The sequence below is a fragment of the Terrisporobacter mayombei genome (genome assembly GCF_020748465.1).
Taxonomy (GTDB): Bacteria; Bacillota; Clostridia; order Peptostreptococcales; family Peptostreptococcaceae; genus Terrisporobacter; species Terrisporobacter mayombei.
The window spans coordinates 57,672-115,342 of the sequence record NZ_JAHZMP010000003.1 but is presented as its reverse complement, the minus strand read 5'-3'; the positions used below and the strand labels follow the sequence as shown (position 1 = coordinate 115,342).

Annotated in this window: 46 protein-coding genes and 4 riboswitches (2 of these 50 cut by a window edge); of the genes, 38 read left to right on the top strand and 8 right to left on the bottom strand. The window is 28.9% G+C overall.

The window, feature by feature from the left end:
• The 13 genes from K0039_RS11205 to K0039_RS11140 form a co-directional block, all read left to right on the top strand.
• A protein-coding gene (locus K0039_RS11205; protein WP_228105159.1) for an ABC transporter ATP-binding protein crosses the window boundary here: on the top strand, nt 1-536 show its 3' portion. The gene continues 220 nt to the left of window position 1, outside the view; only the last 536 of its 756 coding nucleotides appear in the window; its start codon lies off the left edge, out of view; its stop codon occupies nt 534-536.
• On the top strand, nt 523-2,421 hold the full coding sequence (locus K0039_RS11200) for an FtsX-like permease family protein (RefSeq protein ID WP_228105158.1): 1,899 nt from the start codon (nt 523-525) through the stop codon (nt 2,419-2,421). The genes K0039_RS11205 and K0039_RS11200 overlap by 14 nt, the downstream gene beginning before the upstream one ends.
• A 166-nt stretch (nt 2,422-2,587) precedes the next feature.
• Entirely contained in the window at nt 2,588-3,352 is a 765-nt protein-coding gene (locus K0039_RS11195; RefSeq protein WP_228105157.1) for an EFR1 family ferrodoxin, read from the top strand.
• 430 nt (nt 3,353-3,782) lie between these two features.
• Nucleotides 3,783-5,150 (top strand): branched-chain amino acid transport system II carrier protein, encoded by a 1,368-nt coding sequence (locus K0039_RS11190; protein WP_228105156.1) that lies wholly within the window; start codon nt 3,783-3,785, stop codon nt 5,148-5,150.
• A gap of 250 nt (nt 5,151-5,400) precedes the next feature.
• Nucleotides 5,401-11,982: a fibronectin type III domain-containing protein gene (locus K0039_RS11185; protein ID WP_228105155.1), complete on the top strand. Its 6,582-nt coding sequence runs from the start codon at nt 5,401-5,403 to the stop codon at nt 11,980-11,982.
• A complete protein-coding gene (locus K0039_RS11180; RefSeq protein ID WP_228105154.1) occupies nt 11,967-12,260 on the top strand; it encodes a fibronectin type III domain-containing protein in 294 nt (97 codons plus the stop codon). The genes K0039_RS11185 and K0039_RS11180 overlap by 16 nt, the downstream gene beginning before the upstream one ends.
• A 198-nt stretch (nt 12,261-12,458) precedes the next feature.
• Nucleotides 12,459-18,485, top strand: coding sequence for a phosphodiester glycosidase family protein (locus K0039_RS11175; protein WP_228105153.1), 6,027 nt, complete (start codon nt 12,459-12,461; stop codon nt 18,483-18,485).
• Between the two features lie 346 nt (nt 18,486-18,831).
• A complete protein-coding gene (locus K0039_RS11170) occupies nt 18,832-19,509 on the top strand; it encodes a DUF2628 domain-containing protein (protein WP_228105152.1) in 678 nt (225 codons plus the stop codon).
• Nucleotides 19,510-19,783: 274 nt separating this feature from the next.
• Nucleotides 19,784-20,302: a folate family ECF transporter S component gene (locus K0039_RS11165; RefSeq protein WP_228105151.1), complete on the top strand. Its 519-nt coding sequence runs from the start codon at nt 19,784-19,786 to the stop codon at nt 20,300-20,302.
• 296 nt (nt 20,303-20,598) lie between these two features.
• A riboswitch (glycine riboswitch) is annotated at nt 20,599-20,710 on the top strand.
• Nucleotides 20,711-20,721: 11 nt separating this feature from the next.
• Nucleotides 20,722-20,809: riboswitch (glycine riboswitch) on the top strand.
• A gap of 72 nt (nt 20,810-20,881) precedes the next feature.
• Nucleotides 20,882-23,365 (top strand): aminomethyl-transferring glycine dehydrogenase subunit GcvPA, encoded by a 2,484-nt coding sequence (gene gcvPA, locus K0039_RS22450; protein WP_306665647.1) that lies wholly within the window; start codon nt 20,882-20,884, stop codon nt 23,363-23,365.
• Nucleotide 23,366: 1 nt separating this feature from the next.
• Entirely contained in the window at nt 23,367-24,815 is a 1,449-nt protein-coding gene (gcvPB, locus tag K0039_RS11150; RefSeq protein WP_228105150.1) for an aminomethyl-transferring glycine dehydrogenase subunit GcvPB, read from the top strand.
• Nucleotides 24,816-24,923: 108 nt separating this feature from the next.
• Nucleotides 24,924-25,265, top strand: coding sequence for a winged helix-turn-helix transcriptional regulator (locus tag K0039_RS11145; protein WP_228105149.1), 342 nt, complete (start codon nt 24,924-24,926; stop codon nt 25,263-25,265).
• Nucleotides 25,266-25,352: 87 nt separating this feature from the next.
• On the top strand, nt 25,353-26,744 hold the full coding sequence (locus K0039_RS11140; RefSeq protein ID WP_228105148.1) for a dihydrolipoyl dehydrogenase family protein: 1,392 nt from the start codon (nt 25,353-25,355) through the stop codon (nt 26,742-26,744).
• A gap of 65 nt (nt 26,745-26,809) precedes the next feature.
• Here the strand turns inward: K0039_RS11140 and K0039_RS11135 are convergent, their stop codons facing one another.
• Nucleotides 26,810-27,757, bottom strand: a complete 948-nt coding sequence (locus K0039_RS11135; RefSeq protein WP_228105147.1) for a calcium/sodium antiporter — start codon at nt 27,755-27,757, stop codon at nt 26,810-26,812.
• A 377-nt stretch (nt 27,758-28,134) separates the two neighbouring features.
• On the opposite strand from K0039_RS11135, the gene K0039_RS11130 reads away from it, so the two are divergent.
• The 5 genes from K0039_RS11130 (at nt 28,135) to asnB (ending at nt 33,584) form a co-directional block, all read left to right on the top strand.
• Nucleotides 28,135-28,842 (top strand): response regulator transcription factor, encoded by a 708-nt coding sequence (locus tag K0039_RS11130; RefSeq protein ID WP_228105146.1) that lies wholly within the window; start codon nt 28,135-28,137, stop codon nt 28,840-28,842.
• Between the two features lie 116 nt (nt 28,843-28,958).
• Nucleotides 28,959-29,879: an ABC transporter ATP-binding protein gene (locus K0039_RS11125; RefSeq protein ID WP_228105145.1), complete on the top strand. Its 921-nt coding sequence runs from the start codon at nt 28,959-28,961 to the stop codon at nt 29,877-29,879.
• Complete coding sequence (locus tag K0039_RS11120; protein WP_228105144.1) at nt 29,872-30,651, top strand: ABC transporter permease; 780 nt, start codon at nt 29,872-29,874, stop codon at nt 30,649-30,651. The genes K0039_RS11125 and K0039_RS11120 overlap by 8 nt, the downstream gene beginning before the upstream one ends.
• 23 nt (nt 30,652-30,674) lie before the next feature.
• Nucleotides 30,675-31,586 carry a sensor histidine kinase gene (locus K0039_RS11115; protein WP_228105143.1) on the top strand — a complete coding sequence of 304 codons (912 nt, stop codon included), beginning with the start codon at nt 30,675-30,677 and terminating at the stop codon, nt 31,584-31,586.
• Nucleotides 31,587-31,742: 156 nt separating this feature from the next.
• A complete protein-coding gene (gene asnB / locus K0039_RS11110; RefSeq protein ID WP_228105142.1) occupies nt 31,743-33,584 on the top strand; it encodes an asparagine synthase (glutamine-hydrolyzing) in 1,842 nt (613 codons plus the stop codon).
• Nucleotides 33,585-33,629: 45 nt separating this feature from the next.
• On the opposite strand, the gene K0039_RS11105 is transcribed toward asnB, so the two are convergent.
• The 6 genes from K0039_RS11105 to nadA form a co-directional block, all read right to left on the bottom strand.
• Nucleotides 33,630-34,280, bottom strand: a complete 651-nt coding sequence (locus K0039_RS11105; protein WP_228105141.1) for a YdcF family protein — start codon at nt 34,278-34,280, stop codon at nt 33,630-33,632.
• A gap of 25 nt (nt 34,281-34,305) precedes the next feature.
• Entirely contained in the window at nt 34,306-35,109 is an 804-nt protein-coding gene (locus K0039_RS11100; RefSeq protein ID WP_228105140.1) for a DUF3169 family protein, read from the bottom strand.
• Nucleotides 35,093-35,308 (bottom strand): helix-turn-helix transcriptional regulator, encoded by a 216-nt coding sequence (locus K0039_RS11095; RefSeq protein ID WP_228105139.1) that lies wholly within the window; start codon nt 35,306-35,308, stop codon nt 35,093-35,095. The genes K0039_RS11100 and K0039_RS11095 overlap by 17 nt, the downstream gene beginning before the upstream one ends.
• Nucleotides 35,309-35,492: 184 nt before the next feature.
• Nucleotides 35,493-36,332: a carboxylating nicotinate-nucleotide diphosphorylase gene (nadC, locus tag K0039_RS11090; protein WP_228105138.1), complete on the bottom strand. Its 840-nt coding sequence runs from the start codon at nt 36,330-36,332 to the stop codon at nt 35,493-35,495.
• On the bottom strand, nt 36,325-37,617 hold the full coding sequence (locus tag K0039_RS11085) for an L-aspartate oxidase (protein ID WP_228105137.1): 1,293 nt from the start codon (nt 37,615-37,617) through the stop codon (nt 36,325-36,327). Before K0039_RS11085 ends, nadC begins: the two co-directional genes overlap by 8 nt.
• Entirely contained in the window at nt 37,607-38,533 is a 927-nt protein-coding gene (nadA, locus tag K0039_RS11080) for a quinolinate synthase NadA (RefSeq protein WP_228105136.1), read from the bottom strand. Before nadA ends, K0039_RS11085 begins: the two co-directional genes overlap by 11 nt.
• Before the next feature lie 233 nt (nt 38,534-38,766).
• Here nadA and K0039_RS11075 point away from each other — a divergent pair, with 233 nt between their 5' ends.
• From K0039_RS11075 to K0039_RS11025, 11 genes are all read left to right on the top strand, one after another.
• On the top strand, nt 38,767-39,276 hold the full coding sequence (locus tag K0039_RS11075; RefSeq protein ID WP_228105135.1) for a transcription repressor NadR: 510 nt from the start codon (nt 38,767-38,769) through the stop codon (nt 39,274-39,276).
• Between the two features lie 140 nt (nt 39,277-39,416).
• On the top strand, nt 39,417-40,613 hold the full coding sequence (locus K0039_RS11070; protein ID WP_228105134.1) for a sensor histidine kinase: 1,197 nt from the start codon (nt 39,417-39,419) through the stop codon (nt 40,611-40,613).
• 3 nt (nt 40,614-40,616) lie between these two features.
• Nucleotides 40,617-41,345 (top strand): LytR/AlgR family response regulator transcription factor, encoded by a 729-nt coding sequence (locus K0039_RS11065; RefSeq protein WP_228105133.1) that lies wholly within the window; start codon nt 40,617-40,619, stop codon nt 41,343-41,345.
• A gap of 140 nt (nt 41,346-41,485) precedes the next feature.
• Entirely contained in the window at nt 41,486-42,904 is a 1,419-nt protein-coding gene (locus tag K0039_RS11060) for a carbon starvation CstA family protein (protein WP_228105132.1), read from the top strand.
• A 180-nt stretch (nt 42,905-43,084) separates the two neighbouring features.
• Entirely contained in the window at nt 43,085-43,789 is a 705-nt protein-coding gene (locus tag K0039_RS11055; RefSeq protein ID WP_228105131.1) for a MerR family transcriptional regulator, read from the top strand.
• On the top strand, nt 43,765-43,902 hold the full coding sequence (locus K0039_RS11050; protein ID WP_228105130.1) for a hypothetical protein: 138 nt from the start codon (nt 43,765-43,767) through the stop codon (nt 43,900-43,902). Before K0039_RS11055 ends, K0039_RS11050 begins: the two co-directional genes overlap by 25 nt.
• 113 nt (nt 43,903-44,015) lie before the next feature.
• Nucleotides 44,016-44,594 (top strand): HD domain-containing protein, encoded by a 579-nt coding sequence (locus K0039_RS11045; protein WP_228105129.1) that lies wholly within the window; start codon nt 44,016-44,018, stop codon nt 44,592-44,594.
• Between the two features lie 372 nt (nt 44,595-44,966).
• On the top strand, nt 44,967-45,353 hold the full coding sequence (locus K0039_RS11040; protein ID WP_228105128.1) for a desulfoferrodoxin family protein: 387 nt from the start codon (nt 44,967-44,969) through the stop codon (nt 45,351-45,353).
• Nucleotides 45,354-45,742: 389 nt separating this feature from the next.
• Entirely contained in the window at nt 45,743-46,063 is a 321-nt protein-coding gene (locus K0039_RS11035) for a PadR family transcriptional regulator (protein WP_228105127.1), read from the top strand.
• A 15-nt stretch (nt 46,064-46,078) separates the two neighbouring features.
• Nucleotides 46,079-46,735, top strand: coding sequence for a permease prefix domain 1-containing protein (locus K0039_RS11030; RefSeq protein WP_228105126.1), 657 nt, complete (start codon nt 46,079-46,081; stop codon nt 46,733-46,735).
• Entirely contained in the window at nt 46,735-47,685 is a 951-nt protein-coding gene (locus K0039_RS11025) for a DUF4097 family beta strand repeat-containing protein (protein ID WP_228105125.1), read from the top strand. The genes K0039_RS11030 and K0039_RS11025 overlap by 1 nt, the downstream gene beginning before the upstream one ends.
• Here K0039_RS11025 and K0039_RS22805 read toward each other — a convergent pair.
• Nucleotides 47,596-47,919 carry a VTC domain-containing protein gene (locus K0039_RS22805; protein WP_334302536.1) on the bottom strand — a complete coding sequence of 108 codons (324 nt, stop codon included), beginning with the start codon at nt 47,917-47,919 and terminating at the stop codon, nt 47,596-47,598. The two genes, K0039_RS11025 and K0039_RS22805, sit on opposite strands and share 90 nt — an antisense overlap.
• 152 nt (nt 47,920-48,071) lie before the next feature.
• A riboswitch (cobalamin riboswitch) is annotated at nt 48,072-48,248 on the top strand.
• 204 nt (nt 48,249-48,452) lie between these two features.
• Here K0039_RS22805 and K0039_RS11020 point away from each other — a divergent pair.
• From K0039_RS11020 to cbiB, 9 genes are all read left to right on the top strand, one after another.
• Entirely contained in the window at nt 48,453-49,169 is a 717-nt protein-coding gene (locus K0039_RS11020; RefSeq protein WP_228105124.1) for an energy-coupling factor ABC transporter permease, read from the top strand.
• Nucleotides 49,169-49,498, top strand: coding sequence for an energy-coupling factor ABC transporter substrate-binding protein (locus K0039_RS11015; RefSeq protein WP_228105123.1), 330 nt, complete (start codon nt 49,169-49,171; stop codon nt 49,496-49,498). The genes K0039_RS11020 and K0039_RS11015 overlap by 1 nt, the downstream gene beginning before the upstream one ends.
• A complete protein-coding gene (gene cbiQ / locus K0039_RS11010; protein ID WP_228105122.1) occupies nt 49,485-50,174 on the top strand; it encodes a cobalt ECF transporter T component CbiQ in 690 nt (229 codons plus the stop codon). The genes K0039_RS11015 and cbiQ overlap by 14 nt, the downstream gene beginning before the upstream one ends.
• A gap of 2 nt (nt 50,175-50,176) precedes the next feature.
• A complete protein-coding gene (locus K0039_RS11005; RefSeq protein ID WP_228105121.1) occupies nt 50,177-51,007 on the top strand; it encodes an energy-coupling factor ABC transporter ATP-binding protein in 831 nt (276 codons plus the stop codon).
• Nucleotides 51,008-51,124: 117 nt separating this feature from the next.
• Nucleotides 51,125-52,366, top strand: a complete 1,242-nt coding sequence (gene hemA, locus K0039_RS11000) for a glutamyl-tRNA reductase (RefSeq protein ID WP_228105120.1) — start codon at nt 51,125-51,127, stop codon at nt 52,364-52,366.
• 10 nt (nt 52,367-52,376) lie between these two features.
• A complete protein-coding gene (gene hemL, locus K0039_RS10995) occupies nt 52,377-53,672 on the top strand; it encodes a glutamate-1-semialdehyde 2,1-aminomutase (RefSeq protein ID WP_228105119.1) in 1,296 nt (431 codons plus the stop codon).
• Between the two features lie 147 nt (nt 53,673-53,819).
• Nucleotides 53,820-53,981: riboswitch (cobalamin riboswitch) on the top strand.
• Between the two features lie 104 nt (nt 53,982-54,085).
• Entirely contained in the window at nt 54,086-55,612 is a 1,527-nt protein-coding gene (locus K0039_RS10990) for a cobyric acid synthase (protein WP_228105118.1), read from the top strand.
• Between the two features lie 8 nt (nt 55,613-55,620).
• On the top strand, nt 55,621-56,985 hold the full coding sequence (locus K0039_RS10985) for a cobyrinic acid a,c-diamide synthase CobB (RefSeq protein WP_228105117.1): 1,365 nt from the start codon (nt 55,621-55,623) through the stop codon (nt 56,983-56,985).
• A gap of 1 nt (nt 56,986) precedes the next feature.
• Nucleotides 56,987-57,671: the 5' portion of an adenosylcobinamide-phosphate synthase CbiB gene (cbiB, locus tag K0039_RS10980; protein ID WP_228105116.1), read on the top strand. It continues 269 nt past the right edge of the window; 685 of the gene's 954 nt are visible here — the first part of the coding sequence; its start codon is at nt 56,987-56,989; its stop codon lies beyond the right edge, outside the window.

Genomic DNA, 57,671 nt, shown 5'->3' with positions numbered 1-57,671 from the left:
ATAAAGAGCTATCTAAATTTAGAAGAGATAATATTGGATTTATTTTTCAGGATTATAACTTATTAGATAGCATGAGCGTAGAGGATAACATAGCTTTACCTCTTGTAATAGGAAATGAAAAACAAAGCAGAATAAAAGAAGAAGTTATGAGGCTTGCTAAATTTTTTGGAATAGAAGCTCATCTTAAAAAATATCCTTATGAATTATCTGGAGGACAAAAACAAAGAGCATCAGCAGCTAGAGCGCTTATAACATCACCAAAAATAATTTTTGCTGATGAGCCAACAGGAGCACTAGATTCAAAATCATCATCAGAACTATTAAACTGTTTAAAAGATATGAATGAAAAATTTAATGTGACAGTTATTATGGTTACGCATGATCCATTTAGTGCAAGTTATTCTAAAAAGGTTATTTTTATGAAAGATGGAAAACTAAATGCTAGGATAGATAGCTCAGGAAATAGAAAAGAATTTTACAATAGCATAATGAATTTACTTACTTCCATGGGGGGTGAAGTAAATGAACTTCTTTAAACTTTCATTTATGAACTTAAAACAGAACTTAAAAAACTATGGAATGTACATATTCTCTATGGTATTTTCCATTGTAGTTTTTTATAACTTTATAACATTGATGTTTAGTGAACAATTTAGGCAGATACAGGATTTAAATGTAATATCATCTTTGGCAGGTGTTTGTGCATTAGTATTGTGTTTATTCTTTGTATTCTTTATCTCTTATTCAAGTAGTTTTTTTATAGAGCAAAGAAAAAAAGAATTTGGGATTTACACTTTTATGGGTGTTGAGAATAATAAAATAGCTTTACTATTTGCTCAGGAAGGATTATTGATAGGTATAATAGCTTTAATTGGTGGAATTCTTGGCGGAATTTTAACTAATAAATTATTTTTAATGGCATTAGCTAAAATTTCTAAAGTAAGCACCGTGATGAAGTTTGAAATTTCAAAAGAGGCTATTTTAATAACTAGTTTAATTTTTTTATGCATATTAATTTGTGTATTTATTAAAGAATATATAGTTTTATTAAAAGCAGATATAACAAAACTTATTAATGCAACAAATATATATCAAAGTGATAATAGTAAAAATAAAACTTTACAAGGTATTTTAGGATTAATGGTTATAGTTTTAGCTTATGTTATAATTTTATATTACAAAAGATATAATATACCATTTCCAGCGGCTATATTTGCCACAGTAATTATGGTTATAATAGGAACAATGCTACTGTTTAAAGGATTTTTTACTTTTATAGTTTCAAAATTAATTAATAATAAAAACTTCTTATATAAAAATACTAATATTTTAAGTTACAATAATATAATTTTTAGAATAAGAGATAATAATAGAGTTTTAGGTCAAATCGCAGTACTAATAACTTGTTGCTTGACTTGTATAATAGTATCTATTGCAACTAGAACTATTTTTTCAGAAGGCAAAGAATCTGAATATCCTTATAGTATAATGTATGAAGGAAATTTAGATGATAAAATTGTTCAAGAAGCTTTAAATAAAAGTGATGAAAAGGTTGACTTCAAACTACAAACTGAGCTTATGTATATAGATATTACTGAAAATGGTAAAAAAGAATCACCATTCATTTTTACAGGTAATATGGATTTTATTAAATATTCAGATGTAAAAAAAGTATGTGAATATAGAGACTTGGATAACGAGAATAAATTTTTAAATACACAGTTAAAAGATAATGAAGCCATATTGATAATTCCTAAAAATCTAATAAATGCTTTTGATTTCAAAGTTGATTTTGATTTAGGTAATAGAAATATTAAAATAATTGACTATTATGCAATGAATTTATTTGGATTTTTTAGAGGGAATCTTCCATCTGTTATTGTAAATGATAACACTTTTAATTCTTTGAAAAAAGACTCAAATAAGGATACAGAAAGTATATCTTGTATCACCTTAGAAAACTTTGATAATAGTACAAATATAGTGAAAGATATAAAGAAAAACAGTAATATGAAACCTTATAGTGTAGATAATTTCAATGAAGATAGTTATAACTTTATAAATGCAATTTACTTTATAGGTCTATTTATGTCATTGGTATTTATAGTATCTATAGGAAGTATTATGTACTTTAAATGTATTTCTGATGCAAGTAAAGATAAGCCAAGATTTGATACATTAAGAAAAATAGGAACGAATCAAGAATATATTAATAAATCTATTTATAAACAGGTTGGGATATTTTTCTTATTTCCAGCGATAGTAGCTATTATCCATAGCACTGTAGCTAGTTACGCAATAACAAATTTGTTTAATCAAGATGGAAGATTTTCTACCATAGTAACAATTATTATTTTCTCAGTAATTTATTTGATTTATTACTTATTAACTTCAAAAAAATATATATCTTTAACAAAATAATGAATTAAGCCATATTTTATTTAATTAGATTAGATGAAATATGGCTTATGTTATATTGTAAAAATTTAATGATAAAACTCAAATTAATAATATACCTAATAATAGAAGAATATTATTAAATATAATAAATAATAGTGAATATGTTTAAAGTCTGGGAGGGATTTTGATGAATAAAATTAAAATAATTTATTATACAGGTACTGGTAGTAGCAAGATTATAGCAGAACTTATAAATAATAAGTTAATAGATATGAACTATGATGTTTTTTTTGAGAAAGTATCTAAGAATAATCTAGTAAGTCAAAAAAGTTGTGATTTAATTATACTTATTTTTCCTATACATGGAGCCAATGCACCGGAAGTAGTATATAAGTGGATCAAAAATTTACCTAAGGGAAATAAAACTAAGGCTGCAATTATATCTATATCAGCAGGAGGAAAAGTTATTTTTAATAGAGCGGGGAGATTAAGTAGTATAAAGTTATCAGAGAAACAAGATTGTGAAGTTTTTTATGAAAATTCACTGATTATGCCTAGTAATTTTCTAATTCCTACACCAGATTATTTATCAAGAGCACTTTTTAATATTCTTCCTGAGAAAATAGATCTTATTATAGATGATATAGTTAATGAAAAGATAAGAAAAATTAACCCTCCTATAATAGATAAATGTATTTCTAAAGTATTTGAAATAGAAAAAATAGGTGTGAAAATTTTAGGAAAAACAATAAAAGTAAATAAAAACTGTAGTGGGTGTGGATTGTGTGAGAAAATATGCTCTTGTGGAAACATTATAATGAGCAACAAGAAACCTAAATTTATGTGTAACTTTTGTACAGCTTGTTTATACTATTGTCCTAATAAAGCATTGCAACCAAGTGTTTTTAAAATGGTAATATTAAAAATGGATATAACATTAATAATTTTATGAACAATAACATTAAAGGTCAAAACTTTTCTGATGAAGAGATAATGGAACTGACTAAAAGTATATACTGGAGTGGATTAAGAGATTATCTTTTATATTCAGATAAAGAAGTGTGATTTTTATGTATATTAACATATTAAATAAATATTATTTTAAACTTTAGTAATAGAAAAAAATTATGTCATATGGCCTAAATTTCTACTAAATATGATCGACAAATAAGAAAAATAATCTGTGACTTTGTTAATAAAAACTAAGAAAGAAAAATAATTGACAACCACTATAAAACAGACTATATATAAAGTATAAGGATATGTAAACGTTTACAAAAATGTTATATTTTATTTAATTAAGATATGCCTACTTATTGTAATTATACACTTTTATTGACTGTGTAAACGTTTACAAAAGAACCTTTATAAGGGAGGGCTTTATGAAAAAAAATGAGAGAGATTTATCAATTGGAACACTATTTTTTATGGGAGCAGCTTTATTTTCCATGCATTTTGGATCTGCAAGTATGACATGGCCGATGAACTGGGGAAAAGAAAGTGGTAGTTCAGTATTTGTAGCTTTTGCAGGAGCTTTTTTAACCGCATTATTATTGCCTCTTCTTGCTTATGTAGCATTAGTAAGAGGTAATGGAACATACAATTCTTTAGCTAAGAATATTATGCCGAAATTTGGACCAGTATTTACTACAATGACAATACTATTACTAGGTCCACTATATGCAGTTCCTAGAATGAGCGCATCTTCTTGGGATGGGATAGTTCAAGCTACAGGATTAAATACTAATAGTAAAATACCAATAATATTATTTTCTATAGTGTTTTACTTAATTACCTACTGGTTTTTATCTGGACGTTCGGATACTATGGATAAAATAAGTAAAATTTTATTTCCAGTATTGGTAATTATAGTTATCTGTATAATTGGAAAAGGATTATTAACACCAATATCTACAACTTGGGCACCAAAATCTTATGATAATTCAGCCTTTTCTTACGGATTTACGGGAGGTTATGCAACAGGGGAAATTCTATGTGCATTAGTATTTGGAATAGTTATACTAAATAACTTAAAAGTCAAAGGTGTTACACCAGATAAGATGAATAAAAATATTATAAAAGTAGGTATACTTGGAATTGGAATGTTAACTTTGAGTCATCTTGGTCACATGATTATAGGTGCATCAACAGGGGGAATTTCTGGTCCAACAGGAGATTTAACTTATGTTAAACTTTACACAAAAGTAGCCTTTTTACTTTTAGGAAATGTAGGTGGAGTTTTATACTGTATAGCATTAACCATAGCATCATTGACAACGGCAGTCGGTATTACAGCAGCTGCAGCAGAGTTTTTTGAAGATGTTTCAAATAAAAAATTATCTTATAAAAAGTCTGTAATTATAATTTGTGTTAGTAGCACTATTATGGGAGCATTAGGTTTGGAAAATATATTAGCATATGTGGGACCGCTTTTAGACTCCATGTCACCTCCTTTGATTATTTTAACTTTATACTATGTTTTAATACCTAATGTTAAAAATGTTAGATTTTTATTTGCTGCCAAATGTACGATGATTGTAAGTTTCATATATGGCATATTAGATGCTGTTCATACATATAGTTATTTATGCGGATGGAACTTGGGCATATTTGACAGTTTTTATTTGAAAATGCCACTTGCTGATATAAAGTTAGCGTGGGTTATAGGTTGTGGAATAATAGCTGTTTTGTCCTATTTACTATGTAGGGGGAAAGAAGAAACTTTTACTGGAAGTTCTGATGCAATATAATAGCCATAAATAAAGTCAGGAGATAAAACTTCTGGCTTTTTATTTTGATAGTAAACTGCACTAGATTAAACTTTGTAAGATAAAATAGATAAATTACGATACATTCGTTTTATATTATATAAAAATTTATTAATAAATGAAGAAATTTGTCATATTTTAATCTAATATAGAGGAATTAAATGTAATTGGTAGAATATATTAAAATATATGCATAATTACAAATTGAAAGTAAATTAATAGGGGGAGTCTTATGGATAGAAATGGTAAAGTGACCAAGTTACTAATGAAAGTGTTAGTGTTTACAATGATTGTTGCCTTAGGGGTGGGGAACAATTTGTCTATGATTGCTGCAGCAAATATTACTGTGCCTGAAGGCAGTTATGTAGTATCGAATACTACAAAAAAAGTAGCTCCAGGTATTGAAGAAAGTACAATTGTAACAAACAATAAGTCGGGAACAAAGCAAAATATTGATTATGCATGTGAAATTGATTTACAAGGTACATCGACGACAAAAATTATTTCTGGATATGCTGGTTATGATGCTTCATCTTGGAAAATGGATAAGTTAACAAATCAAGCTAAGGCAGCTGAGAAAAAAACAGGATTAAATGTGGTAGCAGGAATTAATGCTGATTTTTATAACATGTCAAATGGCCAACCTTTAGGAATGCTTATCATGGAAGGGAAGGCATATAACAAGGGGACTAATCCATATTTTGCTATAACTAAAGATGGTAAAGCTGAAATTAGAGAAGGAAATGTACCAATAAATGATGTAGAATCAGCTGTTGGTGGAGATGTAATTATGGTTAGAGATGGTAAAGTAGTTAATCTTGATGATAATAACTCATACCAAACCATATTATATTCTAGACAAGCTATAGGAATAAAACCAGATGGAACTGTAGTTACTTTTACTACTCATGGACGTAACTATCCATTGTCTAATGGTCATACATACAGAGAAATGGCTGAACTTATGATAGGTCTTGGATGTGTTACAGTTCTTAATTTAGATGGTGGTGGTTCTGCAACTTATGCATCTCAATATGAAGGTAGTGAGAATTTTGAAGTAAGAAATAGTCCATCAGATGGAACAGAGAGAAAGGTAAGTAGTACATTACTTATAGTTTCTACTGCAAAACCAACAGGAGAATTTGATCATGCCTCAGTTTCTCCTAATGACTTAGTTTATACACCAAATTCAAAAGTTCAGTTTGAAGCTACAGGGGTAGATTCATCAGGAGGAGCAGCGACACTTCCAAGTGATTTAACGTGGAAACTAGATAATTCATCCTCTTCTTATGGACAAATAAATAATAAAGGTTTATTTACATCAAATGGAAAAGCTGGAGATGTTAAAATAAATGTATTAAGTGGTGGAAAAGTAGTAGGTTCTACGCAAATTACAATAGCAGCACCAGATAGTATTTCTTTTAGTAGTGAAGAGGTAAGTTTAGGTTTTGATAAAAGTAGTGATCTAGGATTAGTTGTTAAATATAAAGGTAGAGATGTAATTTATAAAGATGGTGATTTTAAATGGACTATGGATAATGAAAAAATGGGTTCATTTAATGGAAATATATTTACATCATCAAGCTCAGAAACAATTAATGGTCATATTACAGCAACTTCTGTATACAATTCTTCAGTGTCAGGAAGTGTCTATGCAATTATCGGTAGATTACCTTCAGTTATGCTAGACTTTGAAGATGTTGTAGATGAGGAGACAGGCACTACTACAAAGGCTGAAGATTTTTATACAATAACAAGAGAGGCAAATGATACAGAGTCTTTATTATTACTTGGAAATTATGGACGTGGAGGTAAAGAATCAGCTAAGTTGGTTGATTTAGATAGTGGAGAACCAGTTCGTTTTGGCAACAACTCATTAAAACTTGACTATGATTTTTCTAGTGGAATTACAGGTACAGAAGGAGCTTGCTTAGGATTTACTGAAGAAACTAAAAAAATAGAAGGAACACCAACAGGTATAGGAATGTGGGTATATGCGCCAGAAGGAACACCTAACCTTTGGCTTAGAATATATTTAAAGGATGGAAATGGAAATCTTGTACCACTGAATTTTACAGAGGAAGCTAAAATTTCTGAAGGAAAAATGGGTGGTATTGACTGGAATGGATGGAAATATGTTGAGGCTAGTCTGGAAGGACGTACTGGACCATTCTCATTAGTGAAAGGTCAAACTATGAGATTAATGTATGTGCCTGGAACACAACAAGGCTTCTATACAAAAGGTCCAACAAAAGAAGATGGAACTTATGAAATGGTTGAAGTGCCAGAAGCTCAACGTAAAGGTTCCATATATATAGATAATTTACAATTTGTATATGGTGCCAATAAGGATGATATAGATAATCCAAAAGTAGATAGTATAACAGCTAATAATACTGAAATAAAAGATGGAATGACAATAGATACAAATACTATTAGTTTTAAATCTTTATTTAGTGATATTGAAAATAAAAATACTAGTGGAATAGATCATGATACAGTTCGTATTTATTTAGATGGTGTAAACATGTCTTCAGAAAAGAACTGTGTTTTAGTACCTGGAGATAATGCTATAAACTTATATGATGTAAAACTTTCAAATGGACCACATAATGTAAAAGTTTTAGTACGTGATAAGTTCGGTAATGAAACAATAGAAACAAGAAACTTTATTGTAAAAGGTGATAAAGAATATACAAATGTAACTCTTTCACCAATAAGTGAAGGTAATCCTATTTTAAATAAAAACTTTGAGCTGGGATTATCTACTGACAATATAGGAGATATAAAATCTATAGAAACAGAAATTAAAATAAATAATGATTTTAAAGATTATGAAGTCAAATTTAATGATGGATTTGAAGGTACTGCTACATACGATTCTAAGGCAAGGACTATAAAATTAAATGCAACTAGAAAAGAAGAACAATCCTTAATAGGTGGTTTATTTTCAGATAAAGGTGAAGCAAATATAGCAACATTAAGTTTTAAAGTACCTAAAGATTTGAAAAAGGGATCAAAATTTACATATTGCGCTCAAAAGGGTAAAGTTACTTATAACAGCGAAAAAGAAGAAGGATTCAGTGGCACTTTTGCCACATCACAAGAAAGCTTAGAAGTAGTGGCACCACTTTCTGTTAAATCAGAAGCTATGATTGTAGGGTCTAGTGGAAAAATTCATGTTTACGATTTAGAAGAAAAAGGTGTTGAGGATGCTTCTATTTATAAATCAGATGGAACTCTTTTAGGAAAAACAAATAAAGAAGGTTATCTTGAGACTGATGAATTATGCAAAGAAGTAGGAAAATATACTATTTATGCTGAAAAAGGTGAAGATATTTCTTACTCAATAAATGTTCAAAGTTCAACTTCTGCAGGTAATGAAGATGGGCTACCTGAATATGTTATATCAAATGCAACAAGCAATGCTACAGGTAGCAAAAATATAACTTGGATATCAAATCCACAAAAATCTGACAGCAAAGCAATAATTCAATATGCTACTAAAGCAGAATATGATAAAAGGGGAGAAGCAGCATTTATTAATAAAGAGGGAACAAGTAAACTTCAAAGTTTCTTAGGATCTTCAGATGCTAGTAAAAACTATTCTGTAAGAGTAAATAAGGTAAATGCAACTAATTTAAATAAAAATACTAAATATGCATATCGTGTAGGTGATGGTAAAAACTGGTCAGAAGTGAAAGAATTTAAAACTACACGCTCAGGAACAAATACAAACTTCTTTGTTATTGGAGATACACAAATAGCAAATAAAGAAAATGTAGATAAGATTTCTCAACAGTTATCAAAAGGAAATTATAGTTTTGGTATTCAAACAGGAGATTCTGTTGATGATGCTTCAGTTTATAGTAACTGGGTAGACGTACTAAATATATTTGGTGATTCATATCTAAGCGGAGTAGACATGGTTCATGTTTTAGGAAATCATGAATTTATGGGAGATTTAGATGGCGATGCAGCCCAAAATATTTACAATTTACCAAATTCTAGACGTTATTCTGTGGAATACGGAAATGTTTATGTTGCAACTATAAGTTATACAAATAGTAAGAGTCAACTTAAATCTGATTTAGAATGGTTAAAAGAAGATGCTAAAAATAGTAAAGCTAAATGGAAAGTTCTTACTACACATCAACCAGCATACTATTCAAACCCATCAGGTTCTAATGAAATGATGAATGAATTAGTTCCACCAGTAGCAGAAGCAGCAGGAATTGATTTTGTATTCTCAGGACATGATCATTCTTATGCTAGAACACAACCTATAAAAGAAGGTAAAGTCAATAAAGATGATGGTACAGTATATTATATATGTGGTTCTACAGGTGAAAAATCTTATGGTGTAGTTGATAATAAAGACTTCCACTTTGCGAATCCTCCAAGTACAGATTTTGGTGCCATATATTTAACAGGATCAGCTACAGATAGCGAGTTTAAAGTAGAAACTCATGAAGCAGACGGTACAGTAATAGATACTTACACAAAAACAAAAACGTCAAAAGATTGTTCAGATGGACATGATTATGTTTATGATGATGGATATTTAACTTGTTCAAGATGTGGTTCGTCTAAGGAATTAGGAGAATATACAGGATTTGCTAAAGATGAAAAAACTAATAAAAAGATGTATTTCATAGGTGGTAAATTCAAAACAGGATGGTTTACTTATGGAGTAGATGAAGTATATCACTTTGGTAATGATGGTTTAGCTCATGACTTAGATGTTAAGATACTTGAAGAACATAACTGTACACAACAAGGGAAAAAAATTGTAACATGTAAAGAGTGTAATATAAGCCAAACATACACAGGAGCTAAGGCACCAGGACACTATTTCCAACCAGAAGAACAACCAGATGGTAGCATCAAATATATTTGTGGAAACAAAGAATATAACTGTAAAGCAGTAGGAAAATATATTGGTGACAAAAAAATTAAATTAAGCTATACAACAACTACTTACAATGGAAATAAAAAGTCACCAGCAGTTACAATTGATGGCCTAGTAAAAGGAGAAGATTATACAGTATCTTATTGGGATAATGTAAACGCAGGTACTGCTAGAGTAAGAGTGAAGGCCAAGGGGAACACATATGCAGGTATGTCTTATGTAGAATATACTATAAAAGCTAAATCTATATCAGACATGGATGCAAAGCTGAGCTTTACACAAATTGATTGCAGTGGTGAAGAGCAGAAACCAGAAGTTACAATATCAGGGCTAGAAAGTGGAAAAGATTTTACTGTTAAATATTCTAATAATATAGAACCAGGAACAGCTAAAGTTACTATAACTGGTAAGGGAAATTATACTGGAACTATAACAAAAGAATTTAAAATTTCAGAAGAAAAATTAGATAAAGTAACAGGATTAAAATCTTCAGATAGAACTTTAACAGGATTTAAATTAAGTTGGAACAAGGTTGAAGATACTGATGGATACAAAGTTTATGAATATAATGCTACTGATAAAACTTATAAATTAGTAGATACAGTAGAAGGAAAAGATAATACAAGTTATGTACTAAAAGACTTAAAAGAAGGAACAACTTATAGATATGCTATAAGAGCATATAAGAAATTAGACAACAATTATAGTCAAGTAGGTCCATATTCAAATGTAATAACAACAAGCACTTATCCAGGAAAGGTAACTGGATTATATGCTGATAATATAACATCAGAGAGTATGGAATTAAAATGGAATAATGTAAGCAGTGCTTCAGGATATAAAGTTTATAAATACAATGAAAAGGATAAGTCTTATACTTTATTAAAAACTTTAGAAGGAAAAAATAGCACTGCTTATAAAGTAGAAGATTTGAAGGCTGGAACAACTTATAAATATGCAGTAAGAGCATATAAAGCTGTAGGAAAATCTACTTATAGTGGAGCATATTCTGATGTATTTAGTATGAGTGTAGTGAAAGCACCATCAAAGGTAACAGGACTTACTACTAAAAATAGAACTACTTCTAGTATGACATTAAAATGGAATAAAGTTGCAGACTGTGATGGATACAAAATCTATGAATATAATCCATCTAGCAAGAGCTACAAAGAAGTAAAAGATATATCAGGAAATGAAAATACAGGCTATGACTTAACAAATTTAAAAGTTGGAACGACTTATAGATATGCGGTAAGATCATATAAAGAATCAGATGGGCATAAATACTTGGGAGAATACTCAAAAGTATTAACAACAACTACTTATACAGCAAAAGTAACTGGAGTTACTACATCAAATAGAACAACTTCAGGATTTAAGTTAAAATGGAGTAAAGTTACAAATTGCGATGGATATAAAGTTTATAGATACAATTCAGAAGATAATACTTATAAACTTGTAAAAACTATATTAGGAAGCGGAAATACAAGCTATAATGTAACTGGATTAAAAAATGGAACAACTTATAAATATGCAGTAAGATCATACAAAAAAATAGGTGATAGTACCTATAATGGAGAGTATTCATCTACATTAACAACAAGTACAAGTCCATTAAAAATTAAAGCTGTGAAAGCTACAGATAGAACATCTACAAGTATAACTTTATCTTGGAAAGAAGTATCTAATGCTGATGGTTACAGAGTATATAGATATAACTCAGAAGATAAAAAGTATGAGTTGATTGGCGAAGTAGAAGGAAAAGAAAAAACTACTTACACAGATAAGAAGTTAGCTAGTGGTAAAAATTATTCTTATAGAGTAAAAGCATGTAGCAAATTAGGTAAGAATACTTACTTAGGAGAATACTCAGATACTTATAAGACTTGTACAAGACCATAAAATCAAGTCAAGTTTCATATACATCTGTAAAAGTATCTTGGAACGAAGCTAAATATGCGGGTGGTTATGAAATATATAGATCAACTAGTAAAGATGGAAAGTATACAAAAGTAGCTACAATAAAAAATGGTAACACAACAAGTTATACTAATAGAAGCCTTACTAAAGGAAGAACATATTATTATAAAATAAGAGCTTATAAGTTAGTAAATGAGAAAAAAGAAAATGAAGAAAAAGTTAATAGTTACTATAGTGATATTAAAGTATATAAAAACTAGATAATAAATAGAAGAAAGCACTAATTTTCAGATTTATATTTAAATGTATAAAGATTGAAAATTAGTGCTTATTTTTTAGAAAAACGATACCATAACTTTAAAAAATAGTATATAATTATTTCTTGTAACAGCAAAAATTAGCAAATTAAACAAATTAAAATTGCTAATCTGACAATTTATAAAACTGGGGGGAAGTAAATGTTTAGAGGGAAAAACATGGGTAGTTTTTTTACTAAAGTATTAGCTATTACTATGGTACTTGCGATAATGGCCAGTAATACGGCTATTTCTGCTTTTGCAGCAAGTATAGTTGTACCAGAAGACACATATGTTGTATCTAATAATACGAAAAAAATTGCACCGGGTATTGTTGAAAGTGAAATAATTACAAACAACAAAAGTGGAAACAAACAAAATATCGACTATGTTTGTGAAGTAGATTTAAAAAATACTTCAACAACAAAAATTATAGCTGGTTATGGTGGTTATGATGCAACTTCATGGAAGATGGATAAATTAACAAACCAAGTTAAATCAGCTGAAAAAGCAACAGGATTAAATGTTGTTGCAGGTATCAATGGCGATTTCTATAATATGTCAAATGGTGCTCCAAATGGTGCCTTAGTTATGGAAGGAAAAGCTTATCACCATGCTAATAATGCACCTTACTTTGCCGTACTAAAAGACGGTAGCGCAGTAATTAGAGATGGAAAAGTATCTCTTGATGATGTTGAAGCGGCTATCGGAGGGGATTCAATATTAGTTAAGGATGGAAAAGTATCTCCTAATCTTGATAGTAATTATATATCTACAAGATGTGCAGTAGGTATTAAGCCAGATGGAACAGTTGTTACATTTACAACTCATGGACGTAACTATCCAGTGTCTTCTGGTCGTACATATCAAGAAGTGGCAGAAATGCTAGTTGGTTTGGGGTGTGAAACAGCTTTAAATCTTGATGGTGGAGGATCAGCGACATACGCATCGCAATATGAGGGTAGTGATGAGTTTAATATTAGAAACAATCCATCAGATGGAACGGAAAGAAAAGTAAGTAGTACTCTACTTATAGTTTCTACAGCTAAGCCAACAGGTGAATTTGATCATGCTTCAGTTTCACCAAGTAACACAGTATATACACCAAACTCTTCAGTAGAGTTTTCTGCAAAAGGTGTTGATTCTGCAGGTGGATCAGCATCACTTCCAAGTGATATAAAATGGGAATTAGATGAGAAATCCAAAGAACTTGGTTCTATAAATGACAAAGGAGTATTTACATCTAGTGGAAAAACTGGTGATATTAAAGTTAACTTAACTAGCGGTGGTAAAGTTGTTGGAACAACTTATATAACCATAGCGAAACCAGATAGTATTTCTTTTAGTAATGAGGAAATAAGTTTAGGATTTGATAAAAGTAGTAACTTAGGAATAATAGTTAAATATAAAGGAAGAGATGTAATATATAAAGATGGAGACTTTAACTGGACTTTATCGGATAAAAGAATGGGAACATTTAATGGGAATATATTTACATCTTCTGATTCAGAAACAGTAAATGGAGATATTACAGCTACCTCAGTATATAACTCAAGTGTAAGTGGAAAAATACATGCAATAATAGGTAGACTACCTTCTATTGCTATGGACTTTGAGGATTACAAAAATCCAGAAACAGGAGAAGTTACACCAGCAAAAGACTATTGGACTTTTACTAGAGCAGCAGTTTCTGGCGGTATATCGCAATTATATGATAAAGATGGAAATAAAATAGATAGTACAGATACTAAATTAGTTACTGGCCACTACTTTAACGGTTCTAATCCAGATGACAAAAGAGGGGGAAAAGAATCAGCAGAAATAGTTGATATAGCTAGTGGAGAACCAGTTAGATTTGGTAATAACTCCTTAAAACTTAATTACGACTTCTCTGAAATAAACGGAACGGAAGGAGCTTGTATAGGATTCGCAGAAGATGCAAAACCGATAGAAGGAAGCCCAACAGCTATAGGTATGTGGGTATATGCTCCAGAAGGAACACCAAACCTATGGTTACGTATACGTGTAAGAGATGGCAAAGGTGCTCTTCAAACTTTAAACTTTACAGAGCAAATGAAAGATGGCAATCTGGGAGGAATCAACTGGACTGGATGGAAGTATGTCGAAGCTGATTTAAGTCACTTAACAGGACCATTTACATTAAGTGCAGGAGAAACTATAAGATTAATGCACCTTAACAATGCAGAGGGAAGTAATGGGGATTTCTTATCAGATGGAACTAGAATTCCGAAATCTCAATGTAAAGGTAGTATATATATAGATAACTTAAGATTCGTTTACGGTGCAAATATAGATGATACAGAAGCTCCAGTAGTAGATAATTTACAACTAAATGGAAAAGACTTAAAAGATGGTGATATGATAGAAACAAATACAGTTTCTTTCAAATCAATGTTCCATGATATAGAAAACAAGTATACAACAGGAATAGATCATGATACAGTATATATTTTTGTAGACGGACAAAATATGACTGAACATCCTAATTACGTTCTTCAAAAAGGAGATAATACACTTTACCTAAATGATTTAGTATTAGCAAACGGTACCCATACAGTAGAAGTACTAGTGCGTGATGGATTTGGTAATGAGGCAACTTTAAGTAGAACATTTACAATAAAAGGTGATGATAAATACACTAATGTTTCTTTAGAACCAAAAACATTAGAAAATCCAAAGCTAAATGGAAATTACGAACTAGAATTAAAATCAAATAAAGTAAAAGACGTTAAATCGGTTTCTGCAACGATACAAGTAGGAAGTGACTTTAATGAACATGATGTAAAGTTTGATGATAATTACGAAGGAACATTTGAATATATTAAGAAGAACAATGAAATAAAACTAAATGCAACTCGTAAAGATGGCTTATCATTTAATTCTGGTGAAGGAAGTATAGCAACAATAACTTCTAAAATACCGAGAAACTTAAAAGAAGGATCTAAATATTCTTATGGAGTAACTAAAGGAAGTATAGAATATTCAACAGAATCAGAAGATAACGCATCTGGAACATTCTCAAGTAAGATGGAGAGTATAGAGGTACAAGGTGATTATACAGTAGAGGCAGATACACTAATAGTTGGAGAAAGTGCTAAGGTATATGTAAAAGATGAAAATGGTAATCCAGTTGAAGGAGCTACTGTTTATTATGGAGAAGACAAGAACATTGGACAAACAGATAAAAATGGTGAGGTAGATGCTACTGAACTATGTAAAGAACCGGCTAAATATTCTATTTATGCAGAAAAAGATGGTAAATATTCTTTTTCTACGACTTTCCACTGTGTAAGTTCGACGGGTCAAGAAGATGGTATGCCGTTTAATATAATAAATAATGCAACATCAAACTCTACTAATAGCAAAAAGGTATCATGGTTTGCACATCCAAAAACATCTAAAGCTAAGGCTATAATGCAAATAGCTAAAAAAGAAGAGTATGATTCAAAAGGAGAAGCAGCATTTAAAGAGTGCCCAGGTACATCAAAAATACAATCATTTACTGGTTCTTCTATAGCAGCAGAAAATGGAGCAGCTAGAATAAATAACGTAGTTGCAGAAGGTTTAACTCCAAATGTAAAATATATTTATCGTGTTGGTGATGGAGAAAAATGGTCAGAAACAGACACATTTACATTAAAAAGAAAAGGAACAGATACAAACCTATTTGTAATTGGAGATATACAGCAACAAAACACATCTAAATTAGATAGAATAGTAGATAGACTTAACGAATCGGGTGTAGATTACAATGCAGGAATACAAGTTGGTGATTTAGTTGATAAAGCTGATATATATGGAGATTGGAATACAACTTTAGGCTCTTTATCGAAAATTGGAAGCACTGATTTTGTAACTGTAACAGGCAACCATGAACACTATGGTGATTCTTATGCTGACATAGCTGAGAATATATATAGTTTACCAGACAAACGTCATTATTCAGCACAGTATGGAAATGTATATGTAGGAGTAATAAACTATACTACATCTAGAGCACAACTTGAAAAGGATTTAGAATGGTTAAGAGAAGATGCTAAAAAAAGTAATGCAACATGGAAAATACTAGTGACACATTCTCCGCCATACTATACAAATACTGCAGGAGGAAATGAAATAATAAATGAATTATTACCTCCAGTAGCAGATGAAGTAGGACTTGATTTTGTATTTTCAGGTCATGATCATGCATATGCAAGAACAAAACCTTTAAATAACAGAAAAGTTGATGAAAAAAATGGAACAGTATATGTGGTAGCTGGTTCAGCTGGTGATAAAACGTATGCTCCAACAGATAATAAAGATTTCCATTTTGCAAAATTAGAATCAGACTATGATGGACTATATATTACGGCTTCAACCAATGGAAGTGAATTTAAAATTGAAGCACGTGAAAGTAATGGAACATTAGTAGATTCATTTACAAAAACTAAGAATGGTAGCTGCCAAGATGGTCACGATTATTCTTATGAAGATGGATATTTAACTTGTAAAGAATGTGGTTCTTCTAAGGAATTAGGAACTTACACAGGATTTGCAACAGTAGGAAATACCGATAAGAAAATGTACTTTATCCAAGGACAATTCCAAACTGGTTGGTTTACTTATGGAAAAGACGAAGTATACCATTTTGGAACAGATGGTATATCTCATAATGTAGATAGCAAAATTACTGAAGAGCACAATTGTACACAAAGAGGAGAAAAAATAGTAACATGTGCAGAGTGTAACATAAGTAAAACTTATATAGGGGCTAAAGCACCAGGACATGATTTCCAAAGAATTGATCTAGAGGATGGCTCATACAAATATATTTGTAGCCACACAGAATATAACTGTAGAGCAGAAGGTAAATATATAGGTGATGAAAATATTAAATTAAGCTATACAAAAACAACTTACAATGGAAATAAAAAGGTTCCAGCAGTAACTATAACGGATAAAGAAACAGGAGAAGTTATAGATAAAGAACACTATACAATTTCATATTTGGATAATACAAATGCTGGTACAGCAAAAGTAAGAGTAAAAGCAAGAGGAAATACTTATGCAGATATGGCATATGTGGAATATACAATAAGAGCTAAATCTATAGAAGATATGGATGTTAAACTAAGCTCTACAGAAGTAGAATTTGATGGTCAAGAGCAAAAACCAAAAGTAACAATTGACGGATTAGAAAGTGAAAAAGATTTTGATGCTAAATACTCCAATAACATAAAACCAGGAACAGCTACTATAACTATAACTGGTAAAGCAAACTATACTGGGACTATAATAAAAGAATTTAAAATTATGAATCCAGATATGTCTAAGGTAACAGGATTAACATCAACTGAGAGAACAACATCAGGATTTAAGTTAAAGTGGAATAAAATAAATGATGCTGATGGATATAAAGTGTATGAGTATAATTCGAATAATAAGTCTTATAAACTGATAGGTACAGTAGAAGGAAATGACAATACAAGTTACAATATAAGTTCATTAAAAGATGGATCAACATATAAATATGCAGTAAGAGCATATAAAACAGTAAATGAAAATGATTACTTTGGTCCATACTCAACTGTACTAACAACTACGACTTATCCAAATAAAGTTACAGGTGTGACTACTACAAATAGAACAACTTCTAGCATGAAAGTTAAATGGCGTAAAGTTGAAAATTGTGAAGGATATAAAATTTATGAATACAATGAATCAGATAAAACTTATGCTTATTTAAAGACAGTTTCAGAAAATGATAATACTAGTTATGAGATTAAAAATCTAAAAAGTGGAACAACATATAAATATGCAATAAGAGCTTATAAAAAAATAGGTGAAAATATATATAATGGACAACACTCAACAGTATTAACTACAGCAACTACACCATTGAAGGTTAAAGGGCTTACTACTAAAAATAGAACTTCAACTAGTATAACTTTATCTTGGGATAAAGTAAGTAGAGCAGAAGGTTATAGAATTTACAGATACAATTCGGAAAATAAAAAATATGAATTGATAGATCAAGTAGAAGAAAATGGAGAAACTACTTATACAGATAAGAAACTTATAAGTGGTAAAAACTATTATTATAAAGTAAAGGCGTACAAAAAAATAAAAGACAATATTTACTTAGGTTCATATTCAGATAGTATAAAGACTTGCCCTAGAAAATAGAAGTAAAACTAAGCACATCAAGCTCAGGACTTGTTAGAGTATCTTGGAAAAATGCTAAATATGCAAAAGGATACGAGATATATAGAAGTACTAGCAAGGATGGTGAATATATCAAAGTAAGCACTATAAAAGATGGTGACGTAATAAAATATATAAATTAAAACTATATAAACTTATTGAGAATGATTAGATAAAGTCAGGAGAGGAATCTCCTGACTTTTATACTTACAAAAAATAAAGACAAAGTACTAATATAATATTTTGGCTTATAATACTTTATTGTAATAAGATACTAATAATAGTACAATAAAAATACTTATTAAAAAATATTTATGGAGAGAAAATTATGGCTGAAGAAAATAAGTTCATATATTGCTCAAAATGTGGGAAGAAAAGTTCAAAAGATACTAAGTTTTGTACAAATTGTGGAAATAAATTAATAACAATAGAGGATAGTATAAAAAATACGACTGAAAATATTAAAGATGCTATAAAAAATAACGAAACATATAAAAGTTTTGCAGATACTAGTTATGATGAAAATTGTAGATCTGACTTCGACAATAGAGACATGGTTAATTTTATACAAAAGAAAGAAGAATATTATATACCTAAATTTAAGGAGATCCAAGAATTATACAAATCGACCAGTTGGAACTGGGCAGCATTTTTCTTTAATTCATGGTGGTTTTTATATAGAAAAATGTATGCTATAGGTTTTGGACTTATTATAGCAGATGTAGTAATTGGATTATTAATACCATCTTTATCCTTAATTGCAAGTATAGCTATAGCCGTGATTTCAGGGCTATATGGAAATATAGCTTATTTAAAGTATATACAAAAACAATTAATTTCTTTTACAAATATGGATGATGATATAAAGCAAAGATTAATATTAGATAAAGGTGGAGTTAATATAGTAATACCAATAATATTATCCATAATTACCATAGGATTTTTATTATTGATAGGTGCATTAGGAACATTTTTATTCATGTTTTCTTCTCCATACTATTATTAGAATTATATAATTTAAGAATAATTAAGACATGTAAATATTTATTTTATGTGTCTTTTTTTATTAATATAAAAGTATTTATTAGATTTATTATGAAAAAGTTAATAATCTAATTATTTTAAAAACCTTTGTGCTACAATTTAATTAAGTTATTTAAATTTCATAGATAGACTAATCAATAAAGGATAATAAAAATATATATAAAGAATTTATCGTTTTTGATAACTCCACACATGGATCACTTATTTATGTGCTAGCCAAATTTAGGAGGAAATTTATGAATAAAAAATTTAATGTTCAAAGACTAGTTCAGACAAGTTTATTAGTTGCATTACAAATAATATTGACTAGATTCTGTTCTATACAAACACCCATAGTTAGAATAGGATTTGGTTTTTTACCAGTGGCTATAATTGCTATTATGTATGGGCCAATATGGGCTGGTGTTGCAAATGGTATAGCAGATATTATAGGAGTTGTACTATTTCCAACAGGAGCTTTTTTCCCAGGGTTTACAATTACTGCAATCTTGGCAGGTGTAGTATATGGAGTATTTTTACATAATAAGCCAGTTACATGGACAAGAATAATAGGCGCTGTTTTAGTTATAGATATAATTTTAAATTTAGGTCTTGATACTTATTGGTTATCTATTTTAATGGGTAAAGGATTTATAGGATTATTACCAACACGTTTACTTAAAGAAGCTATTATGATACCATTAAAAGTTACAACAATAGGCGTCGTTTGGAAAAAATTTATAGTGAAATTACCTAAATTTTCACAAGCTATATAAGAAATACTCATCTGTAGCAGATTCAACCACTGAGAATTTAGATTAAAAATAATGGTTGTTTAGCAATTCATACCAAAACTATAATGGCTATATTGGGGAAAGTCTATTGATTTTTATTAAGTAACTTTAATGTACGATAAAAGTGCTTATAATTTTTATAAGCACTTTTGTATACTTATTACATTTAATTATCTGATGATTTTGAATTGTCGAAAAAATATATAAGAAAATGAACAAAAACGGTTGAAAAATATTATGAACTCACATACAATGATTTTAGAATTAAATAAATCCAAATGATATTTACGAGAGACGTTTTTACCGAGGTAAAAAGGCCGAAGAAGCAATCTGAAAATCGCCATTAAATTTTCAAGAGAAACTTTCAGGCAAGAATATCGTAAATTAATGGGACTCTGGAAAGACTTTGCTCTGGGGAGTGAAAGTCACCGACGAAGAAAATGAGATTTTCTCGCTAAAACTTTCAGGTAAATGAACAGAGGATATGTGGCTACTACTTGTAGTGTCCGCATATCCTCTTTTTTATGTTTAAATAAAATAATGTGATGGGGGAGTAAGAAAATGATAGAATGCATGGAATTAAAAAGAACTAAATTATTTTCTACACATGAAAAGTTAAATGCAAAAATGTTTGAATTTGCAGGATGGGAAATGCCACTAGAGTATATAAGTGCAACTAAAGAACATGACTATGTAAGAAGAAGTGCGGGATTGTTTGATGTTTCTCACATGGGAGAAGTTGAAGTTAAGGGAAAAGAAGCATTTAATTTTATACAGTATTTAATTACAAATGACATTACAAATCTGAAAGCAGAAGAGATTATATACTCACCAATGTGTTATGAAAACGGAATGACAGTAGATGATTTACTAGTTTATATGATAAAAGAAGAAAATTATTTACTAGTAATCAATGCCGGTAATATAGATAAAGACTATGAATGGATTAAAAGACAAAGTGAAAAATTTGATGTAAATATAAATAACATATCAAATCATGTTTCTCAATTGGCAATACAAGGTCCAAAAGCTGAAGAAATACTATCTAAGTTAGTAAATATAAATTTAAGTGATATAGAGTTTTACAAATTTAAAAATAATATAGAGATTTGTGGAGAAAAATGTATAATTTCAAGAACAGGTTATACTGGTGAGGACGGATTTGAAATATACTGTGATGAAAATGTAGTAGAGAAAATATGGAATGATATTTTGGAAGTAGGAAAACAAAATATAACACCAGCAGGCCTTGGAGCTAGAGATACTTTAAGAGCAGAGGTGAATTTACCTCTTTATGGCCATGAAATAAGTGAAGAGATATCTCCTATGGAAGGTGGTTTAGGTGTATTTGTTAAACTAAATAAACAAAATTTCATAGGAAAAGAAGCTTTAATTGGCTTAAAATCACAAGAAACCCAAAAAAAATTAGTTGCTTTTGAAATGCAAGGAAAAGGTATGGTAAGAAGTGGCTATGAAATAGAAATAGATGATAAAGTTATAGGATTTGTTACTACTGGACTTAAATCTCCTACTTTAGATAAATTTATAGGAATGGCAATTATAGATAATAATTATGCCAAAATTGGAAGTGAAATAGGAGTAAGAGTAAGAAAAAAACTTGTAAGTGCAGTAATAGTAAAAAGACCTTTTTATAAAAAACAATATAAAAAAACAGAGATAGTAAAGGAAGAATATAAGCAATATTCATATATACCAGCAACTCGTGAAGATGAAGAAAAAATGCTTGAAGCATGTAAAGTAAATACAATAGACGATTTATTCTCAGATATCCCAGACAGTTTAAAATTAAAAAAAGATTTAGAATTAGAGGAATCAAAATCAGAATTAGAAGTTATTCAAATAGTAAAAAACATAGCAGATAAAAATATTAGCACAGAACAATTAACTTGTTTTTTAGGAGCAGGGGCTTATGATCATTATGTTCCTTCAATCATAAAACATATTACATCGAGAAGTGAATTTTACACAGCATATACACCATACCAAGCAGAAATAAGTCAAGGAACATTGCAAAGTATATTTGAATTCCAATCAATGATATCAGAAATAACAAAAATGGATATAGCAAATGCATCTATGTATGATGGTGCAACAGCAGCAGTGGAAGGATGCCTACTAGCAGTTTCAAAAACTAGACGTAAAAAAGTAGTAGTAGGAAAAACTGTTCATCCAGAAACAAGAAAAATATTAAAAACTTATATACAATTTAATGATTGTGAAGTTGTGGAAGTTGATTATGATAGGGAGTTAGGTATGACGGATTTAAATAGATTGAATGAAGTAGTAGACGAGGATACTGCTTGTGTACTACTTCAAAGCCCCAACTTTTTTGGTGTCATAGAAGATGTAGATGAAGTTGGTCAAATAGCTCATGACAAAAAAGCCATGTATGTATTAAGTGTAAATCCAATAACTTTAAGTGTGTTAAAATCTCCAGGAGAAGTGGGTGCAGATGTGGCTGTTGGAGATGCTCAACCTTTAGGAAATACATTAAACTATGGTGGACCTTATGTGGGATTTTTAGCTATAAAATCAGGTTTAATAAGAAAAATGCCTGGTAGAGTAGTTGGCCAAACAGTAGATAGAGATGGAAATAGATGTTACTGTTTAACTCTTCAAACTAGAGAACAACATGTTAGACGTGAAAAGGCAACTTCAAATATATGCTCTAATCAAGGTTTGTGTGCATTAAATTCAGCAATTTATATGGCAACTATGGGTAAAAAAGGCTATGAAGAAGTGGCAATGCAAAATATGCAAAAATCGCATTATGCAGCTAAGAAAATAAGTGAAGGTGAAAAATTTCAACTACTATTTAAAGGAAAATTCTTCAATGAATTTGTTGTAAAATCACCAATTGAAATAGATGAGCTAAATAAAAAATTGTTAGAAAATAATATACTTGGCGGATGTGATTTAGGCAAAGATTATCCAGAATTATCAGGATGCACTATGATTTGTGTAACTGAAAAAAGAAGTGTAGATGAAATAGATAAATTAATGAGAATTATGGAGGGAATGTAAAATGAAAGAATATAATAGCTTGTTAATTGAAATTTCTAAGGAAGGAAGAAAAGCTTACTCTCTTCCAAAACTAGACGTGGATGAAATTAAACTAGATGAAATGTTAGATTACAATATGATAAAGAAAACTGATTTAGAATTACCACAGTTAAGCGAATTAGACGTAGTAAGACATTATACCTTATTATCAAATAAGAATTTTGGTGTAGATACAGGATTTTACCCTCTAGGATCTTGTACTATGAAATATAATCCAAAAATAAATGAAGATATGGCATCACTTAGTGAATTTACTAATATGCATCCTTATCAACCAATTGAAACATCACAAGGCTCCTTAGAACTAATGTACAATTTATCAAAAATGTTAGGTGAAATAACAGGAATGGATGAAGTAACTTTACAGCCTTCAGCAGGAGCACATGGAGAATATACAGGGCTTATGATGATAAGAAAATACCATGAAAGTAGAGGGGATTTAAAAAGAACTAAGGTTATAGTACCAGACTCTGCCCATGGAACAAATCCTGCTAGTGCAAATATGGCCGGATTTGATATTATTGAAGTTGAATCAACTAAAAATGGAGCTGTTGATATAAATAAGTTAAAAGAAGTATTAAATGATGAAGTTGCAGCATTAATGTTAACTAATCCAAGTACTTTAGGATTATTTGAAAAAAATATAGAAGAAATAGCAAATTTAGTTCATGAAGCTGGGGGACTTTTATATTATGATGGAGCAAACACAAATGCAATTATGGGAATAACTAGAGCAGGAGACATGGGATTTGATGTGGTTCACTTGAATCTACACAAAACATTTGCAGCACCCCATGGAGGAGGAGGACCTGGAAGTGGCCCAGTGGGAGTGAAAAAAGATTTAATTCCTTATTTACCAGTGCCAATAATAGAAAAAGTTGATGACAAATATGTATTAAATTATGGTAAAAAAGGCTCTATAGGAAAAATTAAAAATTTCTATGGAAACTTTGCCGTAATGGTTAGGTCTTTTGCATATATCTTGACTATGGGTAGGGATGGACTTAAAAAAACTAGTGAAATAGCTGTATTAAATGCAAATTACCTAAAAGAAAACTTAAAAGAAGATTATGATTTACCAATAGATGAAATTTGTAAACATGAATTTGTATTAAGAGGATCTCATGGAGAATATAACACAATGGATATTGCAAAAAGAATGTTAGACTATGGTTATCATCCACCAACATTTTACTTCCCACTAATAATCAGAGAATCAATAATGATAGAACCAACAGAAACAGAGAGTTTGGAGACTTTAGATAAATTTATAGAAGCTATGAAATCCATAGCAAAAGAAGGAAGAGAAAATCCAGAGCTATTAACTTCAGCACCTCATAATACTATTGTTAGTAGAGTTGATGATGCAAGAGCAGTCAAAAAACCTATTTTAACTTGGAAGAACAGATAAAAATTAATATACCTAAAAAAATACCTACGAAATTATATAATTATATATTTCGTAGGTATTTTTTTATAGTGTATAATAAGTGAATAAATATGTATTGGAGGATAAAAAATGTTTAAAATAGATGAAGTAATTTATGACTGCCCTGTAGAAGCCTTATCTAATATATTAGGTAAAAAATGGGTGGCGGTTATAATTTGGGAAATACAAAGTGAAAAAATAAGATTTGGAGAGCTACAAAGAAGAATAGAAGGATGTAGTAAAAAGATGCTAACACAGCAACTTGAGTTGCTAATTGAAAATAAAATAATTATAAAAGATAAAAAGACTATTAATAATACTATGGAGTCAAGTTATTACTTAAGTGATAGTGGCTTAAAACTACTTCCTATTATGGAGACTATGATTTATTGGAGTAATAGTAATTTATCTTGCGACAAAGAGAGTAAGTAGTTACAAAAAAGTGCCTAATTGAGTCATATTAATAATCTTGATACTATTTAATTAAGAATAATAAAAGAGATAACAGGGGGACTTAATATGATAAATAAGTATGATGCTATAATAATAGGATTTGGAAAAGGCGGAAAAACTTTAGCTGGAGACTTAGGAAGTAAAGGTTTAAAAATTGCCTTAATAGAAAAATCTAAAAAAATGTATGGAGGAACTTGCATAAATGTTGCATGTATTCCTACGAAATCTTTAGAAAATAAAGCTAGTAAAATTAGAAGACATAACTTTAATGATTTTAGTGAAATAAAATTAAAATATGAACAAGCCATAGAAAAAAAAGATGCTTTAACAAAAAAACTAAGAATGGCTAATTTTAATAAATTAGATAAAAATGAAAACATAACAATATTTACGGGAGAGGCTTCTTTTGTAAATGAAAATGCAGTGGAAGTAAATACTTTAAATGGTGAAAAAATAATATTAGAAGGTGAAAAAATATTTATAAATACAGGTTCACAATCTTTTATACCAAGTATTAAAGGCATTGAAAATACTAACATAGTTTATACGAGCAAAACCTTAATGAATTTAAAACAATTGCCTAAAAAAATGATTATAATAGGAGCTGGATTTATAGGACTAGAATTTGCAGGTATTTATAGCTCTTTTGGTAGTGAAGTTACAATAATAAATACTCATGACACTATTCTTCCTAAAGAAGATGAAGATGATGTAGCTGAAATAGTAAGTATACTTGAAAAAAGAGGAGTTAAGATACTAAATAAAGTTTCAATTAAAGAGATAATAGAAGAAAATAAATCTGCTAAAATACAGTACACTGATGGGAATGAAGAAAAGGAATTAATAGGTGATATAATTTTAGTGGCAACTGGAAGAAAAGCAAATATAGAAAATCTTAAACTTGAAAAAGCAGGTGTACAGCTAAATGATAGAGGGTTTATAAAAGTAGATGATACTTTACTAACTACAACAAAACATATATGGGCACTTGGAGATGTAAATGGAGGACCTCAATTTACTTATATTTCTTTAGATGATTATCGTATAGTTGTAAATCATTTATTTGGAGATAAAACTAGAAAAGTTAGTGATAGAGAAAATATACCTAGTGCTTTATTTCTAGATCCATCTTTTGCTAGAGTGGGATTAAATATTAAACAAGCAAAAGAAAAAGGACATGAAGTTTTAGTTGCTAAAATGCCAACAGAAAATATACCTAGGGCAAAACAAATAGGAAAAATAGAAGGTTTTATTAAAATAGTTATAGATAAAGATACAGAAGAAATTTTAGGATCAACTATTATATGTGATGAATCTAGTGAAATGATTCATTTACTACAATTAGCAATAGATATGAAATTAAAATACACATATTTAAGAGACAGAATTTATGCACATCCAACTATGACAGAAGGCTTAAACGATGTACTATCATCAGCTATGATAAAGGAAATATAAGAAAAAAGTAGCTGTTGCACAACAATTTTTTATTGTTTGTGCGACAGCTACTTTTTATTAGTTATTTATCTCATAATAGTATAAGCCATATAAGCCGCGTATAATACAAGGAATATAATACCTTGTGATTTTACAAGTGAGTTGTCTTTTTTCATAAAAAAGTATAAAAGAACAGTTATAGCAACCATGAATATTATATCTATTAAGGCAAATGTACTTATAGTTATAGGGCTTATAGTTGTAGCCAACCCCAAAACAAATAAGATGTTAAAGATGTTAGACCCTATAATGTTTCCTATTGCTATTTCTGTTTCGCCTTTTTTTATTGCAACAACAGATGTTACAAATTCAGGTAAAGATGTACCAATAGCAACTATTGTTAATCCAACTAAGTTAGCACTCATACCGAAAGATGTTGCTATATCAGTAGCAGAATTAACAACCATATCTCCACCTAATACTATACCAACAACCCCAATTATACTTAATAAAATAGTTTTTGACATAGATGATTCTCTAGCAACTTCTACATCCATAGTTGTTGCAGCCTCGTTAGTAGTTTCTTGACCACCTTTTTTAGCAGATTTTACTGTATCAATTAAGAAATACGCAAATACTGCTAGTAGTATTAATCCTTCTATTCTACTAATATTTAAATTTAATCCAAATATTAATAGCAAAGAACTAACTAATAATAAAAAAGGTGCATCTTTTTTTATTGTACCTTTTTGAACAGGTAGTTTAGTGATTATGGCTGAAACACCAAGAACTACAAGTATGTTGAAAAAGTTTGATCCAACAACATTAGCTACACTCATATCATTTTGGCCAGCTAATGATGATGTAATACTTACAGCTGCTTCTGGTGCACTTGTTCCCATGGCAACAATTGTAAGACCTATAACCATGGCAGGAACATTAAATTTTTTTGCTATAGATGATGCCCCTTCCACGAATAAATTAGCCCCTTTTATAAGGAAAAAGAAACCTATAATTAAAAGTAAAAATGACATTTTAATTCCTCCGAGTTTAATTAAAATAATTTTGACGATATTATAGGATACCACAAAACCTAAATATTTACAAAGTATTTTGAAATAATTATTACTATGGTAATAAATATTTATTAAAAATAATAAAATAAGCTATCTATGAAGATAAATAGCTTATTTTATTCTAAATCTTTCACTTTTAGGATTCCAAATAATTTAATCATTAAAATATATTCTTTGAACTTTATTTCACCCTTTAGGATTAAATATATATTCTACATTTCTGTAAAAAATTATTCCTGGGAATTATAATAACTTAAATATATTTGTTAAAATGGAATAAATTAACTAATATAATTGTATATGGAGAAAAACTTTTTATTTTAAGGAGAAGGATTATGAATAAAGAACATATTTTAGTAGTTGAAGATGATGCTGATATAAATAATCTTATTGCTAAAACACTGCAAAAACAAAAATACAGAGTTACTCAAGCTTTTTCTGGAAGTGAAGCTAATCTTCGCTTGTCTATGGATAAATTTCATTTAGTAATGTTAGACTTAATGTTACCAGGAATTACAGGAGAAGAATTAATAAAAGAAATTAGAGAAAAACAGGACATGCCTATTATAGTTATTTCAGCAAAAACTTCCTTGGAAGACAAAGTTAAAGTATTGGATTTAGGTGCAGATGATTATTTAACTAAGCCATTTGAACTAGAGGAGATATTAGCTCGAGTAAATTCTCAGCTAAGAAGATATAGAAAATTTGGAAATGTAGTTAATTATAACTTGGAAAATAAAGATGAATATAAATTTAAAGAATTATTACTAAATGAACAGTCTAGGACCGTTAAGATTAGAAATAAAAATATTTATTTGACTAATCATGAGTTTGATATTTTATATATTTTAATAAAAAATCCAGATAAGGTTTATTCAAGAGAAGCTTTATACGAATTAGTATGGAAAAGTGGTTATTATGGAGAAGACAATTCTGTAAATGTGCATGTGAGCAATATAAGAAAGAAAATAAAAGAAGTAGAAAAAGAAGATGAGTACATAAAAACAGTTTGGGGTATAGGCTTTAAATTAAATAATAATTAGTAATCTTTAAACTTTCTTTAGACTTTCTTGAATATTTATTAAAAATATTTTTGTATAATTAAAAATATAAAGTTAATTAAAACTTAAAAGAATTAAAAAGTTGAGGGAGATTAAGGATGGAATCAGTTATAAGAACACATAAGTTGTGTAAAAAATACGGTGAAGATTTTGCGTTATCAAATATAAATATTACTATAAATCAAGGTGATATTTATGGTTTAGTAGGGAATAATGGCGCTGGAAAAACTACATTGCTTAGAATTTTAACAGGTCAAGGTGTAGCCAGTAGCGGTGAATTTGAATTATTTAAAAAAACATCAAAAGAAGAATTAAATAAGGCTAGAAGTAGAACAGGAACAATAATAGAATCACCAAGCTTTTATGAAAAATTAACAGTAGAGCAAAATATGGAGTACTATAGAATTCAAAGAGGAATACCTGGCAAAGACAAAATAGATAAAGTTTTAGAAGAAGTAAACTTATTAGATGCAAAGAAAAAGAAATTTAAAGATCTATCTCTTGGTATGAAACAAAGACTAGGATTAGCATTGGCAATGATGACAGAGCCAGAATTATTATTACTGGATGAACCTATTAACGGATTGGATCCATCAGGAATTATAGAAATAAGAAATTTACTTTTAAAACTTAATAAAGAAAAGAACATAACAATTCTAATATCAAGTCATATATTATCTGAATTATCAAATGTGGCAACTTGTTATGGATTTTTAAATAAAGGCCATTTAATAGAAGAATTATCAGCAAAAGAACTTGAGGAAAAATGCAAAACTTATTTAGAAATTAAGGTAAGTAATCCTAAAAAAATGTCGGCATTGCTAGAAGAAGAGCTAGGCTATAAGGATTACAAAGTATTGCCAGAAGATAGAATACAAATATTTGAAGAAATTGATAAGCCAGAGAAAATAAGTAATTTAGCTGTTTCTAATAGCATAGGATTATTAGCTATGGAAGAAAAATCTTTAAATCTTGAAAATTATTATATGTCTTTAATTGGAGGTGTTCAACATGATTAATTACATTAAAAGTGAATTTTATCGTAATTTACATTCTAAGGGGAATTATATATTTTTATTTGGGTGTATGTCATTTGTTATATTTTTAAATGGGGTACTTGCTGTTTTTGCCAATAATACACCGAACTTTCCTTATGCAGGTACTTGGTTTTCCTTTTCATCATTATATACAAGTATGGGGATACCACTAGTTTTATGTCTACCTATGGTAGCAGTAGTATTTGGGCAAGAACACAAAAGCCATACTTTAAAAAATTCTATCTCTTATGGTATACCAAGAAGTGAAATTTATTTTGGGAAATTTATAGTTTTATTAATTATAGCTTTAATTAACTTAATTTTTATTAGTGCTGTTTATATTGGAAGTGCTTTAATATTACTTGATAATAGTGGTTCAGTTTATTTAAATGAGTTAATAAGAGCATTAATTGCATGTATGCCATTGTTCTTGATTAGTGCCACTGTTGCTCACTGCTTTTACTTTATTTTTGAAAATGAAACTACAGTTGTGGTTTGGTGGGCATCTGTGATTATTATAATACCGAAGGTTATTGAGTTACTAGGAGCTAGGGTAGAAATATTAAGAAAAATAGCACAGTTTATGCCATGGAATATAGTAAAAAATATTACGCAAGGAAGTGGAGCTCATAAACTTATATTCTTTTGGAGTAGTCAACAAGGATTAATAAACTGCTTTATAGTAGGCGTTGTTGGAACAATAGTATTCTATTTATTGGGAATGAAATTATTTGAAAAAGTTGAAATAAAATAATATTAAAAGGGAGTGTGCAGATTATGATATTTATGGTGATAGTTTTATTTTTTACAAGCGTGTATTTTTCTGCACGCTTTTTTTTACTTTCTAAAAATGTTAGAGAAGCAAAAGATGATTTAAATGAAATTTGTGAAGATATAGAAAGAAATAGAAGACTTACTTTGTTCTCTCCAAATGAGGATATGGAAAATCTATTAAAGGAAATGAATAATTATTTAGAAATAACACAAATGGAAAAAATTAAAAGTAGCCGAAGAGAAAAAGAATTACGAAAAGAAATAGAAAACATATCTCATGACTTAAGAACTCCATTAACATCCATATTAGGTTATGTGGAGTTAATGAAGGATGAGGAAATAAGTAATGAAGAAAAATATGAATATGTTTCAATAGTAGAGAAAAAATCTAGAGCATTAAAAAATTTAATTCAAGATTTCTATGATTTATCTAGGTTAGAAGCTGATGAATATAAAATGGAAATAAAAAATATAGATGTTCATAAAGAGTTAATGGAACAATTGTTGATTTTTTATAATGATTTTGATAAAAAAAATATAGATGTAGAATTGAACCTTGGTGATGAGGCAATAATAATTCAAGGCGATTTGAAAATTATAGAAAGGATTTTTATCAACCTGATTCAAAATGCAATTAAATATACAAAGGATACCTTTAAAGTATCTATAAAAAAATCAAGTGATAATATTGATATAATTTTTAGTAATAATGTGGAAAATCTAGAAGAAATAGATGCAGAAAAACTATTTAACCGTTTTTATATGAAAGATGAATCAAGAAATAATCAAAGTTCTGGATTAGGACTTACTATAACTAAGTTCTTAATTGAAAAGATGAATGGTAGTATAAAAACAGAAATAAATGATAATTTTATACATTTTAAAATTACTTTTAAGCATGATTTAAAAGGATGAATAAATTTAAAAAATAAGGGAAATACCTAATTGTATAGTATACATTTAAATAAATTAACCGCATTGAAATTTGAACAAAAAAAATAAACCTTAGATGTATCAAAAATTATGTATTCATCATATAGTAACACATCTTGAACAAATGGAGGCTATATTATGTGTGGAATTGTAGGATGGTCTAATCTTAAAAATAATATAAGAGATTACTCCCATATAATGAACAAAATGATTAGTACACTTAAGCTTAGAGGACCTGACTCAGAAGGATTAAAAGTTTATGATCATGCATTAATTGGTCATAGAAGACTTGCTATAGTTGACCCAACTGGAGGTCTTCAGCCTATGACAAAAAAAATAGGTAATAGAGAATACACTATTTGTTATAATGGAGAACTTTATAACACAGAAGAAGTAAGAGCTGACTTGCTTGCAAAAGGATATTCTTTTAATTCCTATGGTGATACAGAGGTTCTGTTAACATCATATATTGAATATGGTAAAAACTGTGTAAAATATCTTAATGGTATTTTTGCCTTTGGAATTTGGGACGAATATAATCAAGAACTATTTTTATGTAGAGATCCACTGGGGATTAAACCACTTTTTTACTCATACAAAGATGGTAATTTAGTTTTTGCATCGGAAATGAAAACTCTATTACAACATCCAAATGTAGATTCAGTAGTAGATAAAGATGGTTTGCTTGAACTTATGTCTTTAGGACCGGGACGAAATCTAGGTAGTGGAATATTTAAAGATATAAAAGAAGTTCCACCAGCATTTTATTTAATATTTAATGATAAAGGCATGACTTTAAATGAGTACTGGAAACTAGAAGTAAGAGAACATGAGGATGATTTAGAAAAAACAAAAAATACTATTAGAGATTTGTTAGTAGAAATCATAGAAAATCAGATTGTTAGTGATGTTCCTGTATGTACTTTTTTATCTGGAGGACTTGACTCAAGTATAATTTCAAAGGTTGCCTTTGATAAATTTAAAGAACAGGGATTTGACACTCTAAACACTTTTTCTATAGATTATGAAAATAATGATAAATATTTTAAGAAAAGTCTATATCAACCAAACTCTGACTCAGAATATGTAAAAAGAATGGTAGATTTCTTAGGTAGTAATCATCATAGCATTGTTTTAGATAATATTGATTTGGCACATGCATTAGATAATGCAACTAGAGCTGCTGATTTACCGGGCATGGCAGATATAGACTCATCACTATACTTATTTGCAAAAGAGGTAAGAAAATATGCTACAGTAGCTTTATCAGGGGAATGTGCCGATGAAGTATTTGGAGGATATCCTTGGTTTACAAGAGAGTACGACTCTATTGAAATATTTCCTTGGGCAAACTCCATAGGTTACAGAAAAAATATTTTAAAAGATGATTTAAAATCACTTCCTATTGAAGAATATGCAAAGCAAACTTGTAGAGATAGTATAAATAGAGTAGAAAAATTACCAGGAGAAAGTCACGAAGATAGAATAATAAGAGAATTATCTTATATCAACATTAAGCACTTTATGCTTACTTTAATTAATAGAAAAGATAGAATGACCATGTCTAATAGTTTGGAAGGTAGAGTACCTTTCGCTGACAAGAGATTAGTACAATATGCTTTTAATTTGCCAAAAGATGTAAAGTTACTAAATGGCAGGGAAAAAGGACTACTACGTGAAGCTGTAAGAGGTTTAGTACCAGATGAAATTATAGACAGAAAGAAAAGTCCTTATCCAAAAACTCATAACCCTGAGTATACTAAAGAAGTTAGCCAAATGTTAAGATTGATTTTAGAAGACAAAACTTCTCCAATTCATCAAATTGTGGATTATAATTTTGTTTCTAGATTGATTGATACAGGAGGAACATCTTTTGAGCAACCTTGGTATGGCCAATTGATGACTGGTCCACAAGTTATTGCTTACTTAATTCAATTTAATAACTGGATGAAGTTTTACGATATTAAATTAGATATATAAATATGAAAAAGCCATTAATATAAAATGTTATTAATGGCTTTTAATTTATTTGCATAAATGTTTATTGTATTTTAAAGAAACTAAATTATTATAAGCATTCCAGACATTGTGAGGAATCTCTTGTTCAACTTGAAAACCATTTTTACCATATAAATCAATTCTCTGTAAATCACCAACCATAATGCTAATAAACTCATCTTTAGAAATTTCACCATTAGAATAAAACTCACAGTATTCCTCGAAAGAATATTTTGGAGATGTTATAATAAAATCAATTTCTGGCCACTGTTTTTTTATGGTAGCAAAAGTTCTTCTTTCTCTATAAGGTTTATCTACTACTAAAAAAGAGAAAGGGTGCAAGTCTAAATCATTTAAGAGTTTTTTTGTTTTACTTATATTTTCACCAGTATTCGAAGCTTCATTTTCAATAATAATTTTATTTTTAGGAACACCCATATTTATAGCAACTTCTGCAAATTTTTCTCCTTCAGTCATATTCCATATATCTTTAGTAATTCTACCAAAACCACCGGTAAAAATTATATTATCACCATATCCTTTAAGAAAAAGTTCAGCACATCTTCTAGCAACATGTAAGTCATGGCTTCCAAATCCTAAGATAATTTCAGCACTTTTAGATTTTTGATTCAACTTATGATAATTCCACAATATTTTTCCGTAATAATCTATATTCATGATACCTCCATATTTCTGAAGTTTTTTACTTTGATTTTGAGCATTTAATTGATTCCATACAATAAGAAACTGTTTGAACTAGCCATATAATTGTTACCATTGTAATAGGAAGAAGTCCAAAATCCCACAAAAAAGAGCCTAAAACGCAAAATATCCAAAGTATAACACATGTTGTAGATACAGACGAAAATGCCTTATAAGCGCTTTTATATATAGATAATTTTATAGCCTCATCACAGCTGTCTACCCATTTTTCGCTAAATTTTGTATCATAGACGCTACCTTTCAAGAAAGGATTAATTTCCTTTTCTAAATTAACTATTTTATTTTGAATCAATATAGAAGATACAATACATATTATAAAGCCTATAGTGTAACAAATAACTTTTATAATGCTTAGTTCACCGTTCATATCATCAAAAGGTAGTAATATAGTACCTACTCCGAAGAAAAATAATCCAAGAATCATGTTTATTGAAGTAACTAATAGAATATAAGATAATTTTTCTTCAATTTTATCTATTGTATTATCATCTTCACTTGTTTGTTTCCACAATTCATATTCTTTTCTTGAATTAGTATATATGATTTTATATGCTATTATTAGTAATATAGAAAATATAAGACTTGCAAATGGCGTAATTACATTAAGTATATTTATCAATAGACTAGGAACACTATCTCCAAGAATTTCTTTTAAATATCCAGACATCTCACCTAAAATGGCCCCAAAAATAAAAGATATAACTAATACTATAGCGAAGCCTTTAAAAGCTTTCTTATCTTCCTTTTTTATTTCACTTTCACGAATATTATTCAATAGCCCCATCCTCCTCATAACTAAAAATATCTTCTACGCTTACATTGAAAATCTTTGCTATTTTTAATGCTAAAGTAACTGAAGGAGAATAATCTCCGCGCTCAATTTGGCTAATTGTCTGTCTAGACACGCCAATTAGGTTTCCCATCTGAGTTTGATTTACATTAATCTTAGCTCGATATTCTTTTAAACGATTATTTAACGGCATATGACCCTCCTAACTGACCACATTATGAATATGACAACTATAATTGTCATAATTAAATATTAGCTTTGACAACTATAGTTGTCAAGTATTAAATTTAGCTTAATATATATAATTATTTGATAAATAAAAAGAGTAATAATTTTAGATAATTTTTATCTAAATTATTACTCTTCATTTTCATAGATCATATATTTTTTAAGTTTTTCATACTAAGATCAAGATTTTTAACGGAGTGAGTAAGAGCACCCACAGATATGCAATCAACACCAATTTTAGCAATAGACTTAATATTTTCTAATTTTACATTACCAGAAAACTCAATAATGGCTTTATCACCAATCATATTTATTGCTTCTTTTGCTACTTCTAAATTCATATTATCAAGCATAATAATATCTGCTTTAGCCTCAATAGCTTCTTTAACCATATCTAAGGTTTCAGTCTCAACTTCAATTTTTCTAACAAAAGAAGAATTTTCTCTACAAAGCTTAACAGCATTAGTAATACCACCAGCTGCTGCAATATGGTTATCCTTTAGCATAACACCATCAGATAAATTGAATCGATGATTGTGACCACCACCAACTTTAACAGAATACTTTTCAAGAATCTTTAAATTAGGTGTAGTTTTTCTAGTATCTAATAATTTAGCATTTGTATGCTCAATTTCTTTAACATATTTATTAGTAAGTGTGGCAATACCACTCATTCTTTGTAATAAATTTAGAGCAACACGTTCACCTTGGAGAATGAACCGAGTATTGCCTTTTATAAGAGCTATTTTATCGCCAGGATAAATTTTATCTCCATCATTTTTTAGAAAAGATACTTCCACATTACCAAGAATTTTAAAAACTCTTTCAAAAACTTTAAGTCCGGCAATGACTCCTTCTTCTTTGCAAATTAAATCTACTGTAGAATTACTATCTTCACTAATTACAGAATTTGTACTTATATCTTCTCCTGGGATATCTTCCACAAGAGCATCTTTAATTATTTTATCTACTACTAAAAAATTAATCATCTATAACTCCACCCTTATCTTTAATAGCATTCACAACTATGAGTCCATTTTCTTCTTCTATTTCTTCTCTGCTAGTATATATTTCATCAATATCCACTTTTGTCAGATTAAATTCATCTATACTTTCATTAATATTTTGGGCAGCTCTTTTAGAGAAAACAAGGCCTTCAAGTAAAGAGTTACTAGCAAGTCTATTGGCACCATGAATTCCTGTACAAGCAGTTTCGCCAACAGCATATAGATTTTTCATGGAAGTTTCACTACTTAAATCAACTTTTATACCACCCATAAAATAATGTTGAGCAGGAGAAACTTTTATAGGCTCTTTTGTAATATCAGTGCCTTTTTCTAAACATTTATTATAAATAGTAGAGAAGCGATTTTTAAGATATTCTTCATTTAAGAAACTAATATCAAGATACACATAAGGTGTATTAGTTTTTTTCATTTCATTGAAAATTGCCTCAGACACCACGTCCCTAGGTTGAAGTTCGTCCACAAATCTTTCTCCATTAATATTGTAAAGTTTTCCACCTTCACCTCTTACAGATTCAGATATCAAAAATCTTCTTTCATCCCCAGATTCATCATAAAAAGCAGTTGGGTGAATTTGAATATAATTAATATCTTTAAGTTCTATTTTATGTCTAAGGGCTACAGCTAAACCATCTCCTCTTAAAATTCTTTGACTAGTAGAATTTTTATATAAACCACCAATTCCACCACAAGCAAGAACTACAAATTTAGCAAATACATTGATTTGTTCTTTATTTTTTAATAATATAGCACCAATACATTTGTCGTTTCTTTCAATTATATCAACAAGGAATGTATCCTCTAAAATTCTTATATTTTTACGTCGAAAAGCATTTTTTACAAGAGTTTTTTCAACATTTTCTCCAGTGTTATCTTGTGTGTGTATAATTCTATTTATACAGTGAGCACCTTCTTTTGTATAATCCCAATTACCATCTTCATCTTTATCAACATCAAGTCCCAAAGAGACTAGGTAATCTACGTTTTCAATAGATTCATTTGTTAGCACATTTACAGCATGAATATCATTTTCATATTTACCAGCTTTTAAAGTATCTTCTGTAAAAAATGGAACATCGTCTAAACCTCTAGCTACAGAAATACCACCCTGAGCTAAAGATGTATTAGTACAATCTATCTTATCCTTTGAAACTACCATTACATCTAAATCTTGGCGAAGATTTAGTGCACAATATAGTCCAGCTACACCAGATCCAACTACTAAAACGTCTACATATTTATTTTCCACAAAGAACCATCTCCCCTAATTTATGCATGTTTTCTAGAGATGTTAAAGCTTTTTCTGATATTTCTTTATCTAGAATAACTTCATCTATTTTTCCACATAAAGCATCATAAACTTTTTCCAAAGAAGTTTTTTTCATGTTAGGACAAATCATTCTTTCAGGGAAATAAAACTTCTTATTAGGATTTCTTTTATTTAATTCATACAAAATACCTTCCTCTGTACAAATTATAAATTCTTCATCTTCACATTTTGTAGCATAGTTTATGATTCCACTTGTGCTTCCGATATAATCAGCCAAGTCTCTAACTGGTTTGTTACATTCTGGATGAGCTAAAATTTTCACATTTGGATGATATTTCTTAGCCTGTAATACTTCCTCAGAAGTAAGTCTTTCATGAGTAGGGCAGAAGCCTTGCCATAAAATAAATTCTTTTTCAGGGAAAAATTCAGCTATGTAACCACCTAAATTTCTATCTGGTAAAAATAAAATTTCTTTATTAGGCACATTTTTTAAAATATCTAAAGCACTAGATGAAGTAACAGAAACATCACAAAGGGCTTTAACTTCATAAGATGAATTTATGTAACATACTTTAAAAGCATTTGGATATTTTTCTATCATTTCTTCTAAATCAGAAGCATTAGCCATATCAGCCATTGGACATCCAGCATTAGTAGCTGGTAAGATAATTTTTTTGTGTGGAGATAAAATTTTAGCACTTTCCCCCATAAACTTTACTCCGCAGAATATAATTAGTTCTTCTTCACAATCACGAGCAATTTTGCTCAAATAATATGAATCTCCAGCATAATCAGCGATTTCTTGTATTTCATCAGGCTCATATAGATGAGCAAGTATTATAGCGTTTTTTTCTTTTTTTAACTGTAAAATATTTTCTTTTAAAATATTCCTCATATTTACACCCTTTTCTGTTATAATGTTTTTACAAGTGTATATACACTTGTAAAAACATTATAACACCGCAGTTATTACTACACAACAAAAAATACAATAGTTAAAAACTTAATAATATACAATGTTGATATATTGTAAAGTAAGTATAATAAATGACCTATTGATTTATATTAAAAATCTATATAGAATAGTAAAAAGATAGATAAACTGATTATTTAAGAAGAAGGTGTGTTATGAATAGCAATGAAAGAAGAGAAAAATTACTACATATACTAAAAACATCTAATAGACCAGTTAAAGGTGTAGATTTAGCAAAAGAACTTAATGTAACAAGACAAATTGTTGTAAAGGATATTGCATTATTAAGAGCTTCTGGAATTGATATATTAGCTACATCTACTGGATATATAATATACACTATAAGAAATCAAGAATTTAAAATAAAATGTAAGAATCATTACAATGATGAGAATCTTTTATTAGAATTACAAACAATTATTGATTTAGGTGGAAAGGTGAAGGATGTTATAGTAGATCACCCTACATATGGAACTATAAAAGCTGAATTAAATCTTGCATCAAATAGAGACCTTAAAATATTTATGGAAAATAGTAAAAAAAATGGATTTAAACAATTATCAAGTTTAACACAAAATTATCATGTTCACACAATAGAAGTAACAGATGAAAATACTTTAGAAGAAATAAAAAAGGAATTAAAAGAAGTAAACATATTATTATAAAATTTAAACTTATTAAGGGTAGTATCATTTTTGATATGCCCTTTTTTGATGAAATAAATTATATATATTAATTGATTGTTTATTTAGAATAAAATAAAGTGGTAATATATACTTAACGTGGAGGACAAAGGAGGAATCATATGAAAACAGATTATTTAATAGCATTAATGGAAAAGACAAGTTTATTAGTAATGCTATTTCTATTAATTAGTAGATTAAATACATTTAAAAGCATTTTTGAAAAAGAAAAATACAGTAAAAAAGATTTAGCTGTTATATCTATAATATTTACTTCTTTGGCAATAATGGCAACATATAATGGAATTCATTATAAAGGATCTATTGTAAATACAAGAATAATATCTATAGTATCTGGCGGAATATTATTTGGACCTGTTGTTAGTATTCCAGCAGGATTTATTGCAGGAGCGCATAGGTATTTTATTGATTCAGGGGGAATGACATCTGTACCTTGTTTTATATCGAGTATCATGGCAGGAATATTATCTGGTATTGCACATAAAAAAATCCCAAAATCATCAAGGGCTTTTTGGGGAATTTTAATTGGTATGATTTCAGAGAATATAACAATACTTTTAATATATTTTATTTCAAAACCCACAGACTTAGCTATTGATATTATAAGGGCCATATACTTACCTCTTATTGTTGGACAATTAGGGATAGGTTTTATGGTGTCTATTGTACAAGTAATAGAAAAAGATAAAAAAGAGATAGAGGTAAGAAAAAAAGCAGAAATAACATCTCTTCAAAGACAGATTAATCCACATTTTATATTCAACGCCTTAAATACAATAGCATCATTTATACGTTTTGACCCTCAAAAAGCAAGAGAGCTTATAATAAGCTTATCTACTTATCTTAGACATAACTTAGAATTTAACGATAAACCCATAAGTATAAAAAAAGAAATAGATCAAGTAAAGTCCTTTGTAGAAATAGAAAAAGCACGATTTGGTGAAAAACTAAAGGTTATTTATGATATAGATGATGTGGATGTTAAAATACCAAGTTTAATTATTCAACCACTAGTTGAAAATGCCATTATTCATGGAATTCTAAGTAAGGAGAAAAATAAAAGTGGACAAGTAATTGTTTCTGTTAAGGATCTAGGAGAAAAGGTTAAAGTATCTGTTGAAGATGATGGCATAGGAATAGATGATAAAGTTATAGAAGATTTGTATTCAGGGAATATGCCTGAAAATAAAATAGGACTTTATAATGTACACTTAAGACTAAAATTATATTATCATAGAGGATTAGACATAAAAAAACTAGACAGTGGAACCTTAATAGAGTTCTATGTGGGGAGGTAAGAAATGAAAGTTATTATAGTTGATGATGAATATCCAGCAAGAAAAGAGTTAAGATATTTTATTGAAAAATATACAGAAATGGAGATTATGGATGAATTTGATAACGGATTAGATGTACTTAATTTTATACAAGAAAGTACATTAGATGCCATATTCCTAGACATTAATATTCCAAAATTAGATGGAATGCTTTTAGCAAAAACCATAAATAAATTTGAAAGAAAACCAAAAATAGTTTTTATAACTGCTTATGATAATTATGCAGTGGAGGCATTTAATTTAGATACTTTTGATTATATTTTAAAACCATATTCTGATGAAAGAATAATTTCAATGTTAGATAAACTAAAAAATGCTATCCTTGAAGATAATTGTAAAGATAAAATTGAGTATCAAAAGGTTAGTAATAAAATAAGCCTTTGGAAAAATGATAAAATTCACATAGTTGATGTGCATGATATTTATTACTGTGAAGCAAGAGAAAGATATACACATATTTTTACTAAAGATGAAGAATATGAAATAAGAGAATGTATATCAGAAGTAGAAAAAACAATTAATAATGATAGTTTTTTTAGAAGCCATAGATCTTATTTGGTAAATTTAGAAAAAATAGAAGAGATAATACCTTGGTTTAACAATACATATATATTAAAACTAAACAAAGGAAAATATGAGATAACTGTAAGTAGGGGTAGGGTTAAATTATTTAGGCAACTTATGAATATATAAATGCAATTCATGTATAATTTATGACAATTCGTACATAAGAAATAGTTTTCCGCGTTAGAAATAGTATTATTTTGGTATAGAGATTAAAAATGATAAAAAAATACAAATCTCTACAAAAAACTATAGAGGGAGTAGGAATTATGATTACTTTTTTTAGTGCAATTGTTATTTTAATTTTAGGTTATTTTTTATACGGAAGATTTGTAGAAAGAACGTTTGGAATTGATGATTCATTAAAAACTCCAGCAATAACTTTAGAAGATGGAGTTGACTATGTTCCAATGGATTGGAAGAAAATATTCCTTATTCAATTTTTAAACATCGCAGGGCTTGGACCAATATTTGGGGCAATTCAAGGGGCATTATTTGGACCGGCAGCATTTTTATGGATAGTATTTGGAACAATATTTGCAGGTGGTGTACATGACTTTTTATCAGGTTATTTATCACTTAAAAACAAAGGTGTATCGGCATCAGAACTTGTTGGTATTTACTTAGGGGAAAATGCAAGAAAAGTGATGGTAGTATTTAGTGTAGTATTATTAGTTTTAGTAGGTGTAGTATTCGTAACTGGACCAGCAGGACTTCTAAATAACTTAACTAAAATTGATACATCAGTATGGGTAGTAGTAATATTTGTTTATTATATATTAGCAACAATACTTCCAATAGACAAAGTTATAGGAAAGATATATCCTGTATTTGGAGCTGCACTTATAATAATGGCTGTTGGTATAGCAGGTGGGTTAATAGTAAAAGGTTACAATATACCAGAATTAACGTTAACTAACTTACATCCAGGTGGAAAATCAATTTTTCCATATTTATTTATAACAATAGCTTGTGGTGCTATATCAGGATTCCATGCAACACAATCACCTTTAATGGCTAGATGTGTTGAGCATGAAAGAGAAATAAGACCAGTATTCTACGGATCAATGGTAGCAGAAGGTATTATAGCTTTAATATGGGCAGCAGCTGCAATGGCATTCTTCCATGGTGAGCCACAATTACAAGCGCTTTATGGAACAAATCCAGCAGTAGGTGTTCAAGAAATGTCAGTTGCTTTACTTGGATCAGTAGGAGCAGGACTAGCAATACTAGGAGTTGTAGCATGTCCAATAACTTCAGGTGATACAGCATTTAGAAGTGCTAGACTTACAATAGCTGACACATTTAATATAAAACAAGATGCAATTAAAAATAGATTTATGATAGCAATACCTTTATTTGCAGTAGGTGTAGCTTTAACATTTATAGATTTCAACGTAATATGGAGATACTTTGCATGGTCAAACCAAACATTAGCTATGATAATGTTATGGACAGGAACAATGTTCTTACTTAAGGCTAATAAAAACTATTTTATAACTGTTATACCAGCAATATTCATGACAGTAGTAACATTTAGTTATATAATGCAAGCTCCAGAAGGATTTAAATTATCACCAGCAATAGGTAATGGAATAGGTTTAGTTGCAGGTTTAATTTTCACAGTTATATTCTTTAATAAAGTAAGAAAAGTAAAATCTGAAGGTAATAAACAAAATATAGCTTAATAGATGATAACATTAATATATGAAACCCCAGTTAGAAGCAAGTAAAAAATGAACTACTTGGCATATGCCAAGTAGTTTATTTTTATGTTGAGAGATTACAAATTTACTTACTTATTGCATTATGTTAAATACTTTTCTAATATATAAATATAGATATGAGATTAAAAAAGGATGGCATATATGAAAGATAAATATTTAATTGGAGAGGTAAGTAAGTTGTTCAACATTTCCCGGGACACTTTGGTGCATTATGATAATATAGGTTTATTAAGTCCTAAGAAATATAAAAATAATGGATATAGATATTATAAAATTGAAGATTTAAATTGCTTAACAGATATAATTTTTTATAAAACATTAAATCTTTCTTTAAATGATATTGATGAGGTAATGAAAGACTCTTCTCCAGAACAAGTTTTAAGCCTTATTAAAGATAAAGAAATATACATACATAAAGAAATCGAAAAATTAAAGAAGGTTCAACGAAGACTAGAAATGATGAAAATATCTGTGGAAGAGTGTATTTATGACTCTAAAAAAGTAGAGATAGTAAAAGATGAAAGAGAAAGCTACTTCCTTTTAGAAATCACAAAGGAAGATAAGTTCAATGATTTTATAGAACTTGTAGAAAAAATTCAAAATATAGATCAATATATATTTGATTATATAAACTTTTCTTTCTTAATAGATGAAGGTGATTTATCTGATAATGATGCAGAGAAAAAGATCAAATGGGGTCTTACTATAACAGATAATATTGAAAAAATAAAAGATAACATAGAAAGCAAAAGTATTGAATTTATATCAGAAGAACAATATATGTATACTGTAATAGCTTTAGATGACAAGGCTTATGATAATTGGATAAGATATGTGAGAAAATAGTAATAGAAAATAATATTAATGTATCTGGTCCCATACTTGGACAAATGTTATTAACTGTATATAAAGATGAAAGTCCTATTGATTATTTTGGTCTTTATATTCCCGTGAAATAAAATTTACTGAGTTAATATGGCTATATAATGTATATGTATGAATGACATATGTCATGTAAATTAATAATATGTCTATGATAAAGTATAATTAACATATATATAGGAGAGTTGCTATGAATAATACTAATCAAGTTATTGAATTTATAAAAGAAATAGAAAATTTAAAATCAGTTACAAGAACTGCTTGGACAAAAACTGGTCGAAGAGAATCTACGGCAGAGCATTCTTGGAGGCTGGCAATGTTGTTAATGGTCTTAGAAGAGGACTTTAAAGATGTTGATATTAATAAAGCCATAAAGATGAGTTTGGTTCATGATTTAGGTGAGCTTTATGATGGTGATATATCAGCAAAACTGCAAAGTGCAGATGATAATAAATCGCATATGGAAGAGAGAGCTATGAAAAGAATGTTAACAACATTACCAGAAAGTTTAAGTGGAAAAATATATGATTTGTGGAAAGAATATAATGAGTGTTGTACAAAAGAAGCTAAGCTTGTAAAAGCTATGGATAAACTTGAAACTATAGTTCAACACAATCAAGGGAAAAATCCTGATGATTTTGATTATGAATTTAATTTGAAATATGGATCACAGTATTTTGAAGATAATGGGAAGATTAAATTAATGAGGAATATAATTGATGAAGATACAAAGCTTAGTATGAAGTCAAAAATATTAAATAAATTTTAAAATTATTTAAAAGTTGCGAAATAATCATAGCAACTTTTTTTGTTTTTATAGTAATGGAAAGTCTTATGAGTAAAATTAACAAAATATAACAACAAGTACTATAAAAAGGTTTTATTTATTTCATTTGATTTTTAACTTAATAGAAACAGTGCATTGGTATGCTTACTATAAGCAATAAACTTTTAAATGATTATTTGGAAAGTAGGAAGATAGAATGATTGAGATTGACAGTAGTTATAATTATATATAAGATAAAATTAAGAGTATATGATGAATTATACTTGTATTATTACCTAAGGGGCTACAACCTGGAGGGTATAAAATAATCACAATTATTAATAGTTGAGGATTTAATATGGAGGGGGTTATAGAATGAACAATTCAAAAAAATTTTTTATATGCAGTGTTTGTGGAAATTTAATAGAAATGATAGACCATAAAGGACCTAAAGTAGTATGTTGTGGTAAAACAATGAATGAGCTAGAGGCAAATACAACAGAAGCCTCAGTAGAAAAACATATACCAGTATTAAATATAAATGAAGACAAAGTAAAAGTACAAGTTGGAAGCACATTACATCCTATGATACAAGAGCATCATATAAGTTGGATATATCTGCTAACTACACAAGGTATGCAACGTAAACATTTAGAAATAGATAGTGATCCAATTATAGAATTTGCTTTAACTGAAGATGATAAAGTATTAGAAGCATATGCTTATTGTAATCTTCATGGATTATGGAAAGTAGAATTATAGATAAAAACCTAAGTGAGTTATCTAAAATATAAGATAATTGTATATGAAGAACTCTAGCAATTAGAGTTCTTTTTTGCTTGTATGAAAGTATGTTGTAGGCTTACTGTGTATTTATTGTTTCTATAAGGATTTACATTTAATTAATTAATCATAAAAAAATAAGAAAAATGGGCGTATAAGGAATTTTGCGCTTGAGCACGACATAAAAGTACAAGAGTAATATAAACAGATGTTAATAGTAACTATATTATATATATTTAATGTAGTTACTATTTTTTTATTATTAACATATTCTAAGAAAAAACATATTATATTTTCATATATACATTGACAGGCGAAGTATATAAAGTTACTATAATAGTAAAATGAGGAAAAAGGAGATGCTATTCTTGTCAATTACATCAGATTTACTAAGGGGACATACAGACACCATAATATTAAATGAACTTATGAAAGGCGATAGTTATGGATACGCCATTAATAAAGTAATAAAAGAAAAGACAAATAATCTTTATGAATTAAAAGAAGCTACATTATACTCAGCATTTAGAAGGTTGGAAAAAGCTGAGTTAATTACATCATATTGGGGAAATGAAGGAAGTGGAGCTAGAAGAAGATATTATTCAATCACTGAAATGGGAAGACAAATTTATGATCAAAATAAGTTGGATTGGGAAGAAGCTAAAAATATAATTGATAGTTTAATTTAAGGAGGAAGGTATATCATGATAGGAAACTTTGAAGTAAAAATAAAGGATTATGTACAAGAATTATTTGAAAATGCACCCCAAAATAGAAGAACAGAAGAGTTTAAAGAAGAATTATTAGCAAATTTATTAGATAAATATTATGATTTATTACAAAGTAATATGGACGATGAAATGGCTTATAATAAGGTTATATCAAGTATAGGAAATATTGATAATTTATTTGAAAAAGATCCTTTAGAAATTACGAAGGAAAGTTGGGATAAGAAGAAAAGTGCAAAAATTACCGCAATATCAGTAATGATGTATATATTATGCCCTGTAAGTGTAATAGTTTTTGAAGGATTTGGATTTGAAACTTTAGGAGTAGTTATAATGTTCTTATTAATAGCGGGGGCTACAGGTCTTTTAATTTATAATAATATGACAAAGCCACAATATATGAAACAGGATGACACCTTAGTAGAGGATTTTAAAGAATGGAAAAGTACTACTAGTAAAAGTAGAAGAGTGAGAAAATCTATTGAAAGTGCAATGTGGGCAATAATTACAGCAATATATTTGCTAATAAGCTTTACAACAGGTGCATGGCATATAACATGGATAATGTTTATAATAGGTGCAGCCATAGAGAAAGTAATAAGAGCCTATTTTGAATATAAGGAGATAGATTAATGAATGATAAGAATTGGGTCAAACTTAGAATGATCCTATGGTCTATTGTTGCAATTTTATTAGCATTAGTATTAGCAGTAGGCATAAAAGGATGGGGTGGAAATATATTTTCAGGTAATATTTCTAATAGAAGTTTTACAATTTCAAATATGAAAGTAGTAAAAGAATTAAAATTTGATGATATAAATCATATTAAGTATATAAAAACTGATTTTAACGCCAGTGATTTAATTATTACTGAAAATAATGAAGATAATATAAAAGTAATTGTGAAATGTAATAAAACTTTAAAAAATAATAAGTATATAAATGCGGACATTAACTCAGATACATTAAAAATTGAGGATTTTAATAATAAATCAAGTAGAAATATATTTGGCATATTTAATGGATATTCTTTACAGGTGGAAATAAAGGTTCCGAAATCTTATAAGGAAAATATAACGATTAACAACAGAGTAGGAGATATAACTTTTGATTCAAATTTAAATTTAAATAATCTATCTATTGATGTTGTAACTGGAGATATTGATGGAAATCAAAGAATAAATTCTAATAAAATTGATATAAACAACAAAGTTGGAGATGTGAATTTTAATTATCTATATGGAAAAGAAGTAACTATTAAAGGAAAAACTGGAGATATTGATATAGACAAATTTAGTGGAAAAGGTAGCATAGAATCTCAAGTTGGAGATATAACTTGTGATATAGAAAATTTAAATGGAGACTTTAGCATTAAATCAAAAGTTGGAGACGTAGAGTTATATACAAATAAAAATTTAAGTTTTATTTTTGAAGGTAATAAGAACTTTGGAGATTTAGATACAGGGTTAAAGTTTAATAATGTATCACAATCATCAGATTCTTTTACTGGACAATATGGAAATGATCCAGTGAATAAGATTATAGCAAATGTAAAGACAGGAGATATAAGCATAAATGACTAAAAAAAGAAGGACTAAGTTTCTTCTTTTTTTATGTACTAATGGATTTGATATGGAATGCCTTATGACATCACTATTTTTCGTATCATAATAGATGTTATATATACTATAAGTATTGTTGTTTTGGCAAAATTTATCATGGTTCATATAATCAAAAAGTTTTGGAAGTAACTCATTATATTGGTTTTCTGTTATTAAAAATTTTTTCTCATATCGTTTGAATGATTTTATTATCATATTTCTCACATATTTAGCAATGTATTTTATAGTATGAGTATAATAATTTAACCTTAAAAGAATCTTAAAGATAAATTTTTAACAAATTTTTATGAAAAGAAATTTTTTATATGGATTATATGCATAATTTGGTATAGAATTAAATTGTAAGAATAATAAAAAATATTTTAGGTTCTTTAACGATTAATAGGGAAAGAGGTGGAAAACCTCTACAACCCCCGTTACTGTAATGTGGACGAAACTCGGTAAACCACTGTAGTTCAAACTATGGGAAGGTGAGGAGTAGAATGAAACTAAGTCAGGATACCTGCCTAAAATATCAAAAGAAATTTCTTCGGGGTGAAGGAAGTATCTTATTAGAAAACATTTTATGTTGGAAATTAAAAGATACGAACCTAACCTTTTGGTTAGGTTTTTTAATTATCAACTAATAAGGAAACATAATATTTATTTACAACAAGAAGACTTAGTTAAATGAAACAAAATAATAAGATATACACCCTAAAAATAATTAAAAGGGAGATGTATGTAGTATGAAAAAAAGTAATGTGAAATGGTCATTAATAGCAGCATTTATGCTAATGATCACACCGGTAGTCTCAAACGCAATGCACATCATGGAAGGATTCTTACCAGTAAAATGGGCCATAATTTGGTGGGTAATATTTATTCCATTCTTCGTAGTAGGACTTAAAAATATTACTAAAATAGTTAAGGAGCAACCTAAAAAGAAATTATTATTAGCACTTTGCGGAGCCTTCGTCTTTGTATTATCAGCATTAAAAATTCCATCAGTTACAGGAAGTTGTTCACATCCAACAGGTGTAGGACTTGCAGCAATATTATTTGGACCTAGTGCGACAGTTGTTTTAGGTACAATAGTATTATTATTCCAAGCTTTATTATTAGCTCACGGAGGAATCACAACTTTAGGAGCAAATGCTTTTTCGATGGCAATTGTAGGACCATTAGTTTCCTTTGGAATATGGAAACTATGTAAAGATAAAATGGATAAAAAAGTTGCAGTATTCTTAGCAGCAGCTTTAGGAGATTTATTAACATATACAGTGACATCATTCCAATTAGGTCTTGCTTTCCCAGACCCAGCAGGTGGATTTATGGCTTCAGCGGTAAAATTCCTAGGAGTATTCTTTGTTACTCAAGTACCTATAGCAATAGCAGAAGGATTACTTACAGTTATAATTTATAACTTTATAAGTGAAAATGAAGAGAGAGAGGTGTTAGCATAATGCAAAGTTCAGCATCAAAAAAATCTAGTAATATGAAGTTAACTGTGATTTTATTTCTATTAGTTTTAGCTATAATTATTGTTCCATTAATAACTCAAAAAGGTGCAGAATTCGGAGGAGCAGATGGAGAGGCTGAAGGTGTAATAACTGAAATAAATCCAGAGTATGAGCCATGGTTTAGTAGTTTAATAGAACCTGCAAGTGGCGAAATTGAAAGTTTACTATTTGCATCGCAAGCAGCTCTTGGAGCAGGAATAATAGGATATTATATTGGAACTACTAGAACTAAGAAAAAAATGAGAGATGAAAGATTAAATGATAATAGATGATTATGCTTATAAAAATAAGTTGTATAAAGTAAATCCAAATGTGAAATTTGCTATAGGTATGCTATTACTAATATTATCTTTAATTAATCCTTACAATTATATATCCTTATTGATTATAGGTATAATGAGCTTTGTTATAGTTGGAATTGCAAAAATTGAATTTAAAGATTATATTCATTTTATTAAAATTCCATTGGTATTTTTAATTGTCAGTATAATTATGATACTTTTAAATTTCTCTAAAGATAAAGAATCATTATTATACAGTATAAATATAGGAAGTTTATACATAGGTGTTTCAAATGAATCAATAGTATCATCAACACGCTTATTTTTTAGAGCGTTATCATGTTTAACTTGTATTTATTTTATAATGCTTACAACACCTTTTAATCAATTAATATTTGTATTCAAAAAACTACATTTACCAGATATAGTTTTAGAAATTTCCATGTTAATGTATAGATTTATCTTTATATTTATGGAGGAAGTTGCAGATATAAGAAAATCCCAAGAACTCAGATTTGGATATATAAATTTAAAAAATGGATATAACTCCTTTGGATTATTAGTAAATATGTTATTTAAAAGGATGATGATAAGATATGATGAGATGAGTATAGCTTTAGATATGAAGCTTTATGATGGCACATTTTATATTGTAGAGGAAGATTAATAATGTTTAAAATAAATAATTTAACATACCAATATGACAAAAAAAGAAAAGCCTTAGATAATATAACTATGGATTTTAATAATGGTGATATTATTGGCATAATAGGTTCAAATGGGTCTGGAAAGTCCACATTATTTAATAATCTAATGGGGATTTTGAAAGCTACACAAGGAGAGATATTATATAAAAACAGCCAGCTTAAATATGATAAGAAAAGTTTATATAATTTAAGAAAAGAAGTAGGTATAGTTTTTCAAGATCCAGAGAAACAAATTTTTTATTCCATGGTATATGATGACTTGGCCTTTGCTCTTAGAAATATAGGTACAGATGAAAAAACTATAAAAGCAAGAATTAGTAAAGCTCTAGAGGCCGTTAATGGTGAAGAATTTATAGATAGACCAGTACATAGTTTAAGCTTTGGTCAGAAAAAAAGAGTGGCAATTGCATCAGTAATAGCTATGGAAAATGACCTTGTTTTATTAGATGAGCCTACAGCAGGTTTAGATCCAGAAAGCACAAGAGCAATTGTAGATATAATTAAATCAATGTACAAAAAAGGAAAGAAAATAGTAATTACTAGTCATGATATGAATTTGATTTATGATATATGTGATTATGTATATGTGTTAAATCAAGGAAGAATAATTAATGAAGGTAATGTAGAAAAAGTATTTATTAATGAAGAAAAAATAGAAGAAGCAGGTTTAGAACTTCCATGGCTTGTAAAACTTAATAAGAATATGAATTTACCTTTGTTTAGAAAAGAGGAAGATTTATATAATTATTGGAGTGAAAATATGGGAAGTCATTTAAATAAAATAGCTGAATAAAAAATACGATATGAAAAATAGATTAAATCCATATTTTGCTATAAATATGGATTTTTTTATTTTTCGTGTTAGAATTTAACTCTCTAATATATAAAGAAACAAATATGGAGGTAGAAAATGAATATTGCAGTCGTAGGTATAAATCATAATTTATCGCCTATTAGTATTAGGGAAAAAGTATCCTTTACTGATGCGAATAAAATAGAAGCAATTAATATACTTTTAGATAAGGGTATTGACGAGATAGTGATACTTTCTACTTGCAATAGAAGTGAAATTTATATTAGCTGTGAAAATTTCGGAAAGGGTGTTGAAATAGTTAAAAATTTTTATGAAGAATTTTTTGAATTGGATAATATAAAAGATTATTTATTTAGCAAAAAAAGTGAAGAGGCAATAAACCACTTGTTTATTGTAACCTCGGGGTTAGACTCTGTAGTTCTTGGAGAGGACCAAATTTTAGGCCAAGTAAAGGATTCACATGAGTTTGCCATGAAATTGGGAGCTACGAAAAAACTTTTAAATAAACTATTTAGAGAAGCCATTACAACAGCAAAAGAAGTTAAAACAATAACTAAAATTTCACAACAACCTTTATCCATAAGTTATATAGGTATAAAGCTTTTAAAAGAAAAAATAGGGAGTTTAAAGGATAAGAATATATTAATAATAGGTTTAGGTAAAATTAACCTGTTAACAATAAATCACTTAGAAGAAGAAAAGGTGGGTACCATCTATATTGCCAATAGAAGTGTAGATAAATTTAAAGAAATACAAAATAAATATAATAACATAGAGTATGTGCAATACAAAGATAGATACAATGTTTTAAGAGATAATAAAATAGATATAGTGATAAGTGCCACATCAGCACCACACTTAGTTATTAAAGGTGAAGATATGCCTACTATAAATAATCATATTTATTTTATGGATTTAGCATTACCTAGAGATATTGATTTTAAAATTGATGAATTAAAACATGCCAAAGTTTATTGTATTGATGATTTAAAAGAGATACAGCATAAAAATGATGATATGAGAATTAGTTTATCAAAAAAAGCTTATGAAATAATCAATGAAAAAATAAAAGAGTTTATTCTTTGGGTGGATGTTTCCAATATAGATCCAACTATTCAATCTCTTAATAACAAATGTTTTGAAATAAAAGAGGATACTTTAGACTATATTTTTAGGAAAATTGAGTTAAATCAAAGAGAGCAAAAAATAATTGATAAAATGTTAACTTCAGCATTAAAAAGACTAATTAGAGAACCAATTATTAATTTAAAACAAGCAAAAAACAAAGGTAAAAGAGAAGAATATATAAAGACGATAGAAGAATTATTTGCTACTTAGGAGGAGACATATGAAACACACTAAATCTGAAGCGTTATATAAAGAAGCTGTAAAATACATACCAGGAGGAGTAAATAGCCCTGTAAGGTCGTTTAATTCTGTTGGGATAAGTCCAATATTTGCAAAGAAAGCACATGGAAGTAGAATTACAGATGTGGATGATAATGAATACATAGATTATATTTGTTCTTGGGGACCATTAATGTTAGGTCATAGTAACGAAGAGATATCTAAAGGCATAGGAGAAATGATTGCCAGTGGAACAAGTTTTGGTTTAGCAACTGAGATTGAAGTTGAAATGGCAAAATTAATAGTCGATGCTTATCCAGCAATAGATCAAGTTCGTATGGTTAACTCAGGAACAGAAGCAACTATGAGTGCATTAAGAGTTGCTAGAGGATTTACTAAAAGAAATAAAATAGTAAAATTTGAAGGGTGTTATCATGGTCATTCGGATGGTTTACTAGTAAAATCAGGATCAGGAACAATAACTTTTGGAGTTCAAACAAGCCCTGGAGTTCCCACAGATATAGTTAAGAATACTTTAGTATGTAAATACAATGATATAGAAGATATAAAAAGAGTATTTGAAGAAGATGGAGAAGATATAGCAGCCATAATAGTAGAAACTATTGGTGGAAATATGGGTATTGTACCAGGGAAGCAAGAATTTATAGAATTTTTAAGAAAAATATGTGATGAATATAAAACTGTTTTAATTTTTGATGAAGTTATAACTGGATTTAGATTATCTTATAACAGTTCGTTAGAATATTTTGGAGTAAAGCCTGACATGGTTTGTCTTGGTAAAATCATAGGAGCAGGAATGCCTGTAGGAGCTTATGTTGGCAAAAAGGAAATAATGGAAGTTGTATCACCAGTAGGGCCTGTTTATCAAGCGGGAACTTTATCAGGAAATCCACTTGCCATGTATTTAGGAAAAAGAAATTTAGAAATATTAAGAGACAATCCACAAATTTATGAAGCATTAAATGAAAAGGCAGATAAACTAGAGCAAGGAATAAAAAATAACCTAAAAAAATTAAATCTTAATTATACAGTTAATAGAGCTGGTTCTTTAGTTTGTTTATTCTTTAAAGAAGGTCCAGTAGAAAATTACGATGATGCAATAGAAAGTAATGTAGAAAAATATAATGCTTACTTTAAGGAAATGTTAGATAGAGGAGTACTAATAGGGCCGAGTCAATTTGAGGCTATGTTTTTATCTTATGCTCATAGTGATGAAGATATTGAATATACAATAACGTGTAATTATGAATCTTTGAGAGCAATTCATAATCTATAAATTAAAATTTTAACAAAAATAACAAAAAAATGAATGTTTAATTATATTTATATATATAAAAAATATTAATATGTTTTGTACCATAGTAAAAATAACTATAATTAAGATATATAAATTTTTTATGAAAGTAAGAAGAGAATTGTAAAATTTAATAAAATTAGTTTGGGTTTTAGGGAAAAAGGTAAAAGCCTTTGCAGCCCCCGCTACTGTAAAACGGATGAAACCATAATTACCACTGTCAAGTTGATGGGAAGGTATGGGAGTAAAATGATGTTAAGCCAGGATACCTGCCTAAACTAATTATATATAGAAAATCTCGGGGTGAAGATTTGATTTTATGTTACATAGTAAAATCCTAGCCATTTGAGCTGGGATTTTTTGGTATTTAATATAAAATGGAAAGGATTAATGCTATGGGAAAAAAAATAATGCTTCAAGGAACTGCATCAAATGTGGGAAAAAGCATAATAACTACGGGACTATGCAGAATTTTCAAACAAGATAATTATAAAGTAATACCTTTTAAATCTCAAAATATGGCTCTTAATTCTTTTATAACAAAAGAAGGTTTGGAAATGGGAAGAGCTCAAGTTTCTCAAGCTGAAGCTTGCGGAATAGACCCTATTGCAGATATGAATCCCATATTATTAAAACCAAATGGCAATAACAAAAGCCAAGTTATAGTAAGAGGAAAAGTAATAGGAGATATGTCCTCGAAGGAATATTACGAGTATAAATTAGAGTTAGAAAAAATATTAGATGACATATTTAAAGAATTCGAGGAAAAATTTGACATAGTTGTAATGGAAGGTGCAGGTAGTTGTGCTGAAATCAACTTAATGGATAGAGATATATCAAATATGGGAATGGCGCAAATTGCAGATGCACCAGTTATATTAATTGGTGATATAGACAGAGGTGGTGTATTCGCATCAATAGCAGGTACAATGCTACTACTTCCTGAGGAACATAAAAAAAGAGTTAAGGGAGTAATAATTAATAAATTTAGAGGAAGAAAAGAACTTTTAGAATCTGGTGTAAAAATGCTTGAAGATATTATAAAAGTTCCTGTTCTTGGAGTTGTACCTTATACTGACATAAAAATCGAAGAGGAAGACAGTGTAACCACACGATTTAAGAAAAAAGTAGACAAAGGGGATATTCATATAGAAGTTGTAAGAACACCTCATATGTCTAACTTCACAGATTTTAATATATTTGAAACACAAGAAGATGTGAGTCTTAGGTATGTTGATTATGGAGAATCTCTTGGAAATCCTGATATAGTAATTATTCCAGGAACTAAATCTACCATCGATGATTTAATGTTCTTAAGAGAAAATGGTTTGGAAAATCAAATAAAAGAACTTCATAAAAAAGGGAAACTTATAATTGGCATTTGTGGTGGATATCAAATGTTAGGAAAAGTTTTAAAAGATCCTTATCATGTGGAAAATGAACTAGAAGAAGTGGAAGGTATAGGACTTTTAGATGTAGAGACGACTTTTGAACTAGAAAAAACTACAACTCAAGTTAAAGCCCTATTAGGAGATAACTTACATAGCTACCTTGAAAATTTAAATGAAAAAGAAGTCAATGGATATGAAATTCATATGGGAATGACAACAAGAAGAGAAAATAGTGATGATTTTGCAACCGTAACAGAAAAACTAGGTGAGATGGTAAGTTATGAGGTAGGTAGTGTAAATAATCAGTGTAATGTTTTTGGAACTTATCTTCATGGAGTATTTGATGATATAGATTTTACGAGAACTATTTTAAATAACATAAGGAAAATGAAAAATTTAGAATCTATTGAAAGTAAAGTTGAGTCATTTGATGAGTTTAAAAATAAAGAATATGATAAATTAGCTGATTTTTTAAGAGAACACTTAGATATGGAAAAAATATATGAAATAATAAAAAATGGTGACAATTAGGTGATAATATGAAAAAAATATTAATTGCAGGAACAAATAGCGGCGTAGGAAAAACTACAATTTCCCTAGGAATAATGCAAGCATTGACAAAAAGAAATCTAAAAGTACAACCTTATAAAGTTGGACCTGATTATATAGACCCTTCTTATCATACATTTATAACTGGAAGATATTCAAGAAACTTAGATTCATATATGCTTGAAGATGAAAAAATTAAATATATAGTTAAAAATTCTTCAAAAGATGCAGATATTTCGGTTATTGAAGGTGTAATGGGACTATATGATGGCTATGGAATTGATTTAGATGATTGTACCAGTTCATATACTTCAAAAATGTTAAAAACACCAGTAATTTTAGTTATAAATGCAAAGGCAATGGCAACATCTGCTGCTGCTATGGTACTGGGATATAAAATGTTAGATGAAAATGTAAATATAGCTGGTGTTATTACAAATAATGTGAAAAGTGAATCCCATTATAATACTTTAAAAGAAGCTATAGAAAAATATACTGGTGTGGAGGTGCTTGGATATTTTCCTCCAAACAAAGAATTTTCTTTAGAGTCTAGACATTTAGGACTAGTACCTTCAGTTGAGATAAATTCTTTAAAAGCTAAGTTTGATAACTTGGCGGACGAAATAGAAAAGTATATAGATATTGATAGAATAATTGAAATATCTGAAACTGAAGATTTTAATACTTCCTTTGATTTGGAAGATTTCATAGAAAAAAATAAGGTTAACAATAAAACAATAGCTATAGCTTATGATAAAGCTTTTAACTTCTATTATAGAGAGAACATAGAATTATTTGAAAAGTTAGGTATGAACATAAAGTTCTTTAGCCCGATTAGTGATAAAAAACTTCCAAAGTGTGATTATGTTTACATAGGAGGAGGATTCCCAGAAATCTTTGCAAAAGAGCTAGATGAAAATAAAGAAATTAGATCGTCTATCATGAATGCTCATCACAATAATACTCCCATATATGCGGAGTGTGGTGGATTAATGTATCTTGGAGAAAAATTAGAAGATCAAAATAATTATATATATAACATGGTTGGGATTTTTAAAGGATGTAGCAAAATGACACCTTCTCTTAAGAGATTTGGATATTGTTTAGGCGAGGCTAAGGAAGATACTATTCTAGCTAAAAAAGGACAAATAATTAAAGGGCATGAGTTTCATCATTCAATTTTCGATAGCCAAGAAGAATGTGCTTATTATATGAGAAAATTAAAGAATGACAAAGTTATTGATGAATGGGAAGGCGGCTACAGCAAGTATAATACTTTAGCCACATATCTACATACGCATTTTTACAACAACTTAGATTGCATATCTAATTTTATAGAAAGAGGATGTGAATAATATGAATCTTCTATCCATTTATACAGGATATGCTCTTGATCTAATCATAGGAGACCCATATTCATTCCCTCATCCAGTAAGGTTTATTGGTAAACTTATTAGTTTTATAGAAAAGCAAATAAGAAAGATAGCTACAAGTGATAAAGGATTAAAAATAGCTGGGTTCATTCTTTGGTTTGTCGTTGTAGGAGTAACACTAGGTAGTACTTCTATTGTACTACGCTTGTTTCAGTTTAATAAAGTGGCTTATTTTTTAGTAAATTCCATATTAATTTATACAACACTAGCTACAAAATGTTTAAAAGATGAATCTGAAAAAATATATAAGGTATTGAAAACTGGAGACTTAGAAAAATCAAGAATTCAGCTTTCATACATAGTAGGAAGAGATACAACAAATTTAAGTGAAAAAGAAATAGTAAGAGCTACAGTTGAAACTGTGGCAGAAAATACTGTAGACGGAATAATAGCACCGTTGTTTTATGGCTTTATAGGAGGAGCTCCTCTTGCTATGGCATATAAGGCTATTAATACTTTAGACTCAACAGTAGGCTATAAGAATGACAAGTATTATTACTTAGGATTTGCATCAGCAAAAATAGATGATATTGCAAATTACATACCAGCAAGATTAGGTGTGATTTTACTTTCTCTTGGAAGTTTATTTGTTGGATTTAATTTTAAAG

What these genes read in the sequence shown, in the direction of transcription:
- hemA (WP_228105120.1), top strand. Translation starts at nt 51,125, where the DNA reads ATGAATATTGCAGTCGTAGGTATAAATCATAATTTATCGCCTATTAGT.
- K0039_RS11165 (WP_228105151.1), top strand. Translation starts at nt 19,784, where the DNA reads ATGAATAAAAAATTTAATGTTCAAAGACTAGTTCAGACAAGTTTATTA.
- K0039_RS11130 (WP_228105146.1), top strand. Translation starts at nt 28,135, where the DNA reads ATGAATAAAGAACATATTTTAGTAGTTGAAGATGATGCTGATATAAAT.
- K0039_RS11125 (WP_228105145.1), top strand. Translation starts at nt 28,959, where the DNA reads ATGGAATCAGTTATAAGAACACATAAGTTGTGTAAAAAATACGGTGAA.
- K0039_RS11200 (WP_228105158.1), top strand. Translation starts at nt 523, where the DNA reads ATGAACTTCTTTAAACTTTCATTTATGAACTTAAAACAGAACTTAAAA.
- K0039_RS10985 (WP_228105117.1), top strand. Translation starts at nt 55,621, where the DNA reads ATGAAAAAAATATTAATTGCAGGAACAAATAGCGGCGTAGGAAAAACT.
- K0039_RS11045 (WP_228105129.1), top strand. Translation starts at nt 44,016, where the DNA reads ATGAATAATACTAATCAAGTTATTGAATTTATAAAAGAAATAGAAAAT.
- K0039_RS11030 (WP_228105126.1), top strand. Translation starts at nt 46,079, where the DNA reads ATGATAGGAAACTTTGAAGTAAAAATAAAGGATTATGTACAAGAATTA.
- cbiQ (WP_228105122.1), top strand. Translation starts at nt 49,485, where the DNA reads ATGATAATAGATGATTATGCTTATAAAAATAAGTTGTATAAAGTAAAT.
- K0039_RS11120 (WP_228105144.1), top strand. Translation starts at nt 29,872, where the DNA reads ATGATTAATTACATTAAAAGTGAATTTTATCGTAATTTACATTCTAAG.
- K0039_RS11020 (WP_228105124.1), top strand. Translation starts at nt 48,453, where the DNA reads ATGAAAAAAAGTAATGTGAAATGGTCATTAATAGCAGCATTTATGCTA.
- hemL (WP_228105119.1), top strand. Translation starts at nt 52,377, where the DNA reads ATGAAACACACTAAATCTGAAGCGTTATATAAAGAAGCTGTAAAATAC.
- K0039_RS11105 (WP_228105141.1), bottom strand. Translation starts at nt 34,280, where the DNA reads ATGAATATAGATTATTACGGAAAAATATTGTGGAATTATCATAAGTTG.
- nadC (WP_228105138.1), bottom strand. Translation starts at nt 36,332, where the DNA reads ATGATTAATTTTTTAGTAGTAGATAAAATAATTAAAGATGCTCTTGTG.
- K0039_RS11140 (WP_228105148.1), top strand. Translation starts at nt 25,353, where the DNA reads ATGATAAATAAGTATGATGCTATAATAATAGGATTTGGAAAAGGCGGA.
- K0039_RS11025 (WP_228105125.1), top strand. Translation starts at nt 46,735, where the DNA reads ATGAATGATAAGAATTGGGTCAAACTTAGAATGATCCTATGGTCTATT.
- K0039_RS11135 (WP_228105147.1), bottom strand. Translation starts at nt 27,757, where the DNA reads ATGTCATTTTTACTTTTAATTATAGGTTTCTTTTTCCTTATAAAAGGG.
- K0039_RS22805 (WP_334302536.1), bottom strand. Translation starts at nt 47,919, where the DNA reads ATGATAATAAAATCATTCAAACGATATGAGAAAAAATTTTTAATAACA.
- K0039_RS11040 (WP_228105128.1), top strand. Translation starts at nt 44,967, where the DNA reads ATGAACAATTCAAAAAAATTTTTTATATGCAGTGTTTGTGGAAATTTA.
- K0039_RS11060 (WP_228105132.1), top strand. Translation starts at nt 41,486, where the DNA reads ATGATTACTTTTTTTAGTGCAATTGTTATTTTAATTTTAGGTTATTTT.
- K0039_RS11055 (WP_228105131.1), top strand. Translation starts at nt 43,085, where the DNA reads ATGAAAGATAAATATTTAATTGGAGAGGTAAGTAAGTTGTTCAACATT.
- K0039_RS11115 (WP_228105143.1), top strand. Translation starts at nt 30,675, where the DNA reads ATGATATTTATGGTGATAGTTTTATTTTTTACAAGCGTGTATTTTTCT.
- K0039_RS11075 (WP_228105135.1), top strand. Translation starts at nt 38,767, where the DNA reads ATGAATAGCAATGAAAGAAGAGAAAAATTACTACATATACTAAAAACA.
- K0039_RS11185 (WP_228105155.1), top strand. Translation starts at nt 5,401, where the DNA reads ATGGATAGAAATGGTAAAGTGACCAAGTTACTAATGAAAGTGTTAGTG.
- nadA (WP_228105136.1), bottom strand. Translation starts at nt 38,533, where the DNA reads ATGAGGAATATTTTAAAAGAAAATATTTTACAGTTAAAAAAAGAAAAA.
- K0039_RS11170 (WP_228105152.1), top strand. Translation starts at nt 18,832, where the DNA reads ATGGCTGAAGAAAATAAGTTCATATATTGCTCAAAATGTGGGAAGAAA.
- K0039_RS11065 (WP_228105133.1), top strand. Translation starts at nt 40,617, where the DNA reads ATGAAAGTTATTATAGTTGATGATGAATATCCAGCAAGAAAAGAGTTA.
- asnB (WP_228105142.1), top strand. Translation starts at nt 31,743, where the DNA reads ATGTGTGGAATTGTAGGATGGTCTAATCTTAAAAATAATATAAGAGAT.
- K0039_RS11175 (WP_228105153.1), top strand. Translation starts at nt 12,459, where the DNA reads ATGTTTAGAGGGAAAAACATGGGTAGTTTTTTTACTAAAGTATTAGCT.
- K0039_RS11190 (WP_228105156.1), top strand. Translation starts at nt 3,783, where the DNA reads ATGAAAAAAAATGAGAGAGATTTATCAATTGGAACACTATTTTTTATG.
- gcvPA (WP_306665647.1), top strand. Translation starts at nt 20,882, where the DNA reads ATGATAGAATGCATGGAATTAAAAAGAACTAAATTATTTTCTACACAT.
- K0039_RS10990 (WP_228105118.1), top strand. Translation starts at nt 54,086, where the DNA reads ATGGGAAAAAAAATAATGCTTCAAGGAACTGCATCAAATGTGGGAAAA.
- K0039_RS11015 (WP_228105123.1), top strand. Translation starts at nt 49,169, where the DNA reads ATGCAAAGTTCAGCATCAAAAAAATCTAGTAATATGAAGTTAACTGTG.
- K0039_RS11095 (WP_228105139.1), bottom strand. Translation starts at nt 35,308, where the DNA reads ATGCCGTTAAATAATCGTTTAAAAGAATATCGAGCTAAGATTAATGTA.
- gcvPB (WP_228105150.1), top strand. Translation starts at nt 23,367, where the DNA reads ATGAAAGAATATAATAGCTTGTTAATTGAAATTTCTAAGGAAGGAAGA.
- K0039_RS11145 (WP_228105149.1), top strand. Translation starts at nt 24,924, where the DNA reads ATGTTTAAAATAGATGAAGTAATTTATGACTGCCCTGTAGAAGCCTTA.
- K0039_RS11100 (WP_228105140.1), bottom strand. Translation starts at nt 35,109, where the DNA reads ATGGGGCTATTGAATAATATTCGTGAAAGTGAAATAAAAAAGGAAGAT.
- K0039_RS11005 (WP_228105121.1), top strand. Translation starts at nt 50,177, where the DNA reads ATGTTTAAAATAAATAATTTAACATACCAATATGACAAAAAAAGAAAA.
- K0039_RS11070 (WP_228105134.1), top strand. Translation starts at nt 39,417, where the DNA reads ATGAAAACAGATTATTTAATAGCATTAATGGAAAAGACAAGTTTATTA.
- K0039_RS11195 (WP_228105157.1), top strand. Translation starts at nt 2,588, where the DNA reads ATGAATAAAATTAAAATAATTTATTATACAGGTACTGGTAGTAGCAAG.